Raw genomic sequence first — 57,671 nt, forward strand, 5'->3', positions numbered from 1 at the left:
GCCGTGATAGCCGCGGGCGAGTTGTGTGCCCGCCAGGTACAACTCCCCCGCCACTCCCGGCAGCGTCGGCCGCAGCCGCGAATCCAGCACGTACACCCTGCTGTTCCACTCCGGGTTGCCGATCGGCATCACGGTGCGCTCGGTCTCGCCCGTCACGTCGCGGTAGGTGATACTCACCGCGGCTTCGGTGGGGCCGTACAGGTTGTGCAGCCGGGCGGCGCTCACCGTGCCGAACGCGCGGACGGTCTCGGCGGGCAGCGCCTCCCCGATCACGAAGACCGTGCGCAGCGCGTCGAGGGCGGCGCGCTGCCCGGCGCCGTGCACGTGTCCGGCGAAAACGCTGAGCATCGAGGGCACGAAGTCGGTGACGGTGACGCCGTAACGGCCCATCACCTCGGTGAGGTAACCGGGATCGCGGTGTCCGTCCGGGCTCGCGAGCACGAGCGTCGCGCCGACGCGCAGCGGCAGGAAGTAGCCCCACAGCGAGACGTCGAAGGTGGTCGCGGTCTTCTGCAGGTACACGTCGTCGGCGCGCACTCGGTATTCCGACTGCATCCAGGTCATCTGGTTGACGATCGCCGCGTGGGACACGCTGACGCCCTTGGGCTTTCCGGTCGAGCCCGACGTGAAGATCACATACGCCGGGTTCGCCGGGTGGATGGGCGCGCCGCGCTCCTCGGTCGCGATCGGGTCGTCGGCATAGCCGTCGAGCACGACGGTGTCCACGCACACCGTGTGTCCGGTGTAGCCGAGTTCGGCGCGGTCGCGCTCGGTGGTGAGCAGAGCGGCGGGGCGCGCGGTGTCGAGGATATGGACGATGCGCTGGGCGGGGTGATCGGGATCGATCGGCACGTAGGCGCCACCCGCCTTGAGCACCGCGTACATGGCGATCACGAGGTCGATGGAGCGTCGGATGGCCAGGGCCACCAGCGATTCCGGTCCCACGCCCGCCTCGATCAGGTGGCGCGCCAGCTGGTTGGCGCGCTGATCGAGTTCGCCATAGGTGAGCACCGAGGCGGGCGCGCCGTCGTCGGGGACGTACACCAGCGCCGGATCGTTCGGGGTGGCCGCGGCCTGCGCCTCGAACTCGTCGAGCAGCATCTCCGCCACGAACGCGGTGTGCGCGGAGTCGTTCCACTCGGTGACCACCCGGTGCAGTTCGCCCGCGCCGAACAGGTCGATGTCGCCCACCGGCAGGCTCGGGTCCGCGATCACCGCGGCCAGCAGCCGCCGGAAGCGCTCGCCCAAGGTGCGGATGGTCGCCGCGTCGAACAGGTCGGTGGCGTAACTGAACCGCACCGCGTCGTCGGAGACCGTCAGTTGCAGATCGAAACGTGTTGTCTCGTAGTCGAACTCGTATTCGGCCACGGTGACCCCCGGCAGCCGCACCGCGACGGGGGCCAGGTTCTGGAAGAACAGCGCGACCTGGAACAGCGGGTGGCGCGCCTGCGAGCGCGGCGGGTCGAGCACCTCGACCAGCCGCTCGAAGGGCACCTCGGCGTGGGCGAACGCGTCCAGATCGCCCTCGCGCACCCGCCGCAGCACGGCGGCGAAGGGGTCCGCGCCCGGCACCGCGGTGCGCAGCACCAGGGTGTTGACGAACATGCCGACCAGGTCGTCGAGCCTGCGTTCGCCGCGCCCGGCGATCGGCGCGCCGATGGCGATGTCCGCGGTGCCGGAGAGCCGGGCGAGCAGCACCGCGAGCGCGGCGTGCACCACCATGAACGGCGTCGCGTCGTGCCGCGCGGCCAAGGTCGCGATGCCCGAGCGCAGCGCCGGGTCGAGCAGCAGAGTGACGCTCGCGGCGGCGTGCGAGGCGACGGCGGGGCGCGGCCGGTCGGCGGGCAGGTCGAGCTGCGCGGGCAGACCGCGCAGCGCCTGCCGCCAGTACGCCAGCTGACGGGCGGCGATCGCGTCCGGATCGTCCTCTGCGCCGAGGATTTCGTGCTTCCACAGCGCGTAGTCGGCGTACTGCGCGGGCAGCGGCGCCCAGTCCGGCGCGGCGCCGGTGACGCGCGCGGCGTACGCGGCGGCGAGATCGCGGGCCAGCGGTCCCATCGAGAAGCCGTCGGCGGCGATGTGGTGCACGACGAGGGCGAGCAGATGCTCGTGCTCCGCGAGCCTGGCCAGCCCGATGCGCAGCGGAACCTCGGCGGTCACGTCGAACGGGGTGGCGACGAATTCGGCGAGCGCGGCGGCCGGGTCGGTCGCGTCCAACTCGGTGATCGCGGGCACCGCGGCGTCCAGGATCAGCTGGTGGCCGGTGCCGTCGCGGTCCGGGTAGACGGTGCGGAGAGTTTCGTGCCTGTCGACGACGTCGGCGATCGCGGCGGTCAGCGCCGCGGTGTCCAGCTCGCCCGCGAAGCGGAGGGCGACCGGGATGTTGTTGACGGTCTCGTCGGGATCGAACCGGTTCAGGAACCACATCCGCTGCTGCGCGGGCGAGAGCGGAATCATCTCCGGGCGCGGGCCGACGGTGAGGATGGGACGGCGGGCGGCGCCCGCACTCTCCGCGCGCTCGGCCAGGGCCGCGACCGTCGGCGCGTCGAACAGCATCCGCACCGGGATGTCGGCGCCGAGCTCGGCGCCGAGCCGCGCGGCCACCTGGGTGGCGATCAGCGAATTGCCGCCCAGTGCGAAGAAGTCGTCGTCGGCGCCGACCTGTTCGACGCCCAGCAGCTCACCGAACAGGGCCGCGACAGTGCGCTCCGCGTCGGTCTCCGGCACGCGGAAGACCGCCGCCGCGACCACGGGTGCGGGCAGTGCCGCGCGGTCCAGCTTGCCCGAGGAGTTGAGCGGGAATTCATCGAGCACCACGAAGGCCGACGGCACCATGTAGCCGGGAAGTTCGGCGGCCAGCCGCGCGCGCACGGCGTCGATGTCGATCGGTCCGCCCGCGGCGGTCAGGTAGGCCACCAGCTGATCGCCGTGGCCTGCGCCGCGCACGACGACGACGGCCTGGCCGACCGCGTCCGAGCCCGTGAGCGCGGCCTCGATCTCGCCGAGCTCGATCCGCAGACCGCGCAGCTTCACCTGGAAATCGGTGCGGCCCAAATACTCCAGTTCACCGTTGGCGTTCCACACCACCAGATCGCCGGTGCGGTACATGCGGTCGCCGGGAGCGCCGAACGGGTCGGCCACGAACCGATCCGAGGTCAGGTCAGGTCGCGCCAGGTAGCCGAGCGCCAGCTGCCCGCCCGCCAGGTACAGCTCACCCGGCACGCCGACCGGCACCGGCCGCAGCCGGGCGTCGAGCACGAGCAGCCGGGTGTTGAACACCGGCCTGCCGATCGGCACCGAGCCGGTGTCCGCGTCGGTGACCTCGTGATAGGTCACGTCCACCGCGGCCTCGGTCGGGCCGTAGAGATTGTGCACCCGCGCGCCCAGGACGCGTCGCGCCCGCTGCGCGACGGGCGCGGGCAGCGCCTCGCCGGACGCGAAGACCCGGCGCAGCGCGGCGCAGTCGCGGGCCAGCGGCTCGTTGAGGAACACCGCGAGCAGCGAAGGCACGAAATGCACCGTGGTGATGCGTTCCGCCGCGATGAGCCTGGCCAGGTAGGCCGGATCGCGATGCCCGTCGTGCCGCGCGACGACCAAGCGCGCACCGATCTGCAAGGGCCAGAAGAACTCCCACACCGACACGTCGAAGGTGGCCGGCGTCTTCTGGAGCACCGCGTCGTCGGCGCGCAGCCCGTAGCGGTCCTGCATCCACACCAGCCGGTTGACGATGGCGGCGTGCGAGACGGCGACGCCTTTGGGGCGACCGGTGGAGCCGGAGGTGAAGATGACGTACGCGGGGTGGCCGGGGACGAGCGCGCCGAGCCGGTCGGCGTCGGTCAGCGGTCCGTCTGCGAAGCCGGACAGCTCGAGGCGATCGATCCGAACCTGCGGCGCCGCGGCGACTTCCAGATCCATCCCCGAGGTCAGCACGCATACCGGACGCGCCGTGGTCAGCACGTATTCGGTGCGATCGACCGGATGATCGGGATCGAGCGGCACGTACGCGCCGCCCGCCGCCGCCACCGCGTACATCGCCGTGACCAGATCGAGCGAGCGCCGCATACCCAGCGCCACACAGGAACCCGGACCGACACCCTGCGTCACCAACCAGCGCGCCAAACGGTGCACGTGAGTGGCGAACTCGCCGTACGAGTGGGCCGGACCCGTCCCCTCGAAGGCGACCGCTATCGCCTCGGGTGTGCGCGCGACCTGCGCTTCGAACAGCGAGACCAGGGTGTGCGGGCTCGTGGCGACCGGGTGCGCGGTGTCGTTCCATCGCTGAAGCACGAGCGCCCGTTCGGCGGGGTCGAGCAGTTCGATATCGCCGACCCGGATCGCCGGGTCGGCCACCACGGTCTCCAGGATCCGGGTGAATCGCGCCCCGAAGGATTGCACCGTGGCGCGGTCGAACAGGTCGGTCGCGTAGCGCAGCAGCGCGCGCAGCGCCGTGCCCGCCCCCTGCCGGTGTTCGACCAGTTCGAGCGCCAGGTCGAACTGAGCGACGCGGTTGTCCAGCGGGTAGGCCGACACCTCCAGCCCGGGCAGCTCGAGCACCGTGTCGTCGCGGTGCTCGAGGGTGAGCAGGGTCTGCACGATCGGCGAATGCGACTGCGAGCGCACCGGGTTCAGCTCGTCGACGAGACGCTCGAACGGCAGATCGGCGTGCGCGAAGGCGCGCACGTCGGCCTCACGGACCGCGCGGAGCAGATCGGCGAAGGTCGCGCCCGCGCGCACCGGGGTGCGCAGCACGAGGGTGTTGACGAACATGCCGACGAGCTCGTCGAGCGCCTGTTCGGCGCGTCCGGCGACGGGTGTGCCGATCGCCAGGTCTTCGGTCCTGGCGAGGCGGCCGAGCAAGGTGGCGTAGGCGGCGTGCAGCACCATGAACGACGAAACACCGTGTCGCCTTGCCAGTTCCGCAATGGCTGCGGTCAGTTCCGCGGACACCGTGAACTCCACGGCCGCACCGCGCCCGCTGGCGAGCGGCGGGCGCGGGCGATCGGCGGGCAGCTCCAGCACCGGCGCGAGGCCGGCCAGTTCGGCACGCCAGTGTGCGATCTGCCTGGCCAGCACCGATTCCGGGTCCGAGGCCGCCCCGAGCGTCTCGCGCTGCCAGAGCGTGAAGTCGGCGTATTGCACCGGCAGCGGACGCCACAGCGGTGATTCGCCCGCCGCGCGGGCGGTGTAGGCCACCATCAGATCGCGGGCCAGCGGTGCGGTGGACACGCCGTCGGCGGCGATGTGGTGCACCACCACGGCGAGCACATGGTCTTCGGAGGCGGTACGGAACAGCCTGGCGCGCACCGGGATCTGGTTGCGCAAGTCGAACGGCTCGGCCGCGAACGCGGCGACGGACTCCGGCAGTTCGACCTCGGTGACCACGGTCGGGTCCAGGTCCAGCGCGGGCACTTCCGCGAGGGAGCGCACCGACTGGAACGGGCCGTCGCCGTCGGAGGGGAACACCGTACGCAACGACTCGTGCCGCGCGACCACGTCGTTTAGCGCGGCGGCCAGCGCGGCGGTGTCCAACGCGCCGGTCAGCCGGATGGTGATCGGGATGTGGTAGACCGCCGATTCCGGATCGAGGCGATGCAACAGCCACATCCGGGTCTGCGCCAGCGACAGCGGAATTCGCTCCGGGCGCGGACCGGCGGCCAGCGCGGGCCGCGCGATCACGTCGTCCAGTTCGGCCGAAAGGCGCACGCGCACGGCGAGTTCGGCCACCGTCGGCGCTTCGAAGACCTCGCGCACCGTGAGCGCGCAGCCGAGCGCCGCGTTGGCTCGCGCCACCAGGCGCATGGCCAGCAGCGAATTCCCGCCGCGCGTGAAGAAGTCGTCGTCCGCGCCGATCCGCGCCGATCCGCCGAGCAGGTCGGTGACCAGCGCCGCGAGCACCGATTCCGCACCCTCCCTCGGCGCGCGGTATGCCGCTGCGCCGCCGCTGAATTCGACCTTCGGCAGGGCCGAGCGATCCAGCTTGCCGACCGTGGTCAGCGGCATATCGTCCAGCGCCACCAGGTGTGCGGGCACCATGTAGCCGGGCAGCCGGTCGCGCACCACGTCCAGGACCGCTTCGGCATCGATCTCCCCGCTGACGTAGCCGACCAGGCATTCGTACCCGGTGCTGTCCTCGGCCACCACGACCGCCGCGTTGGTCACGCCCGGCACCCCGGCCAGCGCCGACTCGATCTCGCCGAGCTCGATCCGCTGGCCGCGCAGTTTGATCTGGAAATCGTTGCGGCCCAGATAGATCAGGTCGCCCGCGCGGTTCCAGCGGACCAGATCGCCGGTGCGGTACATCACCGCGCCCGGCACGCCGAACGGGTCGGCGACGAACCGTTCCGCGGTCAGCCCGGAGCGGCCCTGGTAGCCGCGGGCCAGCTGATCGCCCGCGAGGTAGAGCTCGCCGGGCACACCGACGGGCACCGGGCGCAGCCGCGCGTCGAGCACATAGACGCGGGTGTTCCAGCAGGGTCGCCCGATCGCCACCTCGCGGCCGGAAGTCACTTCGGCGTCGGTGAATTCGTGATACACCGCTGAGATCGCGGCCTCGGTCGGGCCGTAGGCGTTGTGCACCGCGCCGTCGAAGCTGCCGCGAATCGCGGCGAGCAGATCGGGCGTGAGCGCCTCGCCGCCGCAGTGCAGATGCCGGAACGAGCGCAGCGCGTCGCCCATGCCCTCGCCGATGAGCGCGGCGAGCACCGAGGGCACGTATTCGGCGATGGTGATCCCGTGTTCGCGCAGCAGCCCGGCGAAGTAGGCCAGATCGAGGTGTCCGCCGGGCCGGGCGATCACCAGCGGCGCGCCGACCGCGACGGGCAGGAAGCATTCCCACACCGAGACGTCGAAGGTCAGCGGCGCGCGCTGCAGGATGCGGTCGGCCGCCGTGACCTCGTACCGGTGCTCGAGCCAGCGCAGCTGGTTCATGATGGCGCGGTGGGTGACCGCGACGCCCTTGGGCCGTCCGGTCGAGCCCGACGTGAACAGCACGTACGCGAGGTTGTCCCGGCGCAGCGCGGCGCGGCGCTCGGCATCGGCGACCGGCTCGGCGGAGTACCCGGAGAGGTCCAGGTCGGCGGGGCGAAGCACGCGCACATGCGGCATCGCAGGCAGTTCGGCGCCGCCGACGACCAAGACAAGTGCGGGGTGGGCGCTTTCGATCACCTGGGCGAGCCGGTCGGCCGGATGTGTGGGGTCGAGCGGAAGGTACGCGCCCCCGGCGCGCACGATCGCGAACATCGCCACGAGCATGTCCAGCGAACGCAGCGCGGCGAGCCCGACGACGATGTCCGGGCCGACGCCCTCGGCGATCAGGAGCCGCGCCAGCCGGTTCACCCGGTCGGCCAGCGCAGCGTAGGTAAGCGACTCGTTCTCGTAGGTCACCGCGCGACCGTCCGGATCGGCGGCGGCGCGGGCGGTCAGCAGGTCGTCGAGTGTCTCGGCGGGCAGCGAACGCGCGGTCGCGTTCCGGTCGGCCAGCAGCATGCCGCGCTCGGCGACCGACATCAGCTCGACGTCGCCGACCGCGGTCCTGGTGTCGCGTGCCATGGCGCGCAGCACCCGCTCGAATCCGGCGAGTAAATCGGTGACCGTGTGCTCGTCGAACAGGTCGAGCGCGTAGTGCAGGTGCACGTCGATGCCGTCGGGCTCGCCGTCCGCGTCGTAGCGGTCGGTCAGGGTCCAGTCCAGGTCGAGCTGGATCGGGGCGGGCCCGATGTCGAGCGCGCCGATGGCGAGCCGCTGGAGACGGAAGTCGGGCTTCGTCTGGTTCTGGAGCGTCAACGCCACCTGGTAGAGCGGCGAATGCGCCTGCGAGCGTACTGGATTCAGTGCATCGACGAGCTGCTCGAACGGCACCGCGGCGTGCTCGAACGCGGCCAGGTCGGCGGTCCTGACCACCGTGAGCAAGTCGGCGAGGGTGGCGTCGGCGCGCACCTCGGTGCGCAGCACGAGGGTGTTGACGAACATGCCGACGAGCTCGTCCAGCGCCTCGTCGCCACGCCCGGCCACCGGTGCGCCGACGACGACGTCGCCGGAGGCGGCCAGCCTGCTCAGCAGCGCGGCCAGCGCGGCGTGCAGCACCATGAACGGGGTGACCCGGTGTGCCGCGGCGAGCTCCTGGATATCGCGGTGCATGGCGGCGTCGAGTCGTCCGGTGACGGCGCCGCCGCGGTTCGAGGCGACCGCAGGGCGCGGACGATCCGAAGGCAGCGCCAGCACCTCGGGCAGGCCCGCCAGGCGGTGCGTCCAGTAGCGCAACTGGCCGGCCAGCACCGAGTCCGGGTCGTCCGCGCGGCCCAGCGCCGCGCGCTGCCAGAGCGCGAAATCGGCGTACTGAACGGGCAGCGGACGCCAAGCGGGCGCGGACCCCGCGCAGCGCGCGACGTAGGCGGCGGCCAGATCGCGGGTCAGCGGCGCGAAGGACCAGCCGTCGGCCGCGATGTGGTGCACCACGAACAGCAGCACGTGCACCGGCTGGGCGCCGCCGTCCTCGACGTGCAGCAGCCGAACCCGCAGCGGCACTTCGGACGTCACGTCGAAGCCGGTTTCGGCCGCCGCCGCGATCAGCGGGGGCAGTTCGGCGGCGCGCACCGGGCGCGGTGTCACATCGACCAGCCGGGTGCCAGGGGGCAACACCACCTGGGTCGCCGCGCCGTCGTGTTCCGGATAGATGGTGCGCAGCGTCTCGTGCCTGGCGATCACGTCGGCGACGGCCGCGGCGAGGGCGGCCACGTTCAGCGCGCCCGTCAGCCGCAGCGCGAACGGGATGTTGTAACCGCCGCTCGCGCTGTCGAATCGGTTCAGGAACCACATGCGCTGCTGCGCGATCGAGAGTGGAATGGTCTCGCCGCGCTCCCCTGCGCGCAGCGGCGGCAGCGTCACGGGCGCGGCCGGGCCGTCGAACCGCACGTGCCTGGCCAGCTCGCGCACGGTGGGCGCGTCGAACACGGCGCGCACGGGCACCTGCGTTCCGGTGGCCCTGGACAACCGCGCGGCGAGCTGCGTCGCGACGAGCGAGTTGCCGCCGAACGCGAAGAAGTCGTCGTCCGCGCCGACCCGATCGGCGCCGAGCAGCGCGCGAAAGGTATCGGCGACAAGGGTTTCCGCGGTGCCTTCGGCCGCGCGGAATGCCACGGTGCGCCGCGCGGGTGCGGGCAGGGCCCCGCGGTCCAGCTTGCCGGAAGCGTTCACCGGGAAGGCGTCGAGCACCACGAACTCGGCGGGCACCATGTACGCCGGTAGTCGGCGGGCGGCCTCCGCGCGCACCAGGTCGAGGTCGAGCGCGGTCTCCGACCTCAGGTAGGCGACCAGCTGGTCGCCGGTGCCGTGATCATCGCGGACCAGCACCGCGGCCTGCGCCACCCCGGGCGCCGCGAGCAGCGCCGTCTCGATCTCGCCGAGTTCGATGCGCAGGCCGCGCACCTTCACCTGGAAGTCGGTGCGGCCGAGGAACCGCACCTCCCCCGCCGCCGTCCACCGCACCAGGTCGCCGGTGCGGTACATCCGTGCGCCCGGCGCGCCGAAGGGGTCGGCCAGGAAGCGATCTCCGGTCAGGTCGGCCCGGCCCAGATAGCCGCGGGCCAGCTGCGCACCGGCCAGATACAACTCGCCCGGCACGCCGACCGGGACCGGACGCAGACGCGCGTCGAGGACGTACATCCGCGTGTTCCACACGGGTCCGCCCATCGGCAGCGCACCGGTGTCCGCGTCGGTCACCTCGTGCGCCGACACCTCGACCGCCGTCTCGGTGGGCCCGTACATGTTGTGCACCCGCGCCGAGGTGAGCGCGCGCATCCGCTGCGCGGTGGCGGCGGGCAGTGCCTCGCCGGAGCAGAAGACGTGCCGCAGGGTGGGGACGTCCGGCTCCTCGGCGACGAACGCCGCCAGCATGGACGGCACGAAATGCGCCGCGGTGACGCCCTCGCGGCGGATCAGCTCGGCGAGGTAGGCCGGGTCGCGGTGTCCGTCGGGGCGGGCGAGCACGAGCCGCGCGCCGACCTGGAGCGGCCAGAAGAACTCCGGCACCGACACGTCGAAGGCGACGGGCGTCTTCTGGAGCAGCACGTCGTCCGGGTCCAGCGCGACGTACGCCGACTGCATCCAGCGCAACCGGTTCACGATCGCGCCGTGACCGACCGCGACGCCCTTGGGCCTGCCCGTCGAGCCGGAGGTGAAGATGACGTACGCGGTGTTCGCGGCGCGCAGCGTGCCGCGGCGTTCGGCGTCGGTGATCGGTGCGTCGGAGTATCCGGACAGGTCGAGCCGGTCGATGCGGATCTGCGCCGCGGCGAGGTCCAGATCGGCGCCGGAGGTCAGCACCGCCACCGGAATCGCCGTGGCGAGAATGTGTTCCGTGCGTTCAGCGGGATGGTCGGGGTCCAGCGGCACGTAGCCGCCACCCGCGGCCGTGATCGCGTACATGCCGACAACCAGATCGATGGAGCGCCGCATGCCGAGCGCCACCAGCGAATCCGGGCCGACGCCCTGCGCGATCAACCAGCGCGCCAGCCGGTTGACCCGCGCGGCGAATTCGGCGTAGGTGAGCGTCGCGCCGTCGAAGGTGAGCGCGGGGCGATCCGGGGTGCGCGCCGCCTGCACGGCGAACAATGAAGCGAGCGTGGCGGATTCGTCCACAGGGTGCACGGTGTCGTTGAAGCGATCCAACACGAGCGCGCGTTCGTCGGCGTCGAGCAGGTCGATCTCGCCGACGCGCGCCGCCGGGTCGGCGGCCACCGCGCCGAGCATCCGCCGCAGTCCGGTGACGAACGCGTCCACCGTCGCGGCGTCGAACAGATCGGTGGCGTAGCGCAGGCGGCCGGACAGCCCGGCGTCCGCGGCGAGTTCGCCGAGCACCAGGTGCAGGTCGAATTTCGCGCCGTCGTCGGGGATGTCGATCGGCTCGACGGTCAGCCAGGGGACCTCAACGGCCGACGGCGTCTGCCCGGCCGCGCCGAAGCTCAGCAGCACCTGGAACAGCGGGTGCGCGCCGGTGCCGCGATCGACCTCCATGGCGTCGACCAGCTGCTCGAACGGCAGCTCCGCGTTGGCGAACGCGGCCAGGTCGGCGTCGCGCACCTCGGCGAGGAAGTCCTCGAACGGTACGTCCCAGCCGACCCGGGTGCGCAGCGCGAGGGTGTTGACGAACATGCCGATCATGGCGTCGAGATCGCGCTCGCCGCGCCCGCCGATCGGCGTGCCGACGACGATGTCGTCCGCGCCGCCCCACCGCGCCAGCGTGGCGGCGAAGGCGGCGTGCAGCGCCATGAACAGCGTGGCACCGGAGCGGGCGGCCAGTGCCCGCAGCCCGGCGGCGACCTCGGCGTCGATCGCGAAATCGACGGCCGCGCCACGCCGGCTGGGCCGCGCCGGACGCGGCCGGTCGGTCGGCAGCGGCAGCTCGGCGGGCAGTCCGCCGAGGGCGTCGCGCCAGAACCGCAGCTGCTGGTGCGCCAGATCGCCGGGCCGTTCCGCCGCCCCGAGTAGCTCACGCTGCCACAGACTGTAATCGGCGTACTGGACGGGCAATTCGGGCCAATCGGGCTGTTTGCCGATCAGCCTGGCCTGGTAGGCACGGATCAGGTCGGTGACGAGCGGGGTCATCGAGAGCGCGTCGGCGGCAATGTGGTGGACCACGAACACCAGCGCGTATTCGTCGGCGGGCACGCCGCTCCCGTCGTCGACGTGGTCGACGGCGAGCAGCGCGACCCGCGCGGGCAGCTCGGCGGTGACGTCGAAACCGCCGCCCGCGATCGCCGCGATGGCGTCGGCGAGCTCGGCGCGCTCGACCTCGACGGGGTGCAAGCTCAGACCGATGTCGTCCGCGTCCAGGATCGACTGGTAGGGACCGTCCTCGGTCTCCGGATAGATGGTCCGCAGCGATTCGTGCCTGGCGAGCACGTCGAGCACGGCCCGCTCCACCGCGCGCACGTCGAGCCTGCCGGTCAGGCGAAGCACGACGGGCAGGTTGTAGACGCCGGGTGCATCGTCCTGGCTTTCCAGGCGATTGAGGAACCACAACCGCTGCTGCGCGGGCGAGAGCGGAATGCGCTCCGGCCGGTCCCGGCGAGTCAAGGGCAGCCGCGTGCGGCCCTCGGTCGCCAGCTCGGCCACCGCGGCGGCGAAGCCCTCGACCGTGGATGCCTCGAAGAGGGCGCGCACCGGGATGCGCGCGCCGACCGCCTCGCCCGCGCGGGCGGTGACCTGGGTGGCGTCCAGCGAGCTGCCGCCGAGCGCGAAGAAGTCGTCGTCCAGCCCGGCCCGCTCGACCCTGAGCACCTCGGCGAAGACGGCGCCGACCAGCCGCTGCGCCGCGTCGACCGGAGAGCGAAAACCCTTGGCCTGCAACACCGGAATCGGCAGGGCCGCACGGTCGAGCTTGCCGCTGGTGTTACGCGGGAATTCGGTCAGCTGCACGAGCGCGGTCGGCACCATGTACGCGGGCAGCACCCGGCCGAGACCGGCCTTCAGCGCGTCCAGGTCCAGTTCCGCGCCGGAGTCTTGCCGCGCCGGGGCCGCGATGACATAGCCCGCCAGATAGTCGCCGGTCTCGGCGGTGATCAGCCGCACGGCCGCCTGGCCGACCTCGGGCGCGGCGAGCAGCGCGGTCTCGATCTCGGCGAGTTCGATGCGCTGACCGCGGAACTTCACCTGGAAATCGACGCGGCCGAGGTAGACCAGTTCGCCGTCCTGACTCCAGCGCACCAGGTCGCCGGTGCGGTACATGCGCGCGCCGGGCGCGCCGAAGGGGTTGGCCACGAAGCGATCCGAGGTCAGGTCGACCCGGCCGTGGTAGCCGCGGGCCAGCTGATCTCCGGCCAGGTACAGCTCGCCCGGCACGCCGATCGGCACTGGACGCAGCCGCGAATCCAGCACGTAGACCTGCGAATTCCATTCCGGCTCACCGATCGGCACCTGCGGGGTGTCGTCGACGGTGACCTCGCGGTAGGTGATGGACACGGCCGCCTCGGTGGGGCCGTACAGGTTGTGCAGCCCGGCGTCGGAGACCGCGCGAAAGGCCGCGACGGTCTCCGGCGGCAGCGCCTCGCCGATGACGAACACATCGCGCAGCGAGGCCAGCTCGTCGGCCTCGGCGTGCGCGGCGAAGACCGCCAGCATGGACGGCACGAAGTCGGTGAGCGTGACGCCGTGGCGGGCAATGGTTTCCGCGATGTAGCGCGGATCGCGGTGGCCGTCCGGGGCGGCGAGCACCAGCGTCGCGCCCGCGCGCAGCGGCAGGAAGTAGCCCCACAGCGAGACGTCGAAGGTGGTCGCGGTCTTCTGGAGGTACGCATCGCCCGCGCGCACACGGTATTCGTCGTGCATCCAGGCCAGCTGATTGGCGATGGCGCGGTGGCTGATCGAGACGCCCTTGGGCCGACCGGTGGAACCGGAGGTGAAGAGGACGTACGCGGGATGCTCGGGGTGCAGCGCGGCGGTCCGCTGGCCGTCGGCGATCTTGGCCGCCGAGTAGCCGGCGAGGTCCAGCTCGTCGAGATGGTGCACGCGCACGGACGACGGCACCGTGCCGGGCGGCGTGAATCCGGCAGCGCGGGTGGTCAGGATGGTGTGCGGCGCGGCCGTGTCGATGATGTGACCGATGCGCTCGGCGGGGTGCGCCGGGTCCACCGGCACGTACGCGCCGCCCGCGCGCAGTACGGCGTACATCGCGACACCCAGCTCGACCGAACGCGGCATAGCCAGCACCACAAGCGATTCCGGCCCGACGCCGGTATCGATCAGCATCCGCGCCAGCCGGTTGGCGCGATCGGAGAGCTCGGTGTAGGTGAGCGCTGTGTCGTCGTCGGCGACGAGGGCGACCGCGCCGGGGGTGCGCCGGACCTGGTTGTCGAAACCCTCGTGCAGGAAGCGGTCGGCGACCCGGTGACCGCTGGCGTTCCAGCTCGCGGTCACGTAGTCGAACTCACCCGCGTCGAGCAGTTCGATATCGCCGACGGGCGCGTCCGGCGTGCCGACGGCGGCGCGCAGCAGTCGAACGAACTTCGCGGCGAACTCCCGGACTGTCGCGGCGTCGAACAGGTCGGTGGCGTAGGTGAATTCGGCCCGGTATCCGCCCACCGCGGCGGCAGGCTCGGAAAGCGTCAGCTGGAGATCGAACTTGGCGAACCCGGATTCGAAGTCGACAAGCTGCGTGTCGAGTTCGGGCATGGCGAGCGGGACGGGCGCCATGTTCTGCATGAACAGCGCCACCTGGAACAGCGGGTGCCTGCCCTGCGAACGCGGCGGGTTCACCGCCTCGACCAACTGCTCGAACGGAATGTCGCCGTGGGCGAACGCACGCAGGTCGCGTTCGCGCGCGTGCCCGACGAGCTGCGCGAAGGTCGCGGCGGGCGCGACCTCGGTGCGCAACACGAGGGTGTTGACGAACATGCCGACCAGGTCGTCCAGCGCGGGCTCGCCGCGGCCCGCGACCGGGGTGCCGACAGCGATGTCGGAGGTGCCGGAGAGCCGGGCCAGCAGCGCGGCCAGCGCGGCGTGCAGCACCATGAACGGCGTCGCGCCGCAGCGCTCGGCGACCCGTCCGACGGCGGCGCGCAGGTCGGCGTCCAGTGCGAATTCGTGGGTGGTGCCGCGGTAGGACGCCACGGCCGGCCGCGGGCGGTCCGACGGAAGATCCAATTGCGCTGGGAGCTCGGCCAATTCGGTCCGCCAGAATCCCAGCTGACTCGCCGCCGCCGATTCCGGATCGTCCTCGTCGCCGAGCACGGCGCGCTGCCACAGCGCGTAGTCGGTGTACTGCACCGCGAGCGACTGCCAGCCCGGCGCCGCGCCGGCCCGGCGCGCGGCGTAGGCGGTGACCAGGTCGCGCATCAGCGGTCCCATCGAGACGCCGTCTGCGGCGATGTGGTGCACCACGAGCACCAAGGTGTGGTCCCGCGCGGCGCTGCGCAGCAGGCGCACCCGCACCGGGATCTCCTCGGCGACATCGAAGCCCTGGCTCGCGACGGCGCGCACCGCCTCGGCCAGCCGCTCCCCAGGAATCTCGGAGGGCGTCAGATCGAAGACGGCGTGCATCGGCCGCACCACCTGCACCGGGCCCGCCTCGGTCTGCGGGTAGACGGTACGCAGGATCTCGTGGCGCGCGACGAGATCGGTGATCGCGGCCGACAGCGCGGGCACGTCGAGCGCGCCGCGCAGGCGCAGCGCCACCGGAATGTTGTCCACCGCGGCATTCGCGCCCAGCCGGTTGAGGAACCACATGCGCCGCTGCGCGGGCGAGAGCGGAACGTGCTCCGGGCGCGGCCCCGCCACCAGCGCTGGTCGCGGGGCCCCCGCGCCGGACAGCGCGGCCACCGCAGCCACCGTCGGCCGGTCGAAGAAGTCCCTGACGTCGATCGCGACGCCGAGCGCCGCCGCGACCCTGGCGATCGCGCGCGCCGCCAGCAGCGAGTTGCCGCCGAGGGCGAAGAAGTCGTCGTCCGCGCCGACCCGCGGCGCGTCGAGCAGGTCGGCGAAGATCTCGGCGACGCGACGCTCGGCGTCGGTCGCGGGTTCGCGGTATTCGACCGCGGCGGCGCCGAAGTCGGGTTCGGGCAACGCCCGACGGTCCAGCTTGCCGTTCGCGTTGACCGGCATCTCGTCCAGCACCTGCACCAGCGAGGGCACCATGTACTCCGGCAGGTGCGCCCGCGCGGTGACGAGCACAGCTGCGGTGTCGACCGCGCCGCCACCGGCCGCCACCACGTAGCCGACGAGGTGATCGCCGCCCGCGTGCCGGTGCAGCGTGACCGCGGCTTGCGCCACCTGCTCGTCGCGCAGCAGCCCGGCCTCGACCTCGCCCAGTTCGATGCGCAACCCGCGCACCTTCACCTGGAAGTCGGTGCGGCCCAGGTATTCCAGTTCGGCAGGACCGCCGTCCACGCCGGACACCCAGCGGACCAGATCGCCGGTGCGGTACATCCGATCGCCCGGCGCGCCCTCGGGGTTCGCCACGAACCGATCCGCGGTGAGACCCGGACGGGCCACGTAGCCGCGGGCCAGCTGTACGCCGGACAGGTACAGCTCGCCGACCACACCCGCCGGAGCCGGACGTAGGTTCGCGTCGAGCACCAGCAGTTCGGTGTCGTCGGCGGCCGTGCCGATCGGCACGCTCGTGGTGTCGGCGGCGGTCACCTCGTGCGCGGTCACGTCGACCGCCGCCTCGGTCGGACCGTACAGGTTGTGCAGGGTCGCGCCGCTGACGTCGCGGAAGGCGGCCGCGGTGGCCGCGGGCAGCGCCTCGCCGGAGGCGAAGACCAGGCGCAGGGTGTCCGCGGCCGCTTCGATCTCCGGCTCGGCGACGAACACCGCGAGCATCGACGGCACGAAATGTGCCACGGTGACGCCGTAGTCGGCGATCGTGCGGGCCAGGTAGGCCGGATCGCGATGGCCGTCGGGCTCGGCGATCACCAGCCGCGCGCCGATCTGCAAGGGCCAGAAGAACTCCCACACCGACACGTCGAAGGTGAACGGTGTCTTCTGCAACACCACGTCGGCCTCCGACAGCCGGTACAGCCGCTGCCGCCAGCGCAGGTTGGCCAGGATCGAACGGTGCTCGACCGCAACGCCTTTCGGCCGACCCGTCGAGCCCGACGTGAAGATGACGTAGGCGGTGTTGTCCGCCGCGGGCAACAACGGCAGCTCCGTGTCCAGCGGTTGTCCCGCGGCGCCGGTGAGCTGTCCGGCGCTGCGGAGGGCGGCCTCGAATTCGTCGATGCGCAGCACCCGGCTGTCGGCGATCGACTCCGGCTGATCGGCGGTGGTGGTGAGCACCAGCGTCGGCGCCGCGGTCTGGAGCACGTAGGCGATGCGCTCGGCGGGATGCTCCGGATCGATCGGCACGTACCCGCCGCCCGCCTCGAGGATCGCGTACATGCCGACGAGCAGTTCGAACGAGCGCCGCACGGCCAGCCCCACCAGCGCGTCCGGCCCGACGCCCAGCTCCCGCAGGCGCCGAGCCAGGGCGGTGACGCGCGCGTCGAACTCGGCATAGGTGAGTGTGGCGTCGCCGAATACCAGTGCGACAGCCTCCGGGGTGCGCTTGACCTGCTCCTTGAATTCGCTGACCAGCGTCTCGACCGGGGTGAACGCGGTCGGCAGCACGTCGGCGGCGATCAGCAGCACGTCGTCGAGCAACCGGTCGAGCACCTCGCCGAGCGCGCCGTCACCGGATTCGAGCAACTCCGGAAGCCTGCCCGAGATCACCACCGAAACCAGGGCATCCGGGCTCAGTCCGCCGCCCATGGCCGCGCCGAGCGCCGCGACCTCGGTGGCCAGCGCCGCGTAGCCGACCGCGGTGTCGCCGTGCCGCAGCGCGATGCGCTCGGGCGCCAGCTCGGCCACGATGTCGAGCAGGCCGGGTAGGTCCTCCACACCGTAGGCGCGGCGCAGCAGCGCATGCCGGGGTGGGTAGGTGCGGTTGCCGAGTCCGCTGGATGCGACCGATTCTGCGTGAGACATCAGCTAATTCCTTTCGGAGACCACGGCCTGAGCCTCGGTGAGGAGGCGGTGCAGCGCGGCGGCGAGACCGCCGCCGCCGAGCGCCGCGAGCACGCCGGGCACCAGCCCGGCGAGGGAGACGTTGATGAGGACTTCCGGTGTCGCGGCTCCGCCCATGGCCTTGGCCACGGTCGTCAGCTTCGCGGCGAGATCGGCATAGGACACCCGGTGCGCACCGTGACTGAACGCGAGTTCGTCCGGCGCGAGAGCGGCTGCGGCGGAAATCAATTCGGGCAGTTCGGCGATCGTGACCGCGGGTGCGGCAGCGGGCCGCTGCTCACCTTCGGTGCGGATGTCGATGGCGCAAATCGCGATCGCCGGGTCCGCCGCGATCGCCGCGAGCACCAGCAGCAGCCGGTCGGCGTAGCGCTGGACCGTCGCGGCGTCGAAAATGTCGGTCGCGTAGCCGAATCGAAGCGCGAGCCCGTCCCGTTCACCCGCGGCGTCGAAGCGTTCGATGCCGGTGAGTTGCAGGTCGAACTTCGCCTCGTCCGGCGCGGGATCGAGCACTTCGACAGCGAGGCCGGGCAGTTCGACGCGGCCCGCGGGCATGTTCTGGAAGGTGAACATCACCTGGAACAGCGGAGAGTACGCGCCGGACCTGGCGCGGCCCATGGCCTCCACCACTTGCTCGAAGGGCAGGTCGGCGTGCGAGAGCGCGGCGAGGTCGCGATCCCTGGCCTGGCGAAGCAGATCGGCGAAGCCGGAGCGCGGTTCGATCTCGGTGCGCAGCACCACCGTGTTGACGAACATGCCGATCAGGTCGTCGAGTTCGGCCGCGCCGCGCCCGGCCACCGGGGCCCCGATGGTGATGTCGGCCGCGCCGGACAGCTTGGCCAGCAGCACAGCGAGTGCGCTGTGCATCAGGGTGAACAGCGTGGTCCCGTGGTCGCGCGCGATCCGCTCCAGCGTGCGGGTCAGCTCGGCGTCGACCGCGCAATCGATCGCGGCGCCGCGCATATCGCGGTGCGCCGGACGCGGGCGGTCGGTGGGCAACGCGAGCACTTCCGGCGCGCCCGCCAATTCCGTTGTCCAGTAGTCGAGTTGTCGTGCGTGCCAGCTCGCGGGATCGGCGGCGGAGCCGAGCAGCGCGCGCTGCCATTCGCTGTAGTCGCCGTACTGGACGGGCAGCGGCGCCCAGCCCGGTTCGCGGCCCGCCGCACGGTCGGCGTAGGCGCGGACCAGGTCCCTGGTCAGCGGCGCGATCGAGTAGCCGTCCGCGCAGATGTGGTGCAGCACGACGACCAGCACGTGCTCGTCGGCGGCGAGTTCGAACAGCGCGGCGCGGACGGCCGGCGCGACGGTGACATCGAAACCGGCGGCAACGAATTCCGCGATCCGACCGTCGATCTCGCTGGGCTGCACTGGAATCGGCGTCGGATCGAACGGCACCGCGGCGGCGTCGAGCACATCTTGCACCGGGCCTTCTCCGGTGTCCGGATAGCGGGTGCGCAGCGCCTCGTGCCGTTCCAGGACGTCCCGCGCGGCCGCCGCCAGCGCCGCTCGGTCCAGTGCGCCGGTGAGCCGGATGGCGGCCGGGATGTTGTAGGCGGCCGAGTCCTGCGCGAGGCGGTTCACCACCCACATGCGCTGCTGCGCGGGCGAGAGGCGGGCCGGGCGGGCGGTGTCGCGCCGTACCAGAGCCGGTCGTGCCTCGGCGTCGTCCTGGTCGGTCAGGCGCTGGGCCAGACGCGCGACGGTCGGCTCCTCGAACACCATGGCGACCGGAACCCGCACACCGAGTTCGGCGCCGAGACGGGCCGCGAGCTTGGTCGCGAGCAGCGAATTGCCGCCGAGCGCGAAGAAGTCGGTGTCGGCGCCGATCCGGCGGTCGGCCGTTGCCCCGTCGATCACCGCGGCGAAGGTGGCGGCGACCAGGCGCTCCAGGTCGGTGGCCGGGGCGCGGAAGGCGGCCTCCTCGAACACCGGCTCGGGCAGTTTCGCGCGGTCGACCTTCCCGTTGGCGTTGAGCGGCAGGGCGTCCAGCGCGACGAGGGCGGCGGGCACCATGTAGGTCGGCAGCCGCTTCGCCAGGCTCGCGCGCAGGTCCGCGGCGGACTCGGCGCAGCCGTCGGCCAGGACGACGTACGCGACCAGGCGCGCGCCTGCCCGCTCGTCCGCCTTGGCGACGGCCACCGCGGCCCGCACCTCCGGCAGCTTCAGCAGCGCGGTCTCCACCTCGCCGAGCTCTATGCGGAACCCGCCGATCTTGACCTGGAAATCGGCCCGCTCCAGGTACTCGAGATTGCCGTCGGCGCGCCACCGGACGATGTCGCCGGTGCGGTACATCCGCGCGGACGACTCGGCCGCGAACGGATCGGCCACGAACCGGTCCGCCGTGAGGCCGGGCCTGTGCTGGTAGCCGCGCGCCAATTGTGCACCCGCCAGGTACAGTTCGCCCGCGACGCCGACCGGGACCGGCTGTAGCCGGTCGTCCACCACGTACACCCGGCTGTTCCAGGCGGGCGTGCCGATCGGCACCGCCTGGCTCGGCCGCTCGGCCACCTCGTGCGCGGTGATCGACACCGCGGCCTCGGTCGGTCCGTAAAGGTTGTAGAGCCGCGCGCCACCGGCCGCCCGACCGAGGAACTCGGCGGCGGTCGCGGGCGGCAGCGCCTCACCGATGGCAAGTACCCGCCGCAGCCCGGCGGGCAGCGGTGCGTCCGGCGACGCCGCCAGCAGCATGCCGATCTGGGACGGCACCGCGTACAGCACGGTGACGCCGTGCCGTGCCATCAGCGCGCGCAGTCGATCCGGGTCGCGCTCGTCGCCGGGCCGGGTCACCACCAGCGCGCCGCCGGTGACCAGCGGGGACCAGAACTCCCACACCGAGAGATCGAAGGTGGCGGGCGTTTTCAGCAGCGTCCGGTCGGTCACGCCGAGCGTGAATCGCTCGCGCAGCCAGGCCAGCTGGTTGACGATCGCCGCGTGCGGCACGGTGACGCCCTTCGGCCGCCCGGTCGAACCGGACGTGAAGATGACGTACGCCGGATGCTCCGTGCGCAGCGGGCGGATCCGCTCGCTGTCCGCGACCGGGGCCGCCGAGAGGTGCGCCGCCACGAGCCGGTCCACCTCGAGGACGCGCACCGAGGTCTCGATCGGCATGCCGTCGGCCACGGTGGTGAGAGCGCAGACCGGTGCGGCGGTGTCGACGATGTAGGCGATGCGGTCGGCCGGGTGGTCCGGATCGACCGGCACGTAGGCGCCGCCCGCGCGGACCACCGCGTACATGGCGATCACCAGCTCGACCGACCGGCGCATGGCCAGCACGACGGTGCGCTCCGGGCCGACGCCCTGCCCGATCAACGCGCGCGCCAGCCGGTTCACCCGAGCGTCGAATTCGGCGTAGTTCAGAGACTTTCCGGTGTCGGCGTCGACGAGCGCCGGAGCGGCCGGGGTGTGCGCCGCCTGCCGGTCGACAAGATCGGCGAGGGTCAGCCGCTCGACCGAATGGGCGGTGGCGTTCCATTCGCCCAGCACACGCGCACGCTCGTCGCCGAGCAGGTCGAGGTCGCCGACCAGTGCGTCAGGCTGTGCGACAACGGATTCCAGCACGCTCTCGAGCAGGTCGATGATCCGCTCGGCGGTCGACGGCTCGAACAAGTCGGTGGCGTAGCCGAGGGTCAGCTGGATGCCCTCGGGCGTGCCGTCGGCGGCGTACCGGTCGACGGCGAACAGGTGCAGGTCGAATTGCGCTACGCCGTTGTCGAATTCGAGCTCGCGAACGGTTAGTCCCGGCAACCGCAGTTCGCCGCGCTCGTGATTCTGGAACGAGTAACCCACCTGGAAAAGCGGGTGTCGGGCGGTGGAGCGCTCCGGATTCAGCACCTCCACCAGTCGCTCGAACGGCACGTCGGCGTGTGAGAAGGCGGCGATGTCGGCGCCGCGAGCCTCGGTGAGCAGTTCGGCGAAGGACTGACCGCCCTCGACGCGGGTGCGCAGCACCAGGGTGTTGACGAACATGCCGATCACGTCGTCGAGTTCGGCCTCCCCACGCCCGGCCGTGGGCGTCCCGACGGCGATGTCGGCGACGCCGGACAGCCTGGCCAGCAACGCGGCGAAGGCGGCGTGCACGACCATGAACAGCGTCGCCCCGTGCGCGCGGCCGAGACCGACAAGCTGCTCGTGCAGCCGCGCCGGCACCAGCCGAGCCGTCTTCGCGCCGCGCAGGCTCTGCCAGACCGGGCGGGGACGATCGGTGGGCAGCGCGAGCTGATCGGGCAGACCGGCCAGCGCCTCGGTCCAATAGGCGATCTGCTCGGACGCGCGGGAGTCCGGATCGTCCTCGGCGCCGAGCAGCCCCCGCTGCCACAGCGCGTAATCGGCGTACTGCACGGCCAGCGGTGACCAGCACGGCGCGCGGTCGTCCAGGCGCGCGGTGTATGCCGTCATCAGATCGCGCACGAACGGCGCGACCGATGACCCGTCGGCGGCGATGTGATGCAGCACGCCCGCGAGCACGACATCGTCGGAGCCGATGCGGAACAACCGCATTCGCAGCGGGATCTCGGTGGTGACGTCGAATGCGGTGCCCGCGAGATCCCGAACGCGCTGCGGCAGACGGTCTTCGGTGACATCCACCGGGTACAGTGCCGGAACGGCCTGCGCCGCAGGCAGAATTCGCTGCGTCGGCGCTCCGTCCAGCTCGGGGTAGGTGGTGCGCAGCGATTCGTGCCTGCCGATCACGTCGGCCAGCGCGGACTGGAGCGCGGGTACGTCCACGTCGCCGGTCAGCCGCAGCGCCAGCGGGATGTTGTAGGCGACGGACGCGCCGTCGAACCGGTTCAGGAACCACATCCGCCGCTGGGCGGGCGAGAGCGGCAGCGTCTGCGGTCGTGCGCCCGCCACCAGCGGCGGCCGCGCGGCTCCGGCCTCCCCCGCGCTCACGGTCGCCGCCAGCTCCGCGACTCGCGGCGACTCGAACAGCGCCCGCACGCCGACCGGCTTGCCGAGCGCCGCGCCGATCCGGGCGGCGGCCTTGGCGGCGAGCAGGGAGCTGCCGCCCAGCGCGAAGAAGTCGTCGTCGGCCCCGACCTGGCCCGCGGCCGAAAGACCGAGCACCTCGGCGTACACACCGGCGACGATCTCCTCGACGACCGTGCCGGGCTTGCGGTAGGTCGTCGCCGCGAAGACCGGGGCGGGCAGCGCGGCGCGATCGAGTTTGCCGTTGACCGTCAACGGGATTCGATCCAGCGCGACGACAGCGGCGGGCACCATGTGCTCGGGCAGCGTGCGCGCCAGCTCCCTGCGCAACGCGGCCGCGTCGAGCGAGCCGTCCGCGACGACGTAGGCGACGATCCGCGCCTCGTCCACCAGATCGGTCCGCACCACCACCGCGGCCTCGGTGACCGCACCGGTGTCGAGCACGGCCGCCTCGATCTCGCCGAGCTCGATGCGGAACCCGCGCAGGTTCACCTGCTGGTCGGCGCGGCCGAGGTACTCCAGCTCGCCGTCGGCGGTCCAGCGCGCCAGATCGCCGGAGCGGTAGGCGCGCGAACCGTCGGCCGCGTAGGGATCGGCGACGAAACGGCTCGCGGTGAGCGCCGCCCGGCCCAGGTAGCCGCGAGCCAGCTGACCGCCGGAGACATAGATCTCGCCCGGCACCCCGACCGGCACCGGCCGCAGCCGCGCGTCGAGCACCCGCACCGTGAGCCCGGGAATCGCGCCGCCGATCACGCTCGCCGACCCCGTGCCCGGCTCGATCGGGCGGTACGACACATGCACCGTGGTCTCGGTGATGCCGTACATGTTCACCAGGCGCGGGCCGTCGGTATAGCGCGCGAACCACCCGGCCAGCCGCTGCGGTTCCAGCGCCTCACCGCCGAAAATCACGTGGCGCAGGGCAAATTCGGCGGGATCGACCGCGGCGTCGGCCGCCATGAGCTGATAGAACGCCGACGGCGTCTGGTTCAGCACCGTCACCGCCCGCTCGACGAGCAGACGGCGGAACTGCTCCGGCGATCGCGACGTGAAGTAGTCCACCACCACGAGTTCGCCGCCGAACAGCAGCGCGCCCCACAGCTCCCACACCGAGAAGTCGAAGGCGTAGGAGTGGAACATGGTCCACACGTCCGAGGGCCCGAACTCGAACCGGCGCCGGGTGTTGTCGAGCAGCCTGAGCACGTTGCGGTGCGGTACGGCAACGCCTTTCGGCCTGCCGGTGGAACCGGAGGTGTAGATGACGTACGCGGTGTGCGCCGGATGCAGCGGGGCCCGCCGGTCGGCGTCGGTGAGCGGCTCGGCGCTCACCGACGCGAGGTCGGCCGCCACATCGAGTACCGGGCCGCCGAACCAGTCGCGCGGCAGGCCCGTCGCGGCGGAACTAACGGCGCAGACCGGCCGGGCATCGTCGATCATGTACTCGATGCGATCGGCCGGGTAGTCGGGATCGATCGGCAGATAACCGCCGCCCGCCTCGAGCACGGCGAGCAGCGCGACGATCAGCTCGACCGATCGCGGCAGCGCCACCGCCACCAGGGTTTCCGGCCCGACGCCCGCGGCGATCAGCCGCCGGGCCAGTCGGTTGGCCCTGGCCGTCAGCTCGCGGTAGGTCACGACCTCTTCGCCCGCGCGCACCGCGACGGCGGTCGGATCGAGCGCTGCGGCGCAACGGAAGCGGTCTATCAGCGTCTCGTCGGCGGCGGCCAGGTCCGGGCCGGTGCTCGCCCATTCGACCAGCGCGCGGCGCTGTTCCTCCGCGGAGAGCAGCTGGATGTCGCCGACCGCGACCGTCGCGTCCGCGGCGACCGCCGCCAGCACCTGGGTGAACCGGCGGGCCAGCACCGCCACCGTTTCGCAGTCGAAAAGATCTGTGGCGTAGGTGATCTCGATGTCGATGCCGTCGGCGCGGCCGTCCGAATCGTCGGCAGCCACCACGGTGAACTGTAGATCGAATTCGGCGCCGACCGCGTCCAGCTCGACCGGCCGCACCCGAAGCCCGGCCAGCTCGAGCACGGGCACGGTGAAATTCTGCATGGTGAGTGCGACCTGGAAGAGCGGGTGGCGGTTGCGCGCGCGGTGCGGCGCGAGCAGCTCGACCAGCCGCTCGAAGGGCAGGTCGGCGTGCGCGAGCGCCTCCAGGTCGCGGGAACGCACGTCGTCGAGGACGGTCTCGAACCGCGCCCGCGGGTCGATCCGGCTGCGCAGCACCAAGGTGTTGACGAACATGCCTACCAAGCCGTCGAGTTCGGCCTCGCCGCGTCCGGCCACCGGGGTGCCGATGGCGATGTCCGCACTCCCCGACAACCGCGCGAGCAGTACGGCCAGCGCGGCGTGCACGGTGCTGAACAGCGTGGTCTCCCGCTTGCGCGCGAGTTCGCGCAGCTCGCTGTGCAGGTCGGAATCGATGCGCAGCCGGTGGGTCGCGCCGCGATGGGTGGACACGGCCGGGCGCGGCCGGTCGGCGGGCAGCTCCAGCTGTTCGGGCAGGCCGTCGAGCGTGCGACGCCAGAACTCCAGCTGACGGTGCGCGCGCGACTCGGGATCGTCGGCGGCGCCGAGGATTTCGGCCTGCCACAGGGTGTAGTCGGCGTACTGGATGGGCAGCGGAGTCCAGTCCGGCGCGCCGCCGTCGCGACGGGCGGCGTAGGCGGTCATGAGGTCGGCGGCCAGCGGACCGAGCGAGAATCCGTCGGCCGAGATGTGGTGCAACACGAGCAGGAGCACGTGCTCCACCGATTCGGCGCCGGTGAGCGCGAACAGGTGGGCGCGCAGCGGGGTCTCTTCGGTGAGATCGAAAGTGACCGCGGCGCAGGCGGCGAGGCGTTCGGTCAGCGCCGATTCCGCGACCCGCTCCTGGCGCAGCACCGGAGCCCGGCGCGGCAGGACCACTTGCTCGGCGCCGTCGGGTCCGGCCGGGTACACGGTGCGCAGCGACTCGTGCCTGGCGATGACGTCGCCGAGCGCGGCCTCCAGCGCCGGGACGTCGAGGTCACCGCCGAGCCGCAGCGCGACCGGGATGTTGTCGACCGCGTCGCCCGGCCCATCGGCGTCGGCGAGGAAACGGTTCAGGAACCAGATGCGCTGTTGCGCGGGCGAGAGCGGCAATCGCTCGGGCCGCGGGCGGTGGGTCGGCGCCGGCCTGCCGCCACGGCCGCGCAACGCTTCGGCCCGCGTCGCCATAGCGTGCACCCTGGGCGCGTCGAAGAGCAGCCGCACCGGCAGCTGGGTGTCCAGCGCCGCGCCGAGCCGGGCCGCCACCCTGGTGGCGGTGAGCGAATTGCCGCCGAGCGCGAAGAAGTCGTCGTCGAGCCCGACGCGCGGCACGCCAAGCACATCGGCGAATACGCGCGCGACGAGCTGCTGTGCGGGTGTCACCGGCGCGCGGAACGCCGCCGCCTCGAGCACCGGCGCGGGCAGGGCCTTACGATCGAGCTTGCCGGAGGCGTTGAGCGGGAACTCCTCCAGCGAGACGAACGCCGAGGGCACCATATACGCCGGTATGCGCTGTGACAGAGCTGCTTTCACCGAATCTATGTCGATGGCCGACTCCGGCGCGGCGATCAGGTACGCGACGAGCTGCGTACCGTCTCGCACCACGACGACGGCCTGGTCGATCTCCGGCAGCGCGATCAGGGCGGCCTCGATCTCGCCGAGCTCGATGCGCAGACCGCGCAGCTTCACCTGGAAATCGGTGCGGCCCAGGTACTCCAGCTCACCCGTCGCCCGGCCACCCAACGAATCGCTTCGCGATGCGGGAAGCCATCGGACGAGATCGCCGGTGCGGTACATGCGCTCGGCGCTGGCGAACGGATTGGCCACGAAGCGATCCGCGGTGAGATCCGGCCGCCGCGCATACCCGCGCGCCAGCTGCGCGCCCGCGAGGTACAGCTCGCCCGGCACGCCGACCGGCACCGGCCGCAGCCGCGAATCCAGCACGTACACCCGGGTGTTGGCCACCGGGACGCCGATCGGCACGCTGTCGGTGTCCGCGTCGACCACCTCGTGGTAGGTGACGTCGACGGCCGCCTCGGTCGGGCCGTACAGGTTGTGCAGCCGCGCTCCGGTCAGCGCGCGCAGCCGCTGCGCGGGTCCCGGCACCAGCGCCTCGCCGGAGGCGAACACCATGCGCAGCGAATCGCACTGCGCCACCGCGTGTTCCGCGACAAACACCGCCAGCATCGAGGGCACGAAATGCGCCACCGACACCCGTTCCCGGATGATCAGCTCGGCGAGATAGCGCGGATCGCGGTGCCCGTCCGGGCGCGCCACCGCCAGGCGGGCGCCGATCTGCAACGGCCAGAAGAACTCCCACACCGACACGTCGAATGTCGCGGGCGTCTTCTGCAACACGACGTCCTCGGCGGTGAGCCCGTATTCGGACTGCATCCACAGCAGCCGGTTCACGATCGCCGCGTGCGACACCGCGACACCCTTGGGCATACCGGTGGACCCGGAGGTGAACAGGACGTAGGCCGCGTTGCCCGGGCCGAGCGCACCGAGCCGATCCGCGTCGGTGAGCGGGGCGTCGGAATAGTCGGAGGTGTCGAACTGGTCGACATCCAGCACCGCCCACACCCGCGCACCGCCCTCGGACGACTCGAGATCCAGGCCGTCGCCGGTGCGGCTGAGCACACACACCGGCCGCGCACCGCGCAACACGTGCTCGATGCGCTCGGCGGGATGGTCGGGATCCACCGGGACGTACGCGCCGCCCGCCGTGATCACCGCGTACATGGCGACGACCAGATCCAGCGAGCGCCGCATGCCGATCGCCACGGTGCTCTCCGGCCGCACGCCGATGGACACCAGCAGCCGCGCCAACCGGTTGACCCGGCCCGCGAACTCGCCATAGGTGAGCGTCGCGTAGCGACTCGATGTGGGGTGGTGGTCGGGCGACGGGTGGGCCGCCGACTCGTCCTCGAAGGTCACCGCGATGGCGTCGGGGGTCCGCCGTGCCTGCGCCTCGAACAGCGACACCAAGGTCGCCACGGGGCCGAGGGCGCGTGCGGTGGCGTTCCACGTGCCGAGCAACTGGGTGCGTTCGGCGGCAGACAGCGTATCGATGTCGCCGACGAGCACGGCGGGATCGGCGCAGACCCCGTCGAGCACCCGCTCGAGCCGGGCCGCGAACGAGGCGACGGTGTCGGCGTCGAACAGGTCGGTCGCGTACTCGAAGACGGCGTCGATGCCGTCCGCCGTCTCGGCGAGCGTGAGCTGGAGATCGAATTTCGCGGTGTGCGTGTCGATGTCGAGTTCGCCGACGTGCAGGTCGGCCAGCTCGACGGTCGCGCTCGCGGTGTTCTGGAAGTCCAGCATCACCTGGAACAGCGGGTGTCTTGCCGCCGATCGCTCGGGGTCGAGCACTTCGACGAGCCGCTCGAACGGCACGTCGCCGTGGGCGAACGCGCGCAGGTCGCCGTCGCGCACGGCCGCGACCAGCTCGGCGAAGGTGCATTCGGGTCGCACGTCGGCGCGCAGCACCAGGGTGTTGACGAACATGCCGACGAGGTCGTCGAGCGCCTGCTCGCCGCGGCCCGCGACCGGGGTGCCGATCGCGATGTCCCGCTGACCGGAGAGCTTCGCCAGCGTCGCCGCGACGGCCGCGTGCAGCACCATGAACAGCGACGCGTTGGCGGACTCGGCGATCTCGCGCAGCCGTCGGTGGGTCGCGGCGGGAATTCGGAAGGCGTGCCGTGCTCCGCGTCCCGAGGCGGCGGCGGGGCGGGGCCGGTCGGCGGGCAGGGCGAGCAGGTCCGGCAGGTCGGCCAATTCGGCGGACCAGAACCGCAGCTGCTCGGCCATCAGCGAGTCGGGATCTTCCTCGGAGCCGAGGATTCGGCGCTGCCACAGCGTGTAGTCGGCGTACTGCACCGGAAGGGGCGACCAGTCCGGCGCGTTTCCTGCGCGCCGAGAAAAGTAGGCGCGCAGCAGGTCCCGCGTGAACGGCGCGATGGACCAGCCGTCCGCGGCGATGTGGTGCAGCGACACGACGAGCACGTGCTCGACATCGGAGCGGCGCAGCAGCGTCAGGCGCACCGGCGGAGCCTGCGTCACGGCGAAAGGCATTGCGGCGAGCGCGCGTACCCGGTCGAGCACCTCGTCGGTCTCGTCGACGATCTCCAGGACCGGGCCGCGGTCCGCGGGAAGGACCTCTTGGCGCGCCGATCCGTCGACGGCGGGGTACCGGGTGCGCAGCGCCTCGTGCCTGACGACGACGTCGGTGACGGCGGCGGCCAGCGCCGTCCGGTCCAGCGGACCGGTGAGCCGGACCGCGGCGGTCAGATTGTTCGCCATGGATGTCGCGTCGAACTGGTTCAGGAACCACATCCGCTGCTGCGCGTAGGAGAGCGGCACGATCGCCGGACGCTCAGTGGCGACCAGCGGCTGACGAGTACACGTGGTCGGCGCGCCCACCAACTCCGCGGCGAGCGCGACCACGGTCGGGTGTTCGAAGAGCAGCCGCACCGGCACGTCGGCCCGCAGCCGGGCGGCCAGCCGCGCCGCGATTCGGGTGGCCACCAACGAGTTTCCGCCGACGGCGAAGAAGTCGTCGTCGAGACCGACCCGGTCGAGTCCGAGCACCTCGGCGAACACCTCGGCCACCGCGCGCTCGGCCTCGGTGACCGGGGCGCGGAATTCCTTGACCGCCAACACCGGATCGGGCAGCGCCTTGCGGTCCAGCTTGCCCGAGCTGGTCAGCGGCATGGCCGCCAGCGCGACATAGGCGGAGGGCACCATGTAGGAAGGCAGTGTGGCGCGCAGCCTGCCTGCCAACACCGCGGCCACCTCGGTCTCGGGGAGGTCGGTCACCACGTACGCCACCAGCAGCTCACCGGCCGGATGGGCGAAGACGCGCACCGCGGCGGCGCGCACATCGGGGGCGAGCAGCGCCGCCTCGATCTCGCCGAGCTCGATGCGCTGACCGCGCAGTTTCACCTGGAAGTCGCTGCGTCCCAGGTATTCCAGTTGTCCGTCCCGGTTCCGCCGAACCAGATCGCCGGTGCGGTACATGCGCGCGCCCGCAGGACCGTAGGGATCGGCGACGAATCGTTCGGCGCTGAGCTCAGGGCGGCGGTGATAGCCGCGCGCGAGCTGCACCCCGGACAGGTACAGCTCGCCCACCACCGTTTCCGGCACCGGGCGCAGCCGGCTGTCCAGCACCAGCACGCGGGTGGCGCGCACCGGTCGCCCGATCGGCGTCGGACCCGGGGTCGCGGTCACCGGCGCGTGCGTGGCGTGCACCGTGAATTCGGTCGGACCGTAGAGATTGTGCAGTTCGGCGCCGCTCACGGCGGCGAATTCCGCGGCCGCTTCGCCGGTCATCGCCTCGCCCGCGACGAAGACGGCGTGCAGGGTGGCGATCGACGCGGCGGGCGCGGCGGCGGCGAACACCGTGAGCATCGAGGGCACGAAGGACGTCATCGTGACGCCGTGCGCCGCGATGGTCGCGGCGAGATAGGCGCTGTCGCGGTGTCCCTCGTGCGCGGCGACCACCAGGCGCGCGCCGCTCGTCAACGGCGCGAACAGTTCCCAGACCGAGACGTCGAAGGTCGCGGGAGTCTTGAACAGCACGACGTCGGCGGGGCCGACGCCGTATTCGCCGACGATCCAGCGCACCTGGTTCGCCACCGAGTCGTGCTGCACCGCCACGCCTTTCGGGCGGCCGGTCGACCCGGAGGTGAAGATCACGTACGCGGTGTTGGCGGCGCGCAGCGGGCGCAGGCGTTCCTCGTCGAGCACCGCGGCGTCCGCGTAGCCCGACAGATCGAGCGCATCCACCTCGAGGACCGGCGGCGCGCCCTCCGACGTCACCGCCCATCCGTCGGAGGACCGGGTGAGCACGCACACCGCACGGGCGGAGGACAGCACGTGGGCGAGCCGCGACGCGGGCTGATCCGGATCGACGGGAACGTATCCGCCGCCTGCTGTCAGCGCCGCGTAGGCGGCGAGCACGAAGTCGGCGCTGCGCCGCATCCCGAGCACCACCAGCGTCTCCGGGCCGACACCGGCATCGATGAGACGCCGAGCCAGCCGATGCACCCCCGCCGCGAATGCCGCGTAGGTCAGCGTGTGGTCGCCGTCGATCACCGCGACGGCATCGGGGGTGCGGCGGACCTGCGCTTCGAACGCCGCGAGCACGGTGCCCGTCGCGACCGGCTCCCCCGCTGCGGCCGACTCTCCCGCCGAGCCCGGCTCGATCGCCCGGCCCAGCTCCACCGCCCAACCCAGTTCGGCGGTGTCCAGCAGCGGCAGATCGCCGACCGCCGTGTCCGTGTCGCTCGTCAGCGCCTCGAGCACGCGCAGATACCAGCGCGCGAAGTCGGCGACGGTGGCCTCGTCGAAGAGATCTGTGGTGTAGGTGAATTCGGCCGGGACCCCCGCCGGTGCCGAACCTTCCCCGAGTCCGGCACCGGCGAAGCCTGCGGTGACCGTGAGCTGGAGATCGAACTTGGTCACCCCGGTGTCCAGGGTACCGGTGCGAACCGACATACCGGGGAGTTCGAATCGGATGTCGGCGGCGTTGTCGACCGAGAGCAACACCTGGAAGAGCGGATGCCTGGCCTGCGAGCGCGGCGGGTTCAGCGCGTCGACCACCTGCTCGAACGGAACCTGCGCGTGCCCGAAGGCGGCGAGGTCCGTCGCGCGCACCGCGGCGAGCAGTTCCGCGCCGGTCGCCGCGGCGTCGATCCGGGTGCGCAGCACCAGGGTGTTGACGAACATGCCGATCATGTCGTCGAGTTCGCGTTCGCCGCGCCCGGCGACCGGCGTGCCGACCACGATGTCGTCGCCGCCGGTCAGTCGTGCGAGCAGCAGCGCGAGCGCGGCGTGCAGGACCATGAACTCGGAGAGCCCGGTGGCCCGCGCGGTCGCGGTGACGCGCGCGACCACCGCGGTGGGCACCTCGAAGCGGTACGCCGCGCCGCGTCCGGTAGCGATCGCGGGGCGCGGCCGATCGGCGGGCAGCTCCAGCAGATCCGGTGCGCCTGCCAGCGTCTCGGTCCAATAGGCCAGTTGACGGGCCAGCGGCGCGTCCGGGTCGGATGCCGCGCCGAGCGCCTCCCGCTGCCACAGGCCGTAGTCGGCGTACTGCACCGCGAGCGGAGACCAGTCCGGCGTCCCGCCCGCCCGGCGAGCGGCATAGGCCGTCATCACGTCGCGGGCCAACACGCGCAGCGAAAGCCCGTCCGCCGCGATGTGATGCAGCACGAGGGCCAGGGCGTAGCCGTCGGAGTCGACGGCGAACAGCCGCGCGCGCAACGGGATCTCGCACTCCAGGTCGAAGCCGGTGGCGGCGAATCCGGCCAGCGCCGCGTCCATCTCGGCCGCGCCGATCGGCTCGGTCGCGCCGAGCACCGCGACCTCGTCGGCGGACAACACGATCTGCTGCGCAGGGACATCGTGGTCCGGCTCGTCGAGCACGGCGGGGAACACGGTGCGCAGCACCTCGTGCCGCGCCACCACGTCGCCGATCGCCCGCCGCAGCGCGGTCACGTCCACCTCGCCGCGCAGCCGCGCCACGAACGGCATGTTGTAGTCGGCGGAGCGTTCGAAGCGGTTCAGGAACCAGATCCGCTGCTGCGCGAGAGAAAGCGGAACCAGCGGCGGCCGCGGTACCACCCGCAGCCTGCGGGGCGCGGACGCGCCGCCGGTTCCGCCCGCCCGCTCGATCAGTTCCGCGAGATCGGACACCGTGGTGGCGGTGAACAATTCGCGGACTCCGAGCGGGCAGCCCAGGTCGGCGGCCAGCCGGGCGGTCACCTGCGTGGCCACCAGGCTGTTGCCGCCGAGTGCGAAGAAGTCGTCGTCGCGGCCGACCGACGCGCGGCCGAGCACCTCACCGAACACGCGGGCGACCGCCTGCTCGACTTCGGTGACCGGCGCGTGGTATTCGGCGCTGCGCCGCGGCGGCGCGGGCAGGGCCGCGCGGTCCAATTTGCCCGACACGTTGACCGGGAGGGCGTCGAGAACCACGTAGGCCGCGGGCACCATGTAGCCGGGCAGCGATCCCGCCGCCGCGGCCCGCAGCTGTTCGGGCCGCACGGTGCCGGGCTCGGACTCCACCGCGTAGGCCACCAGCTGTTCGCCGGCGCCCGCGTCGTCGCGCACCACGACGACGGCGCGCACCACCGAGTCGACCGTGCCGAGCACCGCCTCGATCTCGCCGAGCTCGATGCGCAGGCCGCGCAGCTTCACCTGGAAATCGGTGCGACCCAGGTATTCCAGTTCGCCGTTGGTGGTCCAGCGCACCAGGTCACCGGTGCGATACATCCGGTCGCCCGGCGACGCGGGCCCGTCCTGGCCCGCGAACGGGTCGGCGAGGAAACGCGCGGCCGTCAGGCCGGGCCTGGCGACATAACCCCGGGCGAGCTGTACCCCCGACAGATACAGCTCACCCGGAGCCCCGACCGGCACCGGCCGCAGCCGGGAATCGAGCACATAGAGCCGAGTGTTGAACACCGGCGCTCCGATCGGCACCGAGAGGGTATCGGTATCGGTCACCTCGTGAAAGGTGACGTCCACCGCAGCCTCGGTGGGACCGTACAGGTTGTGCAGCCGGGCGCCGGTCAGCACCCGCATCCGCTGGGCCAGCGCGGCGGGCAGCGCCTCACCGGAAGCGAAGACCGAGCGAAGCGTGGAATCGCGCGCGATGTCCTGATGCGCCAGAAAGACTTCCAGCATCGACGGCACGAAATGCGCGGTGGTGACGCCATATTCGGCGATGACTTCGCGCAGGTAGGCCGGGTCGCGATGGCCGTCGGGCTGCGCGAGCACCAATGTGGCACCGATCTGCAAGGGCCAGAAGAACTCCCACACCGACACGTCGAACGTCGCGGGGGTCTTTTGCAGCACCACGTCGGCCGCGGTCAGCCGATAGGTCTCCTGCATCCACACCAATCGGTTCACGATGGCCTCGTGGGTCACCACCACGCCCTTGGGCTTGCCGGTGGAACCGGAGGTGAAGATCACATACGCGGGGTGGTCCTGCCGCAGCGCGGCGGTGCGCTCGCGCTCCCAGACCGGACCGTCCGGATATCCGCGCTGCTCCAGGCGATCCAGCCGCACCACCGGCACGTCGACCGCGAGGTCCTCGGCGGTGAGGACACAGGCGGGCCGGGCGGTGGCCAGGATGTGCGCGGTGCGATCGGCCGGGTGGTCCGGGTCCAGCGGCACGTAGGCCGCGCCCGCCGTGAGTACCGCGTACATGGCGACGACCAGCTCGGGCGACCTGCGCAGGTGCAGGGCGACCCGGGTCTCCGGTCCGACACCGCGCTCGATCAGACACCTGGCCAGCCGGTTCACCTCGGCGGCCAGTTGGCGGTAGGTCAGCGTGGCGTCCGGTGCGTCGGCCCCGCGCAGCGCAACGTCCCCGCGCAGCGCAACGTCCCCGCTCAGCGCAACGTCCCAGCGCAGCGCGACCGCGTCCGGGGTTCGGGCCGTCTGCGCCTCGAACATCGCCACCAGCGTCGCGGCGGAGTGCGCGCCCGGCGCACGGGTGGCGACAAGCGCCTCGACATCGCAGCCGGTGGCGTTCCATATTCGGGTGCTGACCTCGATCTCCAGCTCGGTCGCCACATCGATCGCGGCCATCGGCGCGTCCAGGTCCGCGGCGACCAGCCGCTCCAGGTACTGCACGAAACGGGCGTGATGGCGGGCCAGGTCGTCGGCCGCGTAGAGGTTCGGGTTCGCCTCGAAATCGACGTGCACGCGGTCGCGTTCGCCGTAGTAGACGTTCAGGCTCAGGTCCTCCACCGGTCCGGTGGACAGCACGTGGTACCGGCCCGTCGTGGTGCCGAGCGTCAGGTCGCTGCGGAACAGCATGATGTTGGCCAGCGGGCCGAACAACGCGCGCCGGGCCGGGCGGCCGTCGTGGTCGGCGTCGCGGCGAATGTCCTCGTGCCGGTACCGCTGGTGCCGCAGCGCCCCGGCGACCTCGACGCGGGTGGCGCGCAACAGGTCACCCCAGGTAGCCGCGCCCAGCGACATCCGCAGCGGCACGATGTTGGAGAGCATGCCCGCCGAGCGCCGCATCACGGCGGTGGTGCGCGCGGTGACCGGCAGACTCAGCACCACGTCGTCGCGGTCGGTCAGGCGGCCGAGGTATCCGGCGAAGGCCGCGAGAAGCACCACCGCGATCGTCGAATCCTGGCTCTCGGCAACGGTGTTCATTCGATCGACCAGCTCGTCGGGCAGGCCGCGTCCGACGATCAGGTTGCTCGCCGCGCGCGGGGCGGTGCGCGGGTCCAGGCTGGTCACGCCGTCGAGCCCGGCCACCCGCTCGGCCCAGTGGGCGCGGTCGGTCGCGTAGCGCCCGCTCTCGCGGTAGGCGATCTCGCCCTCAACGAGCGTCTCCAGGCTGCCCGGCCGGATGGCTTCCGGCTCCGCGCCGAGCACCCGCGCGGTGTACCGCTCGGCCACCCGTATGGTGTTGGTCAGCGCGCCGTAGCCGTCGAGCACGATGTGGTGGGCGCGCAGGTACCAGAAGTAGCGTCGATCGGCGATGCGCAGCACCGCGCCCGCGAACAGCCTGTCGCGCACCAGATCCACCGGGGCGCAGGCATCGGCGCGCATCCACTCCGTGGCGGCGGCCACCGGGTCGGCGTGCGAGCGAAAGTCGATCAGTGGGATGTCGATGGACAGTTCGGTGTCGACGCACTGATACGGCGTGCCGCCCTCCTCGCCGAGCCGCACCAGCGTGGACCCGTAGTCGAGCGCCGCCGCGCGCGAAACCTCCTGCAGCAGTGCCGCATCCAGCTCGCCCTGCACGTCGACGTACTGCGCGACATTGATCGGGACCTGGGGCTCGAGCAGCTGCGCGTACCAGAGGCCGAGCTGCGCGGGAGCGAGCGGAAACGATGTGAGGGACGGTGTATGGCTCGCCGCGTTCCCGTTCGGCCGCGCGCTGAACCCACCCAACTCCGTACCGTGCACCAGAGCCTCCTCGTTAAGCGAAAGAACAGCTGGCCGAAGGCTTTTGGGCAGCACGAAGAAACCCCCGGCGGGTGGGTCCTCCGACCCGACGCCTGGCATCGGCGCCACTACAGGCGATTCGGCGAGAGCGCGACGGTGACGACGTCACCCGCGCGAGATCCAACAAATTGGTGAGACGAGATCGGCGGCCGGAGCCGCCGTGCCTAACTCTTGATCGTTCCTCCAACTCCACTGCCGGGGGACTCGGTCCACGCCCCCGGTGGTGTTTCCTACGTCACACGGATGTCACCGCGCATTGCGAACATTAGGCGGTCGGGAAATAAAAAGGAACAAGTTCCGATAAAAAAACCTGGACGGTTGTCCATCTCGCTCGCGGACGACAGCTAACTCCGAGCAGAATTGTGCGCGCGACCACAATCCGTGTCGCTTTGTGAGCTACCGCACTTTCAGATGTGCAGACTATGAGCCGGAACGTTGCATCCGCGTTGCATCGGCGCCGAGGCGGCGATCGAGTACCCGAATCTTGGCCTCGATCTGCGCATACAGCGGAGAATCGCGATCTACGGCCGCGCGGTATACGGCCCATGCCGCGGCGTCGTCGCGACCTTCCGCGCCGGCGGTCCAGCGCCGCAACACCGCGGCATCACGCGAACCGAGCACCGCGGTACGCAACCGCACGCGCAGTTCGTCTCGAATATCGATAATTCCCGGTGCGGTGGAACGCGGCAGCACCGGACCGGCATAGAGACGTAATGCGGAATCGACATCACCGGAGTCGAGTGCCGCCCGCAGCGCCTCCACATCGGTTGCGACATGGACGCGCAACTTGTATGGGCGCGAACCGAACACGGTCGGACCGACCACCGACCGCAGCCGGGACATGGCGGCGCGGATCGTGCCGTTGTCCAGATCGGTGTCGTCGAGCAGCAGTGCGAGGTGGTCGGCGCCGAGCCCCTCGGGATGCTCGGCCAGCAGCAGCAGGATCTCGGCGTGCCGCTGCGACAACGGAACCCGATCGCCCGCGATGGTCAGTTGCGGCTGCCCGAGACCGAGCACGTCGAGGCCGAGACCGCGCGACTCGGCGGCCGCCACGGGTTCCGGCCGTTCCCGCCCATGCAGGCCGTGCCGACCCGAGCGCATCGCACTGAGCACCAGATCCATCTCCGCGGCGGTGGCCGTCGCCTTCACCAGCGCGAGGATCTCGGGCTTCGCCACCCGCACACCCCCAGCTATCACCAGGACACCCACCAGCCTGCCGTCCGGGTCGTGCACCGGCGCTGCGGCGCCGGTGATCTGGTGCATGCGGTGCAAAAAGTGCTCTGGCCCATGGATCCAGGCGGCGCGGCCGGTGCGGACGACCAAACCCACCGCATTGGTGCCGACCCGGCGCTCGCTCAGATCATCGCCCGCGCGCAGTCCGATCTCCGCTGCGGCCGCGACTTGTTCGGGTTTGCCGTGCACCGAAAGTACTCGCCCGAATTGATCGGCGATCGCGACTATCAGACCCGTACGAGCCGCGTCTTCGACGAGCAATTTATCGATCAGCGGCATCAGGCCCGCCATCGGATGAGCATCCCGATAACGTTGCAAATCGGCTCCGCGCAAGCCGCGTTCGCTCAGCACGTCCATCGGATCGACGCCGGTACGCAGGCTGCGCAACCAGGATTCCAACACGAGCGGACGCAGCAAACCGGCTAGCTGCGCGAGCTGCTCGCCACCCGCGCTAAGATATCCATGTGCTTGTGCGGCATAGGCTTCCAGTGCGCCGAGTTGCGTGCCAGGTTCGACGCCGTGCCGTGGGGACCGCCCACCTGCAAGATTGCTGACCATTTGCCTTTCTTTCCGCCCCAAACTGTACCGGCGCGTATTCACAGGGAAGGGCGGATGTTCTGGTTTGTCCGCCAGGTCACATCCGGGACGAACCTCCTCATTTTGTGACCCATCCGTCTTTCACTTCACGATGTGAGCCAGCCCGCAGCATGTTCGGCGAGCATCACCGTCGTGGCCTGCGGTCCCCGGCTCAGCGGCACCGGAACGACGGACAGATCCACCACGGACAATCCGCTCACCCCGTGCACCGCGCACCGCGTGTCGACCACCGCATGCTCGGCAGCGCCCATCCGGCAGGTGCCCGAGAGATGTTGCGAGGTGGAAAGATTCGCGCGCAGCCAGGCATCGTGACCGGACGCGGGCGGCGAGTGACACGGGTAGGCGCCCGGTATCCGGTGCAGCACCTCGACCGCCAGCGCGACGGCGTCCCGCAGCCGCGCTCGATCGGCGGCGCCCGCCAGATAGCGGTGCTCGATCCGGGGCGCGGCGAGCGGATCGGCGCCGCGCAGCCGCAGCAAGCCCGCGGACTCGGGACGCATCAGCGCGACGCCGAGCCGGTGCCGATCCAAGGCGAACGGCACTGTGTACGGCCGGATTTCGATGTCGTCCAGGGTCAGCACGTACTCCAGCGGCACCGCCGCGGGAGTCGGCACGTCGAGCAGATATTCGAGGCCGATCTCGGGGTGGTCGTCGAACCCGGCGCCCACGGGCGCGGGACGCACCACCGGTATGCCGAGCGCCGCCAGCTCGTCCGGCGGCCCGATCCCCGAGCGCAGCAGCAGCGCCGCCGACTCCACCGCGCCCGCGCACAGCACGATCCGATCGGCCCGGATCGTGCCGCTCGTCTCGCCGCGCCGGTAGTCGACGCCGATCGCGCGATCACCGTGGAAACGGATGCGCGACACCAGGACTCCGCCTTGCACGGATAAGTTCGGGCGCGCCAGGGCGGGCAGCAGATAGGCCGACGCCGTGCCCACGCGCGCACCGCCGTCGACGTTGCACGGCACCGGTCCCACGCCCTCCGCGGGGCCCGCGTCCGGCAGCGCGTTGAGATCGGGCAGCGTGTTGAGATCTGGCACCTCGGCGAAACCCGCGTCGCGCGCGGCTGTGGCGAACGCGCGGCTCACCGGTGTCGGATCGGTCGTGCGGCGCACCGGGATCGGGCCGCCTCGGCCGTGTCCGGGCCGGTCGCCGTAGTCGCGGTCGTCCTCGAGCCTGCTGTAGGCGGGCAGCACCGACTCGAAGGACCAGTCGCGCGCGCCGCCGAGCGCCGCGCTCCAGGCCGCGAAGTCGGCGGCGGGTGCGCGCACGAAATAGCTGCCGTTGACCGTGCTGGAGCCGCCGATCACCCTGCCGCGTACCAAGTTCCCCTCGACCGCACGGTCGTCGTCCGAACTCGCCGCGAGCGTCGCGGGATACCGCCACAACCATCGCGCTTCCGGCCCGATCGGCAGCCGCGTGGCATCGCGCAGCGCCGCGGGCATTTCGGCCGCGGTGGACCACACCGTGCCCGCCTCCAGCAGGCGTACGGTGTGATCGGGCGCTTCGCTCAACCTCGCCGCGAGCACGCACCCCGCGGTGCCGCCACCGACGATCAGGGTGTCGACCATAGGAACCAGCTCATCCGACGGGCGGGCCGTCGGCCCGGCAAACAACGATCAGCGCGGTGGCGCGGTGGATTTCACCGCGCTGGCGCCGTGGGTTTGAGCGCCTCGACGCTGCGCGCCCGAAAGGCGCCGAGCCAGAGCCCGGTGCCGTAGGCGATGTCGTCGAGACGCTTGTAGGCCAGGTAGCGGAACGGGTCGAGCCCGCCCGCGTCGCGGTGGGTGAACCAGTCGGCGAGGCCGTCGGCCACCGCCATGGTCACCGCGATCCGCCGGATGCGCCGCGAGGCCAGCATCGCGAGCAGCGTCACCGGCCAGTAGTGCCTGCACATCGCCGACGCCAACCGCCACAGCCCGGAGAAGAAACCGCGGGCGAGGTAGATGGACGCGATGCGCGTGGGGTTGTCCAGTGCGGTGAACACTCGCCGCAGCCGGGCCAGCGCCGTGACGAGGGTGACGATGCCGCCGAGCAGTCCCCACTTCGACATCGTCGCGAACAGCACCGCTGCCACCACCGTCCAGGACGGCACCGACAGCGGCGAGACCATGCCCTTGCCGTGCCGCTCGCCGAGCGGCGCGGCGCCCGTGCCGTAGAACAGCTTTCGCCCGAACCAGGACGGGAACGAGACACGGTGATCGTGCGCCACGTGCGCGGCGGGCTCGTAGCGCAGCCGCCAGCCCGCCTGCTCCAGCCGCCAGCACAGGTCGACGTCCTCGGCGACCCGCATGGATTCGTCGAAGCCGCCCTCGGCGAGCAGCGCCTGCCGCCGCACCAGCAGCGCGGCGCTCGGCACGTACGAGACCAGGCCGCGCGATTGCACGGCCGCCTCCCTCCTACCCAGGTCGAGCGAGGAGCGGGTGTGCTCGTAGCGGGCCAGCGCGTTGGTCTCCGGATCCAGCGCGACGATGCGTGGCGCGACGAGCGCGACCTTCGGATCGCTGAAATGCCCGAGCATGACCTCGAGCCAGCCGCTGCGCGGCACCACGTCGGAATCCAGAAACGCGACGAATTCACTTGTCGCCGCCCGCAGGCCGGCATTGCGGGCAGCCGACGGGCCCTGCCGCTCGTCGTGGCGCAATACGGTGACCCGGCAGCGAGTGCCACGGGACTCCGGGATCCGCACCGGTTGGTCGGAACCGTCGTCGACGACGATCACCGTGTGCCCGCGCAGCGCCGCCAACAGCCGGGCGAGGCCGTCGGCGTTGTTGTGCAGCGGCACGATGACGGTCACGTCGTCGGGCGAGGGCAGCAGTTGCGGCCGCGGATTGGCGACTCCGGAATCGAGCAGCCGTCTGGCAACAACCGCCGACTTGGGGTCGGTGACCTCGAGGTACCCGTCGCCGATCATCTCGGCGGCCTCCGGGGCAAGTCGTAGCAACCTGGCGGGTGAGCCCCCGATCAGGATGCGTCCGCCGGAGTATGCGCGTACCCGTGGATCGATACGTACCCCGAAGCCGTCGGGCAATCGATCATGGCGCATTCCTGGCATGCTAGGCGGATATTCGTGCGCGGGCATCATCGGTCCCGAAAAAAGAACGGAATTCCGCACGAATAGGCCCGTGACCGTGTGCGACTCGAACCACGGCGTGTTGCGGAGGGGTTGCGGACAATTCGATAGCGAGTTCCGGCAACGCAGTAGCTATTCATCGCTGCCCCATCGATAACCTGCGCTCGCCGGCTGGCAGCGCACGGCTGGCAACCGGCGGGTGGTCATGCCAGCGGACTCTCGTCGCAGGCGCGCGATGGCCGTCGCGCCGTTAACGTCAGCGGGATCGGCCCGGACTTGCGCGCCGCGCCACTCCGCGGCGCGGCGCGGCGCGAGTGGTCCACCGAAGAGCGCGGTATGGTCCGTCCCGCGTCGGCCAGCGCGGCCTCGCCGTAACCCTGCACGCACTCCGGGTCGGGCCCGTCGGCGGGCAGTCCGGTGAAGAACTTCGCCGCCATGCAACCGCCCCGGCAGGCATCGTAATGCGCGCATCCTGAGCAGGCGCCACCGCCGCTGGGTTCGCGCAGCTCGGAGAACAGCTGCGAGGTCTGCCAGACATTGCGAAAACCGTCGTCGGACAACACGTTTCCGGCCAGGAAGCGATCGTGGATGGCGAACGGGCAGGCGTATACATCGCCCACCGGGTCGACCAGGCAGACCACGCGACCCGCGCCGCACATGTTCAGGCCGGGCAGCGCCTGCCCGAAGGCCGAGAGGTGGAAGAACGAGTCGCCGGTCAGCACGCCCTCGCCGTTGCGCAGCAGCCAGTCGTAGAGCACCCGCTGCTGATCAGGGGTGGGATGCAGCTCGTCCCACACGTCCGCACCGCGGCCGGAGGGCCGCAGCCGGGTGAGTCGCAATGTCGCGCCGTACCTTTCGGCGATGGCGCGGAACTCGTCGAGCTGCGCGATGTTGTGCCTGGTCGCCACCACCGAGAGCTTCGCGTCGCGAAAACCGGCGGCCGCCAGGTTCTCCAGCGCGCGGATCGCCATGTCGTAGGAGCCGGGTCCGCGCACCGCGTCGTTGACCGCCGCGTCCGCGCCGTCCAGCGAAACCTGTACGTCCACATAGTCGCTCGCGGCCAGCCGCGCGGCGACGTCCGGGGTGATGCGAACGCCGTTGGTGGAGAACTTGACTCCCACATGGTGCGCGGTCGCGTAATCGACCAGCTCCCAGAAGTCCGGGCGCACAGTGGGTTCGCCGCCGCCGATGTTCACGTAGAACACCTGCATGCGCTCGAACTCGTCGATCAGCGTCTTGCACTGCTCGGTGCTGAGCTCGCGCGGATCGCGGCGGCCCGACGACGAAAGACAGTGCACGCAGGACAGATTGCAGGCGTAGGTGAGTTCCCAGGTGAGACAGATCGGCGCGGCGAGGCCGGACTCGAAACGGTCGACCAGGCGCACCGCGCGATCGGCCTGTGGCGCACCGGATTCCGATACGCCGGCGACGGTGGTGGACGCAGCGGTAGTGACCGCAGCGCCGCCCGACCGCGGGACCACCCCCGCATCCGGCCGGACGGCCTGCGCCAGCGCGGGCTTGGCTCCCGCGGCGCCGGATGCGATATCCGGCGCGCCGATGATCATGTCACCTTCGGCCAGTTGCGCGAGCGCCCGCACGTACGGCGCGGCGCCTTCGTCGGCGACACCGGCCGCGCGCAGCGCCGAGCGCACCGACGCGTGTTCCGGCAGCGATCGCACGATCTCGACGATGCGCCTGCTCTTCAGGAACGAGAGCTTGCGCGTGCCGAAGTGGTAGAGCAACGCGCCGAAGGGCTCGGGGCGCAGCGCCACCCTCGGATGCAGTTGCCATCGGGTATCGAGATCGAGCATGCCGTTCTCGCCCGTCAGTAGACGCCGCACATGCCGTCGATGGACACCTCTTCGATGAGGGTCTCCTCGACGAGCTCGGCTTCGTCGGTGTCGCTCGGCGCGATGAACTTGTGCGGCATGAGAACCTCCGAGTTTGACGACGGGACGCGACCACCTGTGTAGTCCCTGTCACACCTTAGCGACAACCCCCGCAAAAGTGAAACACGTTCCAATCGACGGGACCCCTCCTTCCCTCGCCGCCGGGCTCCACCGCATCACCACGCCGCACCGCCGCGGTACGCGACCACCGCCCGCGCCGCCACCCGCCCCTACCGTGGCGCTCTAGACTTCGGGTGTAGCACAGCTGAACAGAACGTGACGGGCGGCACATGCCCGCGGCAGTAGAGGTGGCATGGGAGTCGGACGAATGCAGGCGAACGGGGGCGGAAACACTCTGTCGGAGTCCGAGATCGTGGAGGCCGCGCTGCGGGTGGTTCGCGCGGATGGCGTGGAAAAGCTGTCCATGCGGCGACTTTCCCGCGAACTCGGCGTCTCCCCCATGGCGCCGTACTACTACGTGGCCGACAAACGCGAGCTGCTCGACCTCGTCGCCAGCGCCGCGCTCGCCGGCGTGCGCAAGCCACCGCCGGAATCCGGGCCGTGGCAGCAGCGCCTGCGCGATCTCATCGATCAGATCGATGAGAAACTGCGCAAGCACCCCGGGCTCGGCGATGTGCTCATCGAGCAGATGCTGGGCAAACAGCTCGACCTGATCGCCGCCATCATGGAGATCCTGTTCGAGGCCGGGTTCTCCGACCGCAATGTGCTCGCCGCCTACGCGACGATCCACACCTACCTGTTCGGCCGCAGCCGGGTGAACCCGCGCGACCGGGCTCCGCTGTCGGAGGTCACGCTGCCCGAGTCGGTGGAGCGGGCCACCAAGTACATCGCAGACCTGCGCGGCAAGTACGCCTACGACTTCGGCATGGAGGTGCTGATCGCCGGTCTCGAGGCCCAGCTTGTCCACCAGCCGGACCGCGACGTACGATGAAACTGAAACACGTTCTAGTTTTGTCGCCGGCCGCTGTTCGCACGGTCGCCGACGATGCCGGATTCGAGAGGACGTCATGACAACCGTCGAAGTTCCCCACGGCTCGCGCTCGGTCGTGCTGCGGGTTGCCGCCGTCATCACCGAGACGGCCGACACCAGCTCGCTGGTCTTCGACGTCCCGGAAGAGCTGCGGGAGAAGTTCGAGTACAAGCCGGGCCAGTTCCTCACGCTGCGTATCCCCAGCGACCGCACCGGCTCGGTGGCTCGCTGCTATTCGCTGGCGAGCTCGCCGCACACCGACGACCAGCCCAAGGTCACCGTGAAGCGCACCGAGGGCGGCTACGGCTCGAACTGGGTGTGCGACAACGTGAAAGCGGGCGATCAGCTCGAGGTGCTGCCGCCCTCCGGCGTCTTCACCCCGAAGAACCTCGACGAGAACCTGCTGCTGTTCGGCGCGGGCAGCGGCATCACACCGGTGATGTCCATCCTCAAATCCGCGCTGGCCCGCGGCAACGGCAAGATCGTGCTCGTCTACGCCAACCGCGACGCGGAGAACGTGATCTTCGCGAGCGAGCTGCGCGAACTCGTGGACAAGCACCAGCAGCGGCTCGTCGTGATCCACTGGCTGGAACCGCTGCTCGGCCTGCCGACCGCCGACACGCTGGCCACTCTGGTCGCGCCCTACACCGGCTACGAGGCATTCATGTGCGGCCCGAAGCCGTTCATGGACCGGGTGCACGACGCGCTCGGCCAGCTCGGCGTCTCGCGTTCGCGCACGCACGCCGAGGTGTTCAATTCCCTTGCCGGCGACCCGTTCGCCGACCAGGCGCCGGTCGAGGTCAGCGACGAGGAGGCCGCCGACGCGGCGACCGTCGAGGTGGAACTCGACGGCGAGGTGCACGAGCTGAGCTGGCCGCGCAAGCAGACGCTGGTCGACATCATGCTCGCCAAGGGACTCGACGTGCCCTACTCCTGCCAGGAGGGCGAGTGCGGCTCCTGCGCCTGCACGGTGCTGGAGGGCAAGGTCGAGATGGAGAACTCCGAGATCCTCGATCCGGAGGACATCGAGAACGGGTACATCCTGGGCTGCCAGGCCCGGCCGGTCACCGATCGGCTGCGCATCCAGTTCTGAGTCGGGCTCAGCACGCGGGCCTGGTCGACGCTCCGAGCGCTGACCGTGCGCGGCCTTTGGCCCGGTCTCAGCGCCGACCGTGCATACCGGGTCCGGCCTGGGCTCAGCGCGCCGATCGCGCATACGGTGTTCGATCTGCGCTCCGCAGCGCTGACCACGGCGGCGTCCGGGTCTGCGGCCTGCGCGCTGATCCGAGTGTGCGCTCAGCACGCCGATCGTCTGTGCGGTGTTCAACCTGGGCTCAGCGCGCCGACCGTGCGTGCGGTGTTCGATCTGCGCTCCGAGCGCCGACCGTGGCGGCGTCCGGGTCCGCGGCCTGCGCGCTGATCCGAGTGTGCGCTCAGCACGCCGATCGTCTGTGCGGTGTTCGGCCTGGGCTCAGCGCGCCGATCGTGCGTGCGGTGTTCGATCTGCGCTCCGAGCGCCGACCGTGACGGCGTCCGGGTCCGCGGCCTGCGCGCTGATCCGAGTGTGCGCTCAGCACGCCGAACGGTAGGCGCTGCGCTCGGCGGCGTCGAGGTGTTCGGTGGCGTAGCTGAGCGCGGTGCGGCCCATCCGTGCCGCGTGTTCGTCCAGGAAGCCGGTCAGCAGGGCGCGGTCGATTCGCTTGCCGACTTCGCGCAGCATCCAGCCGACCGCCTTCTGGATGAGGTCGCGGCGGTCGGCCAGGAGTTGTTCGCAGAGCTGGAACGTTGTGCTCGCATCACCCGCCTTGATGAACGCGAAGGTGGTCAGCAGGGCGACGCGGCGCTCCCACAGCGAGTCCGCGGCGGCCAGCTCGAAGAGCAGATCACGCGGCCGGTCGAGCAGCCACGGGCCGAGGACGTTCTCGGCGGAGGCGTCGACCAGGTCCCAGTTGTTCACCCGGCCGCGGCGCAGGGCGTCCAAGTACAGACGCACCATCTTCTCTTGCTCCGCCACGTCGAGCGTGCGCGGCTTGGCCGCCTTCGCGAAGCGGGCGTTCAGGATGACCAGACCGGCAAGGCGCTCCTCGTGCACGGCGCTGTCGAGCAGGTCGTCGATCTCGGTGAGGTCGAGAGCGGCAAAGCGTTTGGCGATCGTGCGCGTCGTCGGGACACGCACCCCGATGAACACGTCGCCCTCGCCGTACTCCCCGGGCCCGGTCTTGAAGAAGCGCTGAAGATGGATCGCATCCGCGGGGTCGGCCGCCTCCGCGAGTGCCTGCCGGACATCAGCCGCGGTCGGCGCCGTTGCGATCATCGACTGCTCCCATCCCTCGGCACAGCGCCGTCGACCGACGCACGCCCATTCAACACGAGCGACCTACGATCGGACATCTGCCGAGGCCGAGGCTTCGCCACCGCGCTCGCCTCACCATCGGAGCGCTCGCCGTCGCGGGCGCGTGCTCCAGTCCGGCCGGATGCCGCTTCCGGCTCGTGCACGGGCAACCCGATCGGAAGATCACCACAGCCCGTTCAACGAGCGGGCGCTTGCGGCCGGGGAGACGCCGGCGACGATCAGACCTGTGCGCCGAGAATGCGTCCCGACTCGAAAGCCGCGGCGCTGGCGGGCAGTGCACCGGGCCGTCCGCTGTTCAACACCCGCACCACGCCGTTGCCGGTGGTCGGCCTGCCGAGCGCGTCCATCCGCCGAATGGTCTGCGCGGCAACGGCTTGCGCGCTGTCGAAGAGGCGAACACCGATCGGCAGCGCCGCCACGATGGCATCGATGACCAGCGGATAGTGCGTACAGCCGAGCACCACGCCTTCAACGTCGTCGGGAGTCTGCTCGGCGGCGCGGGCGATGGAGTCGCGGGCGGCGACCAGGTCGCCGCGGTCGATCGCGTCGGCGAGTCCGTGGCAGGCCACGCCGACCACCTTCGCGTCGCCCCCGAACGCCGCGATGAGGTCGGCCTGGTACTTGCTCGCGGTTGTCGCCGCCGTGGCCCACACCGCGACCGAGCGGCAGGCCGCGGCCGCGGGCTTGATGGCGGGCACGGTGCCGATCACCGGCACGCCGGGGCCGACGTCGGCGCGCACCTGTTCGAGCGCGGTCACGCTGGCCGTGTTGCAGGGCAGCACGATCACCTCGGCGCCCGACTCGATGGACGTGCGGGCCGCGCCGACCACCCGATCGACGGTCCAGCGCTCGGGTTTGGGGCCCCACGGAGCGCCGTCCGGATCGAGTTGCAGCAGCAGGTCCACGTCCGGCCGCAGCTTGCGCAGCCATGCGGCCGTTGGCAGCAATCCCAGCCCCGAGTCGATGAGCGCGACGATCACATCGACCACCGTATTACAGGCGTACCTCCCGGCCCGAACGGCTCCGCACGGTCTCAGGTGGCGGCGAGCAGGTCGGCGACCGGCGCCGCCGCGGCGATCTTCGCACGGGCCTTCATGACCTGCGCCGTCATTCCCGCGCCGACGACGCCGGTCAGGACGCCGTCCTTGGCGTAGTAGGCGAGGAATTTGCGGCCGTCGTCGGCGACGACGGTGACCTCGTCGGCGGCGCTCGGGGTGCCGAGTGCCTGGATCTTCACGTCGTACTGGTCGCTCCAGAAGTACGGGACCCGCGCCGCGGTCGGCGGTTCCGCGCCGAGCAGCGCGCAGGCCAGCAACTTGGCCTGCTCGCCCGCGTTGGTCCAGTGTTCGACCCGCTTGCGCTCGCCGGTCTCGTGCCGCCACGCGGCCACGTCGCCGACCGCCCACACCCGGTCGGCGGAGGTCCGGCCCACCTCGTCGGCGAGCACGCCGCCGCCATCGGCGGGTTCGGCGAGCGCGATGCCGGAGTCGGTCAGCCATTCGGTGACCGGGCGCGAGCCGATGCCGACCACCACGAGATCGGCGAGCACCTCCGCGCCGTCGGACAGCAGGGCGCCGCGCACCCGGCCCGCCTCGTCACCGAGGAAGGTGTCCAGCCCGGTGTGGCAGCGCAGGTCGACGCCCTCGTCGCGGTGCATGCGGGCGACCAGCGCGCCGACCTGCTCGCCGAGCACCGAGGCCAGCGGAGTCGGCTGCGGTTCGACCAGCACCACCTCGACGCCGCACGCGCGGAAACTGGCCGCGAGCTCACAGCCGATGAAACCCGCGCCGACCACGAGCGCCCCGGTGGCGCCGCGCAATTCGGCGCGCAGCGCGGCGGCGTCCGCGTGCCCGCGGAGCACGTGCACGCCTTTCAGTTCGGGTAGGCCGGGCAGCAGGCGCGGACGCAGACCCGTCGCGATGACGAGGTGGTCGTAGTCGAGGGCGCCGCCGTCGGCCAGGGTGATGCGGCGGGCGGCGGTGTCCACCGCTGTCACCGTGGTGGACAGGCGCAGATCGATCTGCTTCTCGTCGAAGAATTCCGCGGGGCGCAGCGTGGTGTCGTCGGTCTCGCCGCGGACGAATTGCTTGGACAGCGGCGGGCGATCGTACGGCAGGCGCGACTCGTCGCCGATCAGCACCAGACCGCCGGCGTATCCGGCGCGACGCAGTTCCTCGGCGGTGCGCAGCCCGGCGAGTCCGGCCCCGACGATCACGATCGGCGCGGTCATGCGACAACCCCTTCCTCCGTTGACACGACCCTCACCCTAGCGTCTGCTTGGTCAAGTTTTGCTGTGGCGGCAGTCACTTTCGCCAGGTCGATGATTGCCGCGCAATCGTGTCCGTTCAGCTATTGATCGGGCGGTCAATCAGGACTATACCGAGGTCAGGACATATATCGAGCCGAGGAGGCACACCATGTTCACCGAGAGTCGCGCGCAGGACCTGCTCGCCGTCATACTCGGAATCTTCACCGCACTGTCCCCCTTGTGGGTGGACACGAACGACAGGGCCATGTGGACGCTGATCGTCCTCGGCGTCCTGATCGCGCTCACCGGCCTGGCCCAGATGGCCCGGCCCGCCATGGCGATGGCCGACTACGCGATGGGCCTGTTCGGTGCGCTGCTGTTCATCTCGCCGTGGGCGATGGACTTCACCGAGTACAGCGGTGCATCCTGGACCGCATGGATCGTCGGCGTGGTCACGGTGGTCGTCGCGGTCGCGGCGCTGCCCGTGGTCACGGCGCGCATGCACCGGACCACCGGAGGAATGGCTCCGCACCACTGATGCATGACGGGCGAATCCCGCACCGCGATCCCGCCCGCGGCCGGACGGCTACGAGGACGCACCCCTGATGCAGATGCCGACACCCGGTCGTCGCGCGGCTCGACGACCGGGCTCGACCAAGACCGGGCGCCGCCGCAGCGCCAAGATCGACGGCGACGCCCGGCAACTCATCCTGGACGCCGCCGAAAGTCTCTTCGCGGCACAAGGATTCGACGCTACCGCGACGGCGGCCATCGCCGCGGACGCGGGCGTGCCGAAAGGTCTGGTCTTCTACTACTTCCCCACCAAGGACTCGATCCTCTCCGCGTTGATGTCCGAGCGCATGCCCGCGCATCCGATCGCTGACATCGGCGCCGTGGTCGCCCCCGGCGATCCGGCCGCCAGCCTGGTCAACCTCGACGCCGCGCTGAATCTGCGCGACCACCATTCCTCGGTGCTGCGCGTGATCATGTGGCGCGAGGCCGACACCCATCCCGACGTGCGCCGCCAGCTCCGCCACCTGCGTAGCCAACTCCTCGACGTGACCGTCCGCGTCCTCCAGGCCAGCGCGCCGACTCCGGTCCGCCCCGGCACCCTCCGCGCCTGCGCCGCCGCCTGGGTCTCGGCCATGTTCGCCATCGCCAGCACCGACCGCCTGCACGCCCTCGACGGCATCCCCCTCCCCACCGCCGACGAAATCCTCAACGTCGCCCAGGTCGTCGCCGCGGGCATGACCCACCTCGGTTAGTGAGATCCACTTGCACTCCGGCCGTCCGTGCGCCGCAGTCGACAGCACAACGGCCGGTCGAACGCGGCACCTGCCGGAGCATAGAACCGTGACCGCCGCGCGCGACTACTCCGAGCTTCACGCGCTCATCGACCAGCTGAATCCCAGCCAGGCCGACGAGGTGCGCCGCCACGTGCTACGACTGGTCCACCCCCGCCCCGAGCGGTTCTCGGTGCTACGGACATTCGACGGTCCGTGGACAGACCTCGGCGCACGCGCCAAGGATGCGCTGTGGCGATCGCGGCAGGTGATCTGACGCAGATCGACATCACAGACGCCGATCTGCATCGGATGGCCGAATTGATGACGCAGTACCGGGGATTGCCCCTCGGCGTAGCCGATGCCTCGGTCATCGCCGTGGCCGAGCGCCTCGACACGGTCGAGATCGCATCGCTGGATCACCGTCACTTCCATGCTGTGACGCCCCGGCACACGCCAGGCTTCAAGCTCCTCCCCTGATCGGTGTGCTCCACTTCGAGCCGGCCCCGACGGAGCTATTCGGTCGGGGCCGAGAGGAATTCGAGGAGGTCGGGGGCGAAGCGGGGGTGTTTGACAGTGCCCATGTGGGAGGCGCCGGGGTAGATGATCAGGCGGGAATCGGGGATGCCGTCGGCGGTGCGCCGGAAGGTTGCCGTGGAGTAGAACTCGTCGTGTTCGCCGCCGACGACGAGTGTCGGGGCGGTGATTTCGCCGAGGCGGGCCGAGAGGTCGAAGGCGTCCTCGGCGCGGACGAAGGCGAGGGTGTCGGATGGGTTCTTCGGGCGCGCGAGCGGATCGAACAGCCACATGACGCCTTTGGTGAGGTGAGCGGTGATGGAGGTCGGCGCGGGAATCATGTAGTGCAACGCCCTGCGGCCCTCGGCGGCGGCCTCGGCGTAGTTCAGCTGCGCGGCGCGCGCCTTCTCCTCCAGACGAAAGCCCGAGGCCCCCACGACCAGCTTCCGGACGACATCGGGATGGTCGGCGGCCAATTGCAATGCCAGCGATCCACCGGAGGAAATACCGAGAATGTCCACGGGCGTATCGAATTCGGCGCGCAGTGCGTCGGCGTGCTGGGCCGCGATATCGGCCATCGTGGTGCCTTCGCTCATGCGGGGCGCCCTGTTCACCGCGTACACCCGCGCCTGCCTGGCCAGCGGCATGAGCGTCTTGATCTCGGACTCGCGCATCCACCCCGTCGGATTGGCATGGTCGGGGGTGAACCAGCGCAGGAACACCAGCGGACGGCCGGAACCCAAAGCGATATAGGGCATTCCGTGCTCCAACGCACCCTCGACGATATCGAGATCGATGTGTGCGGACTTGCTCATGCTTCCCTCCATTGGGCTGCGACGGCTCGATGCGGCGACGGCTCGACATGTCGACCGTATCGGTCCGCTCCGACAGAAGCGCGAACATCCAGCTCGCGTCGGCAGGGCCAGGCGTATCCGACGGGCGGTCGTCTCTCCGTTCAGGACGACCGCGGCATATCTCGGCGCGGTCGTCCGAAGAGCAGGGACAGCTCGCGCAGCGCCCCTTCCGGATCGATCCACACGTGCGCACAGGACCGGCAGACCCAGTTCGGATCGTCGTCGGTGACGACGCAACCGCCGAGCCGGAGCAGCCCCACGGCCGCCAGGACGCGGGCATGGGGCGAGGGTAGGCCGTAGAGGATAGGGATTCCGTGACGTCCACACTCGGTGCATCGGTCGTTGCTCATCGGTAACCGCATCCTCTCCTCGGCGACTCCGGGTCGATAGTCGATGCATCGCGCGAACCGAATCCATCGTTGCGACACACCCTTACGACACGTGAACGGCGCCGTTCCTCGGAACGGCGCCGTTCACCAGTTACCGGCCTCGGCCCGCGATGACCCCGTTCGCGACCGAAGCGGGCGCCTCGGCGTAGGAATCCAGGACCATGGCGTAGTTCGCCCGGCCCTGCGTCCTCGACCGCAGATCACCGATGTAGCCGAACATCTCCGTCAACGGAGCCAGCGCCCGCACCACCCGCGCGCCGCCGCGCTGCGCCACGTCCTGGATCCGCCCGCGTCGCGCGTTCAGATCACCGATGACCTCGCCGAGGTATTCGTCAGGGGTGACGACCTCGACCGCCATGACCGGCTCGAGTAACGCGGACCTCGCTCGCACCAGCGCCTCCCGCACCGCCTGTGCGGCGGCGACGCGGAACGCGTGCTCGGACGAATCCTGCACGTGCGCCGCACCATCGAGCAGCACCACGCGCACGCCGAACACCGGGTACCCGGCCAGCACGCCGTTGCGCAGCGCGTCCTGCGCACCGGCGTCCACCGCGGGCAGGTACTCCTTCGGCACCCGCCCGCCGCTCACCCGGCTCTCGAATTCGTAGCTCGCGCCGTCGTCGGCCGTGAACGGCTCCAACGCCAGCACCACCTTGGCGAACTGGCCGCGTCCGCCCACCTGTTTGCGGTGGGTGCACTCGAGCCGGTCCACCGCGGCGGTGACGGTTTCGCGGTAGGCGACTTGTGGCGCACCGATATTCGCCGCGACCCCGAACTCGCGCCGCATCCGGTCGAGCAGAATCTCCAGGTGCAGCTCGCCCATGCCGCCGATGACGGTCTGCCCGGTCTCGGCATCGACCCGCACCGCGAACGTCGGATCCTCCTCCGCCAAACGCTGAATCGCCTCGCTCAGCTTGTCCTGGTCAGCCCTGGTTCGCGGCTCGATCGAGACCTGAAGCACCGGATCGGGAAACGTCATCGACTCCAGCACGATCTGGTCGTGCGGGTCGCACAGGGTGTCGCCGGTCGCGGTGTCCTTCAGTCCGATCACCGCGCAGATGTGACCGGCCGACGCCGCCGCGATCGGGCGCTCGATGTTCGAGTGCATCTGGAAGAGCTTGCCGAGCCGCTCCTTTCCTCCGTTCGTCGAATTCAGCACGACGGCACCGGTTTCGGCGCGTCCCGAGTACACCCGCAGATAGGTGAGCTTGCCGAAGTACGGGTGCGCCGCGACCTTGAACGCCAGCGCCGCGAAGGGCGCGTCTTCGCTTGCCTCGCGGTGCACGACGGCAGCCTCGTCGCCGGGCAGGTGACCGTCGACGCCGCCGCCGTCCAGGGGCGAGGGCAGATAGTCGACGATCGCGTCCAGCATCGGCTGCACGCCCTTGTTCTTGAAGGCCGAACCGCACAGCACCGGATAGAGTTTCGAGCCGACCGTCGACCGCCGGATGGCGGCCTTGATCTCCGCGGCCGTCGGTGAACCGGCGAGATACCGCTCGAGCAGTTCCTCGTCGGTGTCGGCGAGGGCTTCGAGCATTGTCTCGCGGGCGCTTTCGGCTCGCTCGCGCAGCTCGGCCGGGATGTCGGTGACGGTGTAGCGCGCACCGAGATCCGTATCGTCCTGCCACACGATCGCTTGCCACTCGACCAGGTCGACGACGCCCGCGAAGGCGTCCTCCGCGCCGATAGGCAGCTGAACGACGAGCGGCCGCGCACCGAGACGCTCCGCGATGGTCCGCACGGTGAATGCGAAATCCGCACCGAGCTTGTCCATCTTGTTGACGAAGCAGATCCGCGGCACGTCGTACTTGTCGGCCTGACGCCACACCTGCTCGGACTGCGGCTCGACGCCCTCTTTGGCATCGAACACCGCAACGGCGCCGTCGAGTACGCGCAGCGAACGCTCCACCTCGACCGTGAAGTCGACGTGGCCGGGCGTGTCGATGATGTTGATCTGGTGCTGTCGCCAGAAACAGGTCGTCGCCGCCGCGGCGATCGTGATGCCGTGCTCGCGCTCCTGCACCATGCGGTCCATCGCCGCGTTGCCGTCGTGCACCTCGCCGATCTTGCGAGTCACGCCGGTGTAGAACAGGATTCGCTCGGTGGTCGTCGTCTTGCCCGCATCGATGTGCGCCATGATGCCGATATTGCGTACCCGGCCGAGATCGGTCTGTATCCCACGCGTCATGGGAATCCCCCAGTCCATCAACTAGTTTCGTCGAAAGTTCGACGCTCGCCTAGTTGTTGCGCTCCGGTGACGGCACGAGCATCGTGTCGCGCGGCGCCGCCCGGCGCCCAAGACACGCCGCCGACCTACCCCCGCGCTCGCGGACCCGAAGTAACCATGCCCCTTGTCTACCGCCCCACCCACCCCACCGTCCATCGAATTACCCCCGAAACGCCGAACGGCGCCGCTCCTTGCGGAGCGGCGCCGTTGGGAGATCGGTGATTCAGGGAATCACTTGATGATCTTGGTGACGCGGCCGGCGCCGACGGTGCGGCCACCCTCGCGGATCGCGAAGCGCAGGCCCTCTTCCATGGCGACCGGCTGGATGAGCTTGACGCTCATCTCGGTGTTGTCGCCCGGCATGACCATCTCGGTGCCCTCGGGGAGGGTCACGACGCCGGTCACGTCGGTGGTACGGAAGTAGAACTGCGGGCGGTAGTTGTTGAAGAACGGGGTGTGGCGGCCACCCTCGTCCTTCGACAGGATGTACGCCTGGCCCTCGAAATCGGTGTGCGGGGTGGTGGTGCCCGGCTTCACGATGACCTGGCCGCGCTCGACATCCTCGCGCTTGATACCACGAACCAGCAGACCGACGTTGTCGCCCGCCTGGCCCTGGTCGAGCAGCTTGCGGAACATCTCGATACCGGTGACCGTGGTCTTGGTCTTCTCCGGACGGATGCCGACGATCTCGACTTCCTCGTTCACGTTGATCACGCCACGCTCGACGCGACCGGTGACGACGGTGCCACGACCGGTGATGGTGAACACGTCCTCGACCGGCATCAGGAACGGCTTGTCGGTCTCACGGACCGGCTCCGGGATCGACTCGTCGACCGCGTCCATAAGATCCTCGACGGCCTTGACCCACTTCGGGTCACCCTCGAGCGCCTTCAGGCCGGAGACACGCACGACCGGCGCGTCCTCGTCGAACTCCTGGGCGGCCAGCAGCTCGCGGACCTCCATCTCGACGAGCTCGAGGATCTCCTCGTCGTCGACCATGTCCGACTTGTTCAGCGCGACCAGGATGTAGGGCACGCCGACCTGACGGGCGAGCAGCACGTGCTCACGGGTCTGCGGCATCGGGCCGTCGGTGGCGGCGACCACCAGGATGGCGCCGTCCATCTGCGCCGCACCGGTGATCATGTTCTTGATGTAGTCGGCGTGACCCGGGGCGTCGACGTGCGCGTAGTGGCGCTTGTCCGTCTGGTACTCGACGTGGGAGATGTTGATCGTGATACCACGAGCCTTCTCCTCCGGCGCCTTGTCGATCTGGTCGAACGCGAACGCCGCGTTCAGATCCGGGAACTTGTCAGCCAGCACCTTGGTGATCGCCGCGGTCAGCGTGGTCTTGCCGTGGTCGACGTGACCGATGGTGCCGATGTTGACGTGCGGCTTCGTCCGCTCGAACTTCGCCTTCGCCACTGTGGTGTCCTCCTGGACTTGTTGGTGCGTGCAGTTGCAGCAGTGCGGGTTTTTACTTACAGGGTCGTGCTGACGCCCGGTTGACCGGGGCGCGGCTCACACCACGCCCCGATTCGATTACTCGCCGGTCGCCTTGGCGATGATCTCCTTCGACACGTTGGCCGGAACCTCCGCGTACGAATCGAACACCATGGAGTAGTTCGCCCGGCCCTGGGTCTTCGACCGCAGGTCACCGATGTAACCGAACATCTCCGAGAGCGGAACCAGCGCCTTGACGACACGGGCACCACTGCGTTCCTCCATGGCCTGGATCTGGCCACGGCGGGAGTTCAGGTCGCCGATCACGTCGCCCATGTAATCCTCGGGCGTGGTGACCTCGACAGCCATCATCGGCTCGAGGATCACCGGACCGGCCTTACGGGCCGCTTCCTTCAGAGCCTGCGCGCCGGCGATCTTGAATGCCATTTCCGACGAGTCGACGTCGTGGTAGGCACCGTCGAGCAGGGTGACCTTCAGGTTGACCAGCGGGTAGCCAGCGAGCACACCGTACTGCATGGCGTCCTGGGCACCGGCGTCGACCGAAGGGATGTATTCCCTCGGCACGCGGCCACCGGTGACCTTGTTCTCGAACTCGTAGTGCGCACCGTCCTCGCCCACGAACGGCTCGAGGCCGATGATCACCTTCGCGAACTGGCCGGAACCACCGGTCTGCTTCTTGTGCGTGAACTCGAGCTTCTCGACCTTCTTGGTGATGGTCTCGCGGTAGGCCACCTGCGGCTTGCCGACGTTCGCCTCGACCTTGAACTCGCGCTTCATGCGGTCAACGAGGATGTCGAGGTGGAGCTCGCCCATGCCGCCGATGACAGTCTGGCCGGTCTCCTGGTCCAGCTTGACCGAGAAGGTCGGGTCCTCTTCCGAGAGACGCTGGATCGCGGTGCCCAGCTTCTCCTGGTCGGACTTGGTCTTCGGCTCGATGGAGACCTCGATGACCGGGTCCGGGAAGGTCATGGACTCCAGCACGATCTGGTTCTGCGGATCGCACAGGGTGTCACCGGTGGTGGTGTCCTTGAGGCCGATGACCGCGTAGATGTGGCCGGCCGAGGCCGCACCGACCGGGTTCTCCTTGTTGGAGTGCATCTGGAACAGCTTGCCCAGACGCTCCTTCTTGCCCTTGGTCGAGTTGATGACCTGGGCGCCGGAGTCGACCTTGCCGGAGTACACGCGGACGTAGGTCAGCTTGCCGAAGAAGGGGTGCACCGCGATCTTGAACGCCAGCGCCGCGAACGGCTCGTCGGCGCTCGGCTTGCGAGTCAGCAGCTCCTCTTCCTTGCCGGGCACGTGGCCGGTGGTGGCCTCCACGTCCAGCGGCGAGGGCAGGTAGTCGATGACCGCATCGAGCATGGGCTGCACGCCCTTGTTCTTGAACGCGGAACCACAGAGCACCGGGTAGAGCTCGGAGTTCACCGTCATCTTGCGGATGGCGCCCTTGATCTCCTCGATCGTGAGCTCCTCGCCGCCGAAGAACTTCTCCAGCAGCGCCTCGTCCGACTCGGCGACGGTCTCGAGCAGCTCCTGGCGGTACTGCTCGGCCTGCTCCTTCAGGTCGTCCGGGATCTCGGTGACCTCGTACTGCTCGCCGAGCTTGGTCTCACCGCGCCACACCTTGGCGTTGTTCTCGACCAGGTCGACGATGCCCTCGAAGGTGTCCTCCGCGCCGATCGGCAGCTGGATGACCAGGGGCTTGGCGCCGAGGCGCTCCTTGATGGTGCGCACGGTGAAGTAGAAGTCCGCACCGAGCTTGTCCATCTTGTTGACGAAGCAGATCCGCGGCACGTCGTACTTGTCGGCCTGACGCCACACCTGCTCGGACTGCGGCTCGACGCCCTCTTTACCGTCGAACACCGCGACGGCGCCGTCGAGCACGCGCAGCGAACGCTCCACCTCGACGGTGAAGTCGACGTGCCCGGGGGTGTCGATGATGTTGATCTGGTTGTCGTTCCAGAAGCACGTGGTAGCCGCGGAGGTGATGGTGATACCACGCTCCTGCTCCTGCTCCATCCAGTCCATGGTGGCCGCGCCGTCGTGGACCTCACCGATCTTGTAGGTGATACCGGTGTAGAAGAGGATGCGTTCGGTAGTGGTGGTCTTACCGGCATCGATGTGGGCCATGATGCCGATGTTTCGGACCTTGTTCAGGTCGGTGAGCACGTCCTGTGCCACGGAAATCTTCCCCGCTCGTAGCTAGTTGGGATCTTCGGGTTCCAGACCCTGTCGGGTCTCACTATGTCAACGCCGGAAGGGGCACCGAAGTGCCACCCTCGCGACTGTGAGCCTTCCGGCGCCGACACGAGCGACGGGCCGGCCGACAATCACCAGCGGTAGTGCGCGAACGCCCGGTTCGACTCGGCCATCTTGTGGGTGTCCTCGCGACGCTTCACCGAAGCGCCCAGACCATTGCTGGCGTCCAGCAGCTCGTTGGCCAGACGCTCGACCATGGTCTTCTCACGACGCGCGCGGGCGAAGTTGACCAGCCAGCGCAGCGCAAGGGTGTTGGCACGGCCGGGACGAACCTCGACCGGAACCTGGTAGGTGGCGCCACCGACGCGGCGGGGCTTCACCTCGAGCGACGGCTTGACGTTGTCGAGGGCGCGCTTGAGGGTGACGACCGGGTCGGTGCCGGTCTTGTCGCGCGCCTGCTCGAGCGCGCCGTACACGATGCGCTCTGCGGTCGACTTCTTGCCGTCCAGCAGGATCTTGTTGACCAGCTGGGTGACCAGCGGCGACCCGTAGACCGGGTCGTTGATCAACGGACGCTTGGGAGCGGGGCCCTTGCGCGGCATATCAGCTCTTCTCCTTCTTGGCGCCGTAGCGGCTGCGGGCCTGCTTGCGGTTCTTCACACCCTGGGTGTCCAGCGAGCCACGGATGATCTTGTAGCGGACACCGGGGAGGTCCTTCACACGACCGCCACGGACGAGCACCATCGAGTGCTCCTGGAGGTTGTGGCCCTCGCCGGGGATGTAAGCCGTGACCTCGACCGCGCTGGTCAGGCGAACACGCGCGACCTTACGCAGCGCGGAGTTCGGCTTCTTCGGGGTCGTGGTGTACACGCGGGTGCACACGCCACGACGCTGCGGGCTCCCCTTGAGGGCCGCGGTCTTGGTCTTGGCGACCTTGTCACGGCGACCCTTG

The 57,671-nt window shown here is 70.4% G+C and carries 23 protein-coding genes and 1 pseudogene (2 of these 24 only partly in view); 6 read left to right on the forward strand and 18 right to left on the reverse strand.

Translation table 11 applies throughout. From position 1 onward, the window contains the following. From AC3EO7_RS03995 to mftA, 8 genes and pseudogenes are all read right to left on the reverse strand, one after another. A protein-coding gene (locus AC3EO7_RS03995) for a non-ribosomal peptide synthase/polyketide synthase (protein ID WP_435590469.1) crosses the window boundary here: on the reverse strand, positions 1-17,457 show its 5' portion. 8,049 nt of this gene lie to the left of the window's left edge; the window shows 17,457 of its 25,506 coding nt (coding positions 1-17,457); it begins with the start codon at positions 17,455-17,457; its stop codon lies beyond the left edge, outside the window. Positions 17,458-17,460: 3 nt separating this feature from the next. Continuing rightward, on the reverse strand, positions 17,461-35,367 hold the full coding sequence (locus AC3EO7_RS04000; RefSeq protein WP_435590470.1) for a non-ribosomal peptide synthase/polyketide synthase: 17,907 nt from the start codon (positions 35,365-35,367) through the stop codon (positions 17,461-17,463). 459 nt (positions 35,368-35,826) lie between these two features. Continuing rightward, positions 35,827-37,197: a GAF domain-containing protein gene (locus tag AC3EO7_RS04005; protein ID WP_431965239.1), complete on the reverse strand. Its 1,371-nt coding sequence runs from the start codon at positions 37,195-37,197 to the stop codon at positions 35,827-35,829. 125 nt (positions 37,198-37,322) lie between these two features. After that, on the reverse strand, positions 37,323-38,807 hold the full coding sequence (gene mftG / locus AC3EO7_RS04010; RefSeq protein ID WP_435590471.1) for a mycofactocin dehydrogenase MftG: 1,485 nt from the start codon (positions 38,805-38,807) through the stop codon (positions 37,323-37,325). Positions 38,808-38,878: 71 nt separating this feature from the next. Continuing rightward, positions 38,879-40,282 carry a mycofactocin biosynthesis glycosyltransferase MftF gene (gene mftF, locus AC3EO7_RS04015; RefSeq protein WP_431965243.1) on the reverse strand — a complete coding sequence of 468 codons (1,404 nt, stop codon included), beginning with the start codon at positions 40,280-40,282 and terminating at the stop codon, positions 38,879-38,881. A 230-nt stretch (positions 40,283-40,512) separates the two neighbouring features. Beyond that, positions 40,513-41,694: a mycofactocin radical SAM maturase gene (gene mftC, locus AC3EO7_RS04020; protein WP_435590493.1), complete on the reverse strand. Its 1,182-nt coding sequence runs from the start codon at positions 41,692-41,694 to the stop codon at positions 40,513-40,515. 234 nt (positions 41,695-41,928) lie between these two features. Beyond that, positions 41,929-42,120 (reverse strand): annotated as a pseudogene (gene mftB / locus AC3EO7_RS04025) (mycofactocin biosynthesis chaperone MftB); the annotation flags it as partial. Positions 42,121-42,134: 14 nt separating this feature from the next. Beyond that, positions 42,135-42,239 (reverse strand): mycofactocin precursor MftA, encoded by a 105-nt coding sequence (gene mftA, locus AC3EO7_RS04030; RefSeq protein ID WP_431965245.1) that lies wholly within the window; start codon positions 42,237-42,239, stop codon positions 42,135-42,137. A 272-nt stretch (positions 42,240-42,511) separates the two neighbouring features. On the opposite strand from mftA, the gene mftR2 reads away from it, so the two are divergent. Both mftR2 and AC3EO7_RS04040 read left to right on the forward strand, forming a co-directional pair. Further along, the gene (gene mftR2 / locus AC3EO7_RS04035; RefSeq protein WP_431965247.1) at positions 42,512-43,150 is read left to right on the forward strand and encodes a mycofactocin system transcriptional regulator MftR2; all 639 of its coding nucleotides are present in this window, start codon (positions 42,512-42,514) and stop codon (positions 43,148-43,150) included. A 76-nt stretch (positions 43,151-43,226) separates the two neighbouring features. After that, on the forward strand, positions 43,227-44,282 hold the full coding sequence (locus AC3EO7_RS04040) for a 2Fe-2S iron-sulfur cluster-binding protein (protein WP_431965249.1): 1,056 nt from the start codon (positions 43,227-43,229) through the stop codon (positions 44,280-44,282). A 477-nt stretch (positions 44,283-44,759) separates the two neighbouring features. Here AC3EO7_RS04040 and AC3EO7_RS04045 read toward each other — a convergent pair whose 3' ends face one another. The 3 genes from AC3EO7_RS04045 to AC3EO7_RS04055 form a co-directional block, all read right to left on the reverse strand. Continuing rightward, a complete protein-coding gene (locus AC3EO7_RS04045; protein ID WP_435590472.1) occupies positions 44,760-45,503 on the reverse strand; it encodes a DNA alkylation repair protein in 744 nt (247 codons plus the stop codon). A 257-nt stretch (positions 45,504-45,760) separates the two neighbouring features. Continuing rightward, entirely contained in the window at positions 45,761-46,522 is a 762-nt protein-coding gene (locus AC3EO7_RS04050) for a glutamate racemase (RefSeq protein WP_435590473.1), read from the reverse strand. Positions 46,523-46,575: 53 nt separating this feature from the next. After that, on the reverse strand, positions 46,576-47,772 hold the full coding sequence (locus tag AC3EO7_RS04055) for an NAD(P)/FAD-dependent oxidoreductase (protein ID WP_435590474.1): 1,197 nt from the start codon (positions 47,770-47,772) through the stop codon (positions 46,576-46,578). Positions 47,773-47,959: 187 nt separating this feature from the next. Here AC3EO7_RS04055 and AC3EO7_RS04060 point away from each other — a divergent pair, with 187 nt between their 5' ends. The 4 genes from AC3EO7_RS04060 to AC3EO7_RS04075 all read left to right on the forward strand — a co-directional run bounded on the left by AC3EO7_RS04060 (position 47,960) and on the right by AC3EO7_RS04075 (position 49,553). Beyond that, complete coding sequence (locus AC3EO7_RS04060) at positions 47,960-48,328, forward strand: SPW repeat domain-containing protein (RefSeq protein WP_431965255.1); 369 nt, start codon at positions 47,960-47,962, stop codon at positions 48,326-48,328. Positions 48,329-48,401: 73 nt separating this feature from the next. Then, positions 48,402-49,055 (forward strand): TetR/AcrR family transcriptional regulator, encoded by a 654-nt coding sequence (locus tag AC3EO7_RS04065; RefSeq protein ID WP_435590494.1) that lies wholly within the window; start codon positions 48,402-48,404, stop codon positions 49,053-49,055. An 88-nt stretch (positions 49,056-49,143) separates the two neighbouring features. Continuing rightward, positions 49,144-49,350 carry a hypothetical protein gene (locus AC3EO7_RS04070; protein WP_431965257.1) on the forward strand — a complete coding sequence of 69 codons (207 nt, stop codon included), beginning with the start codon at positions 49,144-49,146 and terminating at the stop codon, positions 49,348-49,350. After that, complete coding sequence (locus tag AC3EO7_RS04075) at positions 49,326-49,553, forward strand: hypothetical protein (protein ID WP_431965259.1); 228 nt, start codon at positions 49,326-49,328, stop codon at positions 49,551-49,553. The genes AC3EO7_RS04070 and AC3EO7_RS04075 overlap by 25 nt, the downstream gene beginning before the upstream one ends. A gap of 35 nt (positions 49,554-49,588) precedes the next feature. Here the strand turns inward: AC3EO7_RS04075 and AC3EO7_RS04080 are convergent, their stop codons facing one another. The 7 genes from AC3EO7_RS04080 to rpsL all read right to left on the reverse strand — a co-directional run. Beyond that, positions 49,589-50,404 (reverse strand): alpha/beta fold hydrolase, encoded by an 816-nt coding sequence (locus tag AC3EO7_RS04080; RefSeq protein WP_435590475.1) that lies wholly within the window; start codon positions 50,402-50,404, stop codon positions 49,589-49,591. 140 nt (positions 50,405-50,544) lie between these two features. Beyond that, entirely contained in the window at positions 50,545-50,793 is a 249-nt protein-coding gene (locus AC3EO7_RS04085; protein ID WP_435590476.1) for a hypothetical protein, read from the reverse strand. A gap of 130 nt (positions 50,794-50,923) precedes the next feature. Continuing rightward, the gene (fusA, locus tag AC3EO7_RS04090; protein WP_435590477.1) at positions 50,924-53,020 is read right to left on the reverse strand and encodes an elongation factor G; all 2,097 of its coding nucleotides are present in this window, start codon (positions 53,018-53,020) and stop codon (positions 50,924-50,926) included. Between the two features lie 270 nt (positions 53,021-53,290). Beyond that, positions 53,291-54,481 (reverse strand): elongation factor Tu, encoded by a 1,191-nt coding sequence (tuf, locus tag AC3EO7_RS04095; RefSeq protein ID WP_431965266.1) that lies wholly within the window; start codon positions 54,479-54,481, stop codon positions 53,291-53,293. A gap of 117 nt (positions 54,482-54,598) precedes the next feature. Next, positions 54,599-56,701, reverse strand: coding sequence for an elongation factor G (fusA, locus tag AC3EO7_RS04100; RefSeq protein ID WP_431965268.1), 2,103 nt, complete (start codon positions 56,699-56,701; stop codon positions 54,599-54,601). A gap of 149 nt (positions 56,702-56,850) precedes the next feature. Next, positions 56,851-57,321 carry a 30S ribosomal protein S7 gene (rpsG, locus tag AC3EO7_RS04105; protein ID WP_067838240.1) on the reverse strand — a complete coding sequence of 157 codons (471 nt, stop codon included), beginning with the start codon at positions 57,319-57,321 and terminating at the stop codon, positions 56,851-56,853. Position 57,322: 1 nt separating this feature from the next. Next, positions 57,323-57,671: the 3' portion of a 30S ribosomal protein S12 gene (gene rpsL / locus AC3EO7_RS04110; RefSeq protein WP_014353064.1), read on the reverse strand. It continues 26 nt past the right edge of the window; the window shows 349 of its 375 coding nt (coding positions 27-375); the start codon falls outside the window, past its right edge; it ends in the stop codon at positions 57,323-57,325.

This window comes from Nocardia sp. bgisy118 (assembly GCF_057708605.1).

What these genes read in the sequence shown, in the direction of transcription:
- AC3EO7_RS04005 (WP_431965239.1), bottom strand. Translation starts at nt 37,197, where the DNA reads ATGGTCAGCAATCTTGCAGGTGGGCGGTCCCCACGGCACGGCGTCGAA.
- mftG (WP_435590471.1), bottom strand. Translation starts at nt 38,807, where the DNA reads ATGGTCGACACCCTGATCGTCGGTGGCGGCACCGCGGGGTGCGTGCTC.
- mftF (WP_431965243.1), bottom strand. Translation starts at nt 40,282, where the DNA reads ATGCGCCATGATCGATTGCCCGACGGCTTCGGGGTACGTATCGATCCA.
- mftA (WP_431965245.1), bottom strand. Translation starts at nt 42,239, where the DNA reads ATGCCGCACAAGTTCATCGCGCCGAGCGACACCGACGAAGCCGAGCTC.
- mftR2 (WP_431965247.1), top strand. Translation starts at nt 42,512, where the DNA reads ATGGGAGTCGGACGAATGCAGGCGAACGGGGGCGGAAACACTCTGTCG.
- AC3EO7_RS04040 (WP_431965249.1), top strand. Translation starts at nt 43,227, where the DNA reads ATGACAACCGTCGAAGTTCCCCACGGCTCGCGCTCGGTCGTGCTGCGG.
- AC3EO7_RS04045 (WP_435590472.1), bottom strand. Translation starts at nt 45,503, where the DNA reads ATGATCGCAACGGCGCCGACCGCGGCTGATGTCCGGCAGGCACTCGCG.
- AC3EO7_RS04055 (WP_435590474.1), bottom strand. Translation starts at nt 47,772, where the DNA reads ATGACCGCGCCGATCGTGATCGTCGGGGCCGGACTCGCCGGGCTGCGC.
- AC3EO7_RS04060 (WP_431965255.1), top strand. Translation starts at nt 47,960, where the DNA reads ATGTTCACCGAGAGTCGCGCGCAGGACCTGCTCGCCGTCATACTCGGA.
- AC3EO7_RS04065 (WP_435590494.1), top strand. Translation starts at nt 48,402, where the DNA reads ATGCCGACACCCGGTCGTCGCGCGGCTCGACGACCGGGCTCGACCAAG.
- AC3EO7_RS04080 (WP_435590475.1), bottom strand. Translation starts at nt 50,404, where the DNA reads ATGAGCAAGTCCGCACACATCGATCTCGATATCGTCGAGGGTGCGTTG.
- AC3EO7_RS04085 (WP_435590476.1), bottom strand. Translation starts at nt 50,793, where the DNA reads ATGAGCAACGACCGATGCACCGAGTGTGGACGTCACGGAATCCCTATC.
- fusA (WP_435590477.1), bottom strand. Translation starts at nt 53,020, where the DNA reads ATGACGCGTGGGATACAGACCGATCTCGGCCGGGTACGCAATATCGGC.
- rpsG (WP_067838240.1), bottom strand. Translation starts at nt 57,321, where the DNA reads ATGCCGCGCAAGGGCCCCGCTCCCAAGCGTCCGTTGATCAACGACCCG.